The sequence below is a fragment of the Streptomyces sp. TLI_053 genome (assembly GCF_900105395.1).
Lineage (GTDB): Bacteria > Actinomycetota > Actinomycetes > Streptomycetales > Streptomycetaceae > Kitasatospora.
Genome location: NZ_LT629775.1, coordinates 1322085 through 1379255, shown reverse-complemented (window position 1 = coordinate 1379255; position 57171 = coordinate 1322085). Strand labels below are relative to the sequence as shown.

Below are 57171 nucleotides of genomic sequence, written 5' to 3'. Positions count from 1 at the left end.
GGTCTGCCCGGCGGCGCTGCAGGAGGGGTTGGAGCCCGCGACGAAGGTGGTGCCGGCGGGCAGGCGGTCGGTGACGGTGATGCCGGTGGCGGTGTCGAGGTCGGTGGTGCCGCCGTCGGCGTGCCGGTTGGCGACGGTGAAGGTGTAGGTGATGCTGTCGCCGGGGGAGACGTTGCCGGGCGGGTTGTTGTCGGTGGTACCGGCCGGGGTGTTGGCCTTGGTGATCTGCAGGTCCGGTTCGAGGGCGTCGACGGCGAGCCAGACGGCCTGCGGGTGCAGTGCGTCGCCGGCGCCGTTGATCCGCAGCACGGCCTGGGTGGCGTCGGCGGGGATCTTTCCGGTGACGTCGATCGTCCGGGCGTCGTAGCCGTAGTTGTTGACCGGCGCGGGGTCGCGGGTCGTGGTGTTGCTGCCGGTGCCGTCGGCGGCGACCCGGTCGATCCGGCTGGTGAAGGCGTTGTCGGTGACGACACCGGCGGGGCCGGGCATCGGCAGCAGGGTCAGGTTGTCGGTCGCGGAGCCGACCAGCAGCTCGTCGCCCGAGATCGGCACGTCGCCGTCGCCGACGGTGACGCCCATGGTGGCCGGCGGGGCGGTGGCCGGGGTGCGGATGCCCGCGAGGGTGAGCGTCGCCAGGTTGTCGGGGGAGCGCAGCAGCTGGAAGCCGTCCCAGACCTGGAGGTAGCGCAGCGGGTCGGCCTGGTCCCGGTAGGCGACCACGAGTGACCAGCCGCCCCAGCAGCCCACGTTGTTGCCGCCGAAGTTCTGCGCGGAGGAGCGCCCGGCGCACGCCTGGATGTCCGCGACGGTGTAGCTGCCCGCGCCCGCGGCCTTCACCTGGGCGGTGACGTCCTTCACGCCGGCCCCGGCCAGCAGCGGCTCGGGCGGGTTGCCGCCGACCTGCTGGTCGAACCAGTCGTAGGTGTCGGCGGTGACCTGCTCGTACGAGGTGCCGCCCGGGACCTTCCAGGACACCGTGTTGCCCTTGTTGATGTCCCCCGAGGTGCCGCCGGCGTTGCTGGTGTTGGTCGGGTTGAACTGCCAGTACAGCCGGGCGGAGAGCACCTCCGCCCCGGCCGGGACGACCAGCTGGGCCGAGGACGCGTTGTTCCCCGGCGCGTTCGGGTCGGTCTTGACGTACTTGGTGCGGCCGTTGTTGGTGCCCTCGGTGTCGTTGCAGACCGATCCGTCGCTGTCGTCACAGGTCAGGACCGAGTTCGACGCCATCGTCAGATTGCCGTGGGTCAGCAGGTCGAGCACCGGGTCGGGACCGATCGGCCGCTGGGTGCCGGCCCCGCGGACCGCCGTCTGCCGCTGCGGCAGGTCCGGCGCCGCGAAGGCCCGGTCCAGGGCGAACGGGGCCGCCAGCCCCGCCGCCAGCGGGACCGCGGCGCACAGGGCGTAGAGACGTCTGCGGTGCGGGGAGGGTCGATGAACCACGGGTTGCCTCACAACGGGCGATCGGATCGGGGCAGGTCCGTCCCACCCTCGCGCGGTCTCCGGACCGTGCGCTCCGGACACGCGGGAGCGATCACCTCATCAGCTCAGTGCCCGGGGCTCCGGGCGAAGGCGGGGCGGCTCGACGCCGCAGGCCAGGGCAGGGAGCGGTGCGGAACCGCGCCACGGACGGGCGCGTCCTGAGGCAGAGGCGAGGGGCTGGAGCGAGGGGTGGGGAAGCCGGTGGAGCGGGCACGCTGGTGGGTGTGGGTGCGGCGGGTGCTGGAGTGGTCCGGCTGGGCGGTGTCGGCGCTGTCGGCGGCCCTGCTGACGGTCCGCTTCGGCGGGTGGGACGACGGGACGCCGCTCGCGCTCGCCGTGGTGCTGGTGCCGTACGCGGCGCTGGGCGGCGTGCTCGCGCTCGGCGTGCTGCTGGCGGTCCGCTCGTGGTGGGCGGCGGCGGTCGCCGGTGTCCTGGCGGCGGTGCAGCTCTTCTGGCTGGTCCCGAGGCTGGTGCCGGACGGCGGCGCGGCTCCGGCGGCCGACGCGCCCCGGCTGCGGCTCGCCACCAGCAACGCCTGGGTGGGGCAGGCCGATGCCGACGAGATCGTCCGGCTGGTGCGCGAACAGCGTGTCGACGTCCTCGCGATGGAGGAGTTGGGGCCGGGCGCGGTCGCGCGGCTGGACCGGGCGGGCATCGCCGAGGTGCTGCCGCACCGGGAGCTGAGGCCCGGCCGGGACACCGCGATCTACTCGCGGCTCCCGCTGACGCCGCTCGACGGCTCGGCCTCGGAGGCGGCCCGGGAGCAGATCGCGGCCGAGGTGACGGTCGGCGGTCGGACCGTCCGGCTGACGGCCGTGCACACCTACTACCCGCTGGGCGACTCCGGACGCTGGTCGGAGGACTTCGACGGACTGCGGGCGGCGGTGGCCGGTGCCACCCGCAACGCCGTCCTGCTGGGTGACTTCAATGCGACGCTCGACCACACGCCGATGCGCGCCCTGCTCGACACCGGCCTCACCGACACCCACGCGGAGCTGGGCCGGGGTGCCGCGCCCACCTGGCCGGAGTCGAACACCTACGTCCCCGGACTGCGGCCGGTGATCCAGATCGACCACGTACTGCACGGGGAGGCGCTGCGCGCCGTGTCGGTGACGGAGCACCGGGTGCGGGGCGCCGACCACCGCGCGGTGGTCGCGGAGCTGGCCGTCACCGGCTGAGGCGGGGCCGCGTGCGCCGGGCGGCCGGGTGCCGGTGCCGGACGGCACCGGGGTGCGGACCGGCCGGGGTGACACCCCGGCCGGTCCGGCCGGTCGGATCAGCCGGTGGTGTCCGTGACCGTGGGGCAGGGCGGCAGGGTGGACGGCGCGGTGGTGGCGCAGGTCGCCGTGGCCGTCGCCGGCTGCTGGGCCGAGGTGGTGGACGCGGCCGTCTTCGTGGTCGTCGTGGTGGCGGCCGGGGTGGAGGTCACCGTCGGCTTCGAGGTCGCCGACTCGGTGGAGCCACTGGTCGAGGTACCGGCCGAGGCGGACGAGGAGGTCGCACCCGAGGACGTGGCCCCGGAGGACGTGGCACCCGAGGAGGTCGCGCCCGAGGCCGACGCGGTCGCCGGGCTGCTGGACGGCCCGCTGGAACCGGAGGTCGAGCCGGACGGCGAACCCGAGGTGGACGTGCTTCCCGAGGTCGACGCCGAGGACGAGGTCGAGGCGGAGGTGGAGCCCGAGTTCGACGGGCTCGACGAGGCGGACGGCCAGGAGGTGGCGGGCGGCACACCGGGTGCCAGCGGACCTCGCGGCTCCCGGACCTCCTTGTCGACGACCTTGATCTGCCCCGTCACCCGCGCGAACCAACCGCCGGTCACGATGTCCACGAGGACGATCTCGGTCACCGGCCGGGGCGCGGCGACCACGATGATCACTGTGCTCGGCTGGAAGCCGGTCCACGGCTTGCCGACGTACTTGGCGTCCGAGACCAGCGTCGGTGCCTTCAGCGGGTTGCCGCAGCCGCAGCGCACCCGCGGCACGCCCTGCGCGTCGACCAGCACCGCGGTGCCGGCCTGGAGCACGGACTGGTAGGCGACGGCCGCGCCGCCCTGGTAGCTGTGATTGGTCACCCGGGTGTCCACCCGCAGGTACGCCGAGGTCAGCGACCGCAGGTAGCCGGGGACGGCGGACTGCTCGATGCCCTGGGCCGAGGCCCAGGCCCGGCCGGTGTCGCCGGTCGAAGTGATCGAGATCAGCCGCTCCACGTCGCAGCTCGGCTTGTTCATCGTCCCGCCGTAGACGCCGGCCGACGTCCCCTCGACGTTGTGCAGGCCGGTGCTCGCGGTGGCCGTGGCACCGGCCGTTCGGGTGGCGGTCGCCGTGGCCGGTGCCGGGGCGGGGGCCTGCACGGCCTCCGTCTGGACCGACGGGGTGAACGGCGCCGGGCCCGGGTCCTGCGGACCCTGCAGCGCGACCTCGTTCGCGGTCGGCACGGTGGTGTCGCTGCTGCCGCCACCGCCGCTGTTGTTGTTGACGATCAGCACCGCCGCCACCACGGCCAGCGCGGCGGTGCCGGCCACCAGGGCGGCCTTCCGGCCGGAGCGCCACCACGGCGTCGGACGCCCCCCGCCCGGTCCGCCGGACGAGCCGCCCGGTCCGCCGCCGCCGGACGGTCCGCCGGCTCCGCCGGAGGCCGGGCCGGACGGGGGACCGGGCGGACCGGAGCGGCCGCCCGAGGGCGGCCCGGAGAGCGGGCCGGACGGCGGTCCGGAGGGCGGGCCGAGGGGCGGCCCGGACGAAGGCGGTTGGGAACTCATCGAGGCTCCGTTTCGCAGGCGGCCGGTCCACCCGGCCGGCGCAGGAGGCTCCTGCCACTGGGATCCATTTCTGCCCCGGGTGCCGGTCCGTCGCAACAGCAGCGGGCGGCCGACGGGAACGGCGGGCGTGATCGGCGGGCGTGGCGGGGCGGGGCGGGGCGGCGTGGGGCGGCGTGGGGCGACGGGACCGGTGGGCGGACAGGCGGACAGGCGGGCGGGCCGGTCCTGGGCCACCCTGGTCGCAGGCGTGGGGGCCGGAGCCGGACGCACGGGGGAGACCGAGCCGACAGGGAGGCCGTATGCACCAGCAGGCCCGTTCGAGCGGGCCGGCCCGCACCGCGGCGGCCGGACCACCCGGGGCGCTGCGCGGCTGGCTGGACGCGGTGGCGGTCGTCCTGGCCGGATTCGCCGCGATGGCGGCCGTCGCCGCGCTCGGCCTCTGGGCGGCGGGGGCGAACGACCTGCCCGGCGGGGGCTTCCCGTACGTGCTCGCCGCCACCCTCGCCCTCGCGGTCGGGGGCTCGGTCGGCCTCGACGGCGGGGCGGGTTTCTTCGCCTCCGTCGATGCCGGGATCGTCGCGATGCCGCTGTCCGTGAGCCTGGTCGGCGCGCTGGCCGTGGCCGAGGTGTTCCTGCGCCAACTGCGGTTCCGCGCGGTCGCGGGCGGCCGGGAGCTGCTCGGCCGGGCCGCCCGGACGGCGGTGGTCTGGCTGGTCGCCCTGGCCCTGCTCTGCGTCGCGGCCCGGCACACCTTCCCGGTACCGCTCGGTGGCGGGCTGGTCGAGCAGCTCGGCGGCGCGCTCGGGATCGAGCCCGAGGTGGGCTTCCACGCGGAGCCGGCGTCCACCCTCGGCCTCGGGCTGCTCTGGCTGCTGGTGGTGCTGGCCGCGACCTTCGCCGTCTCCCGCCGGGCCCCGCTGCCGCGCTCCCTGGTGCCCTTCCAACAGGCCGTGCGCCCGGCCGGGTTCGCCATGCTGCTGGTCCTGCTCGGGTGCGTGGTGCTGGGGGTGGTGGCCGCGATCGTCACCGCCGCGGTGAACGGGAACGCCCGCGAGGTCGCCGCCGTCGCCCTGCTCGCCCTGCCCAACCTGGTCTGGCTCGCCTTCGGCGTCGGTCTCGGCGGCGAGTGGAACGGCCATCTGGTCGGCGCGATCGGACTGCCCGTGCCCAAGTCGCTGGCCGCCGTGCTGCGCGTCGGCGAGGGCCAGGAGGGCACGGTCAGCCTCGGCACGCTCGCCGAACAGAACGCCCGCGCCTGGTGGTTGCTCCCGGCGGCCGCCGTGCTGATGCTCGCCGCCGGGGTGTTCGCCGCGCACCGCGCACCGCGCGGGGTCCGGCTGTGGCAGCACGCGGTGCGGCTGGCGGCCGCTGCGGCCGTCACCGTGCTGCTGGTCGGCGTGTGGACCAGGATCTCCGCCGACTACGGCCTCTCGGTCCTCGGGGTGGGCCTCGGTGAGGGCGGTCTGGGCGACCTGCTCGGCTCCGTCCTCGGCCAGGAGGCGGGCCCGGTCGGCCCGGCCGCCGCCCTGACCGGCGGCACGCTCACGCTCGACCCGGTGCTCTGGATCACCGTGCCGCTCGCCGCCGGCTGGGGGCTGCTGACGGGCGCCCTGGGCGCCCTCGCCGCCGCCCGGCTGCCACGGCGCGGCGAGACCGGCTAGCCCTCCTCGTACTCCTCGCCGTCCCGGTCGGCGGCCTCCCGGCGCGCGGCGGCGGCCAACCGGTCGAAGGTGCGGTGCAGGACCTCCCGGCGCTCCGCCTTGTACGCGGGCTTGGGGCCCAGACCGTCGATGCTGCGCTCCCAGACGGCCAGGAAGGTCTCCTTCCAGCCCTCGACCACCTCGGCCTTCGGCAGCTCGCCGGCGGTGTGGCCGGCCTGGGCGAGGACGTGCAGGAGCTCCAGGTTGCACGGTACGGCGACGCCCCAGTACTCGTCGGGTTCGAGCTCGACCGGGTCGCCGGCCATCGCCTCGGCGACCTCCTCGACGAGGCGGCCGACGACGGCCGACAGGTGGTCCAGCGCCGCGTCGCTCTCGAAGTTCCCACTGCCCCACGTGCCCACGAGCGCTCCCCTGCGTGCTGCCGTCCTCGCTGTCGACGCCATCGAAGCAGACCGGACCGACAACGGCCGCTGCCGTCGCCCGGCGGAGCGTCACCGCCAGTGGGAGGGGCCGGGCGGGCGGACGGCCGGGAGGGCCCAGGGGGGCGGGTCGGGGACGCCGGGGGTGGCGCCGAACGGGGGTACGGCGGCGGGGACGACCTGGGTCGGTGGGCCGGCCGTGCCCCACTGGGCGCCGGGAGGGCCGCCGGCCGGGGTGACGGTGGCCGCCGCGCGCAGCTCGGCGACGAACTGCAGGCAGCTGGCGAACCGTTCCTCGGGGGTCTTGGCCAGGGCCCGGCCGACCACCTCGTCCACGGCGGACGGCAGGTCCGGCCGGTGCTCGCGCACGGTGGGCGGCGGGTCGTTGAGGTGGGCCCAGAGCAGCGCGAGGTCGCTCTCCCGGCGGAACGGCGGCGCTCCGGAGAGCATCTCGAACACCACGCAGCCGAGGCCGTACTGGTCGCAGCTGCCGTCCAGCGGGCGTCCCGAGATCTGCTCGGGCGCGGCGTAGTCGAGGGTGCCGACGATCTGGCCGACGCCGGTCAGGCCGCTCAGCGACAGGGACTTCTTGGTGAGGCCGAAGTCGGCGAGGTAGAGGTGTTCCGGGTGCTCGCTGTCGGTACCGGGGGCGACGAGCACATTGCCGGGTTTGACGTCCCGGTGGACCAGGTCGTGGTCGTGCGCGGCGTCCAGCGCGGACGCGATCTGCAGGGCGAGCCCGGCGGCCCGCTCGACCGGGAAGGGGCCGCCCCGGGCGATGAGGCCGCGCAGGTCGCCGCGCTCGACGTAGCGCATCGCGATGAAGAGGATGCCGTCCGCCTCGCCCGCCTCGAACACGGGGATGATGTGCGGGTGGTCGATCGCGGCGGCGACCTGCGACTCGTGGATGAAACGGCGCCGGAACACCTCGTTGCGGGCGAGCTCGGGGGCGAGCAGTTTGACCGCGACGGTCCGGCCCAGCCGCAGGTCCTTGGCCCGGTAGACGACGGCCATGCCGCCGCGGCCGATCTCCGCCTCCAGCCGGTACCCGGCGACCCGCCGTCCGACCAGGCCGGCGGGCAGGCTCGGCAGCGCGAGGGCGTCGTCGTCGGGGTCCGCCGGGAGGTCGGGCCAGGGCAGGGGGGCGGGCCCGGCGGGAGCGGCCGCCGCGGTGGGACCGGCGTCGGGCACCCGGGTGGCCCGCGCGGCGGTGGCGGGGTGCGGGGACGGCTCGGCGGGCGGTTCCGGGGCAGGCGGCGGCCCGGCGGGCGGCTGCTCGCCGGGTGGCGGTTCCGGGGGCGTGCTCACGGCTCCACCAGTCGGGTGGGCTCGCCGGCGTCCGGCGGCGGCCCGGCGTTCGGGGCTGCGGCGTTCGGCGCCGGGGCGGCCGGCCTCCCGCTGTCGGGGAGCCGCGGCCGGTCGCCGACGGCGTAGGTGTGGAGCTGGAGGCCGTCGCAGTAGGACCAGCGGTCGTGCACCGGGTCGAACACCCAGAGCCGCTCGCCGTCGACGACCAGCCCGATCCGCAGGCCGCGCGTCCGGTCCCGGAAGGTCTCCAGGTCCACGCCGCCGGCGGCGAGGTCCTCCAGCAGCGAGCGGTAGCGGGCCAGGCCGCCCTCCGCCTCGGCGAGCGCGGGGCGCGGGTCGGCGGTGCGGGCCGGCGGGCCGGTGGCGGTGGGCGGGACCCCGGGGAGCGAGAGGAGCAGCCGGCCGTCGACCCAGGTGGTCCAGCCGTTGGAGCAGAGCACCTGGGCCCAGTCACCGGCCCGGCCGAGCAGTTGCAGCGGCAGCAGCGGGTCCAGCGGGGACGCGGGTTGCGCCGGGTCCGGGGCGGCCCAGCTGGGCAGGCCGTCGGGCGGGGCCACATGGGTGGGGCGGAACCCGAACTCGTCCATCGGCAGGGTCACTTCCGCAGGGTCGCTTCCGCTGGTCCACTTCCGCGGGGTCGCATCGGTCGGGGCGTCGGTCGGGGCATCGGTCGGGCAACGGTCGGGGCGTCGGTCGGGGGCATCGGTCGGGTCACTTCCGCATGATCGCCGGCTCCTGCCGGCGCAGCAGGGCGAGCACGGCGACGGCCAGCAGCACCGCGAGCCCGACCAGCAGGCCCAGCGACAGCAGCCAGCCGGCCCGGTCCTGCCGGAACATCGGGTCCGCCGTGATCGCGGTCGGCAGCACGGTGTGCAGGTCGACGGTGCGGGCCATCGCGGACAGGCCCCAGCGGGACGGCACCAGCCAGGAGAACTGCTCCAGGCCGGGCACGCCGTGCAGCTTCAGCATGGCGCCGCTGAACACGATCTGCACCACGGAGAGCAGCACCAGCAGCGGCATCGTCGCCTCCTCCTTGCGGACCAGCGCGGACACCAGCAGGCCGAGCATCATCGCGGAGAAGGACAGCAGCGCCACCGCGATGATCAGCTCGGCCAGTGGTGGCAGCAGTACGCCGCTGTGCACCGTCACCCCGTTGGCCAGGGTGGGGCTGAGATCGACGCCGGCCAGGCCGACCACCGTCAGGACGGCGGCCTGCACCACCGTGATCGTGCCGAGCACCACCACCTTGGAGACCAGATAGGCCGAGCGGGACAGCCCGACCACACGTTCCCGCTGGTAGATCGGCCGTTCCTTGACGATCTCGCGCACCGCGTTGGCCGAGCCGGTGAGCAGGCCGCCGATGCAGAGCGTGAGCAGGCAGTTCAGCGCGTTGTCGGAGGAGAGCCGGCTGCCCGCCATCGCCCGGCACATCACGCCGATCAGGAACGGCAGGGCGATCATCACGGTCAGGAACAGCCGGTCCGCGGCGAGCACCGCCGTGTAGCGGCGGATCAGTGTGCCCAGCTGGGCGAACCAGCCCTGCGGCTGCTCCGGGCCGATGCCGGCGGCGGCCTGCGCCGCCCCGGGAGCGGCCACCGGGACCGGCCGCGCGGGCGGCAGCGCCTCGGCGGCGACGTACCGCTCGTACTGGGGCGACTCCCGGAACCGGCGCTGCCAGGCCGCGTGGTCCTCGTTCTCGAACGCCTCGAAGGCCTGCGGCCACTCGGTGAAGCCGAAGAACGGCAGGGCCTCGTCGGGCGGGCCGTAGTAGGCGGTGCGGCCGCCGGGCGCGAGCACCAGGAGCCGGTCGCAGACGTCGAGACTGAGCACACTGTGGGTGACCACGACGACGGTGCGTCCGTCGTCGGCCAGGCCGCGCAGCATCTGCATCACCGAGCGTTCCATGCCCGGGTCCAGGCCGGAGGTGGGTTCGTCGAGGAAGAGCAGCGAGGGTTTGGTGAGCAGTTCGAGGGCGACGCTGACGCGTTTGCGCTGGCCGCCGGAGAGACTGGAGATCACCAGGTCGGCGCGGGCGTCCAGGCCGAGTTCGTGGATCACCTCGGAGACCCTGGCCTCCCGTTCCCCCTTGGCGGTGTCACCGGGGAAGCGCAGTTCGGCGGCGTAGGAGAGCGCCCGCCGGACGGTGAGCTGGGTGTGCAGGATGTCGTCCTGCGGCACCAGGCCGATCCGGCGGCGAAGCTCGGCGTAGTCGCGGTAGAGGTCGCGGCCGTCGTACAGCACGGTGCCCTCGTCGGCCGGGCGCAGCCCGGTGAGCGCGTTCAGCAGGGTGGACTTGCCGGCGCCGCTGGGGCCGGCCACGGCGAGCAGGGCCTTCTCGGCGAGCGGGAAGGAGACGTCGTCGAGCAGCACCCGCCGGTCGGAGCCGACCCGTACGACCAGGTTCTGCACATTGAGCGAGACCTCCCCGGTGTCGGTGTACTCGACGAGTTCGTCGCCGGAGAGGCAGAGCGCGAAGTGGCCGATGCCGACGATGTCCGCCGGGCCGACCGGGGACCGCTGGACCGGGCTGCCGTTGAGGTAGGTGCCGTTGTGGCTGCCCAGGTCGACGATCTCGTGGCCGCCGTCGGGCAGGGTGCGCAGTTCGGCGTGGTGCCGGGAGACCACGAGGTCCTCCAGCACCAGGTCGTTGTCGGGGGCCCGCCCGATCCGCACCGTCCGGCCGGGCAGCCTGAGCACGGCGCTGGGGCGGCGGAAGGTGCCGGAGACGGCCGGTGCGACGAGCGAGGGCCGCTCGGCCGGGGCGGCGGCGGGCAGGCCCGCGAAGGTGGCGGACGGCCCGTCCGCCGCGTCGCCGAACCGCAGCCTGGTGCCGGGGCCGACCTCCTCGGACCGGATCCGGCGACTGTCGGCGAAGGTGCCGTTGGTACTGCCGACGTCCTCCAGCTGCCAGTGGTCGGCGGTGGTGTGCAGTACGGCGTGGTGCCAGGAGACCCGGGGGTCGTCGAGGACGATCTCGCTGGTCGGGTCGCGGCCGACGTGGTACGCCCGGCGCGGATCGAGCAGCTGCGAATCCGTGTCGGTGACGAGGACCAGGGGCGGCGCGCCGGGCGCGCCCGGGCGCTCTCCCATGCTTCGGAGTCTAGCCGGGTGGCGCCCGCCCGGCCCGGTCACGCGGCATGGGTGGCGCCCGCCCGGCCCGGTCACGCGGCGCCCGCCCGGCCCGGTCGCCCGGGGCGCGGCCCGGCCGGTCGGGCCGATGCCACGCAATTGGACTGGACCACTGGATTGCCGCCCGGGTACTGCCCTATCGTTCGGGGAGATCTGTACGGTCGTCGGGGCCCTCCGTACGACACGCCACGCGAGCCCCGGGATGGATCCATTGAGCGTCTGGCCGCAGTTGCGCGACACCCGAACGGTCAGAGCCGGCGTCGCGCCCGGGACGGTGCTCCGCTGCGGCCTCGTCGACACGATGCTCGCCGACCTCTCCGTCTCGGTCGTGCTGTTCTTCGACCGGGCCCTGGACGAGGAGCGGCTCGCCGCCGGGCTGGCCCGGGCGCTGGAGCGGATCCCGGTGTTCGCCGGCCGACTGCGCACCGTGGACGGGGTGTTGGAAGCCGTCTGCGACGACTCCGGTGTGCCGATGGTGAGTTACCGGGTCGACGGCACCCTCGCCGAGTCGATGGGACGGGTCACCGCGCCCGGCGCCCAGCACGTCGACCCGCTGGACGCCCGGGCCGCCCGGACCGGCGACGGGCCGCTGTTCGGCGTCCGGGTCACCCGCACCGGCGACGGCGGCACCGTGCTCGGCTGCTCCTGGCACCACGCGATCGGCGACCTGCAGAGCTTCGCCCTGCTGCTGCGCGCCTGGTCGGCGGCGGTCGAGGGCGAGGAGCTGCCGGTGGCCGAACTCGTCGAGGACCAGGACGCGCTGCTCGACCGGGTGCTGCCCGCCGAGGACAGCGGACGGCCCGGCTTCCGGGTGCCCGGGGACGCCGAACGCCTGCTGCTGGACCGCGAGGTGGCGGCCGGGCCGCGCGCCAACCGGACCGTGCAGCTCTACTTCGGGGACGACGAGATCGCCCGGATGCGCGAGGAGTTCGGCGCGGCGGCCGGCACCAAGGTCTCCGCCGGTGACGCCGTCTGCGCCCATGTCGTGCACACCGTCAGGGAGTTGGACGGCGACCCGGAGACCCGCTGGCTCACCGTCCCGGTGAACGTCCGACGCCCGCTCGGCCTGCCGGACACCCTGATCGGCAACCTGCTCGGCGACATCCACCTGCCGTACACGCCCGCCGACGGCCCCGGCGTCCTCGCCGGGGCGCTGCGCACCGCCGTGCGGGACTACGCCGAGGAGCACCTCAACCTGCGCTCCAACCTGCGCTTCCTGGCCGAGCTGGGCCGCCCCGGGCTGGCCGGGTGCGTGCCGCTCGGTTTCGACCCGCAGCACCGCCGGTTCAGCTTCTCCAACTGGAGCCGCTTCGGCCTCTACGAGGCCAGCTTCCAGGGGCAGCGGCCGGTGTTCTTCAGCCCGACCGCCAACTATCCGCTGCCGTGGGTCTCGTGGAGCGTGGAGGGCTTCGGCGGCACCGGACTCCTCACCACACTGGTGGTCCCCGCCCGGCTGGCCGCCCGGCTGCGCGGGACGGACGGCCGGGCGGTCCTGCACCGCTACCGGGACGCGTCCGACCCGCTCCCGGCGCTGCTCGCGGCCGTGCCGAAGGTGCTCTGAACCGGCGCCCCGGCCGTCCGAACCGGTGCCCCGGCCGTCCGAACCGGTGCCCCGGCCGTAGACCGGCCGGGGCACCGAACGCCGACCGAACGCCGACCGAACGCCGACCGAACGCCGACCGGGGGCGGCCGCGGCGGCCGCCCCCGGAGGGTGTTCTCCCGGTTGTCGCGGGACCTACTTCATGACGGCGCGCAGCGCGTGCCGCAGCTGCTCCCGCTCCGGCTGCAGCGCCCGGTCCAGCGCGGGGGCGAACGGCAGCACCGTGCCGTCCGGGCGGGTGATCCGGCGGGGCGGGGCGGTGAGCCGGAACTCCTCGGCGGCGGTGGCCAGTACCTCCGCGCCGATCCCGCAGCTGCGGTTGGAGTCGTCGATCACCACGAGCCGCCCGGTGCGCTCCAGCGACTCGCCCAGCGCGGCCCAGTCGAACGGGTACAGCGTGCGCGGGTCGAGCACCTCGACCGAGATCTCGCCGGCGAGTTCCTCCGCCACCGCCAGGGCGTCGTGCACCAGGTGCCCGACCGCGACCAGGGTGACGTCGGTTCCCGCCCGGTGCACCCGGGCCCGGCCGAGCGGCACCGGGACGAGGTCCCAGGTGACGGTCTCGCGGACCGGCAGCGCGGCGGCCGGGGCGAACACCACCACCGGGTCGGGGTCCTGGATCGCCGAGCGGAGCAGCCCGTAGGCGTCGGTCGGCGTGGCCGGGACGACGGTCTTCACCCCCGAGTGCGCGAACAGGCTGTAGGGGTGGTCCGAGTGCTGGCCGGCCCAGCCGGTCCGGGAGCCGGAGCCGGGGACCAGACAGGTGAGCGGGACGCCCGCCTGCCCGCCGCTCATCAGCGAGAACTTGTGTGCCTGGTTGACGAGTTGCTCGAAGACCAGGAACAGCAGGGACGGGATCTGGAACTCCAGCACCGGCCGCCGCCCGGCCAGCGCCGCACCGACCGCCATCGCGGTGAACGCCTGCTCGGAGAGCGGGGTGTCGACGATCCGCTCCGACCCGAACCGGTCCAGCAGCCCGAGCGTGGGCCCGGCCATCCCGGCGCCGATGTCCTCGCCGAACACGCAGACCGAGGGGTCGGCGTCCAGTTCGTCGGCCAGCGCCCGGTTGAGCGCCTTGGTGTACGACAGTCTCATACGACCGCCCCCGCCCGGGGCCGCAGGCCGGAGGCGTACAGGTGGTCGGCGGCGCCGGCCGGGTCGGGGTGCGGCGAGGCGAGCGCGAACTCCTCGGCCGCCGCGAGTTCGGCGGCGACCTCGGCGTCCAGGGCGGCGGCGCGCCCGGTGCCGAGCGCGGTGGCGGCCCGGGGGAGCGGGTCGCGTTCGCGCCAGGCGGCCACCTCCTCGGTGGTGCGGTAGTGCAGCTTCATCAGCCGTTCCATGGTGTGGTGGCCCTCGAACCGGTAGGTGCGGCATTCCAGGAAGCTCGGTCCGCCGCCGTTCCGGGCGTGGGCGACGGCCTCCTCGGCGGCGGCCCGCACCGCCTCGGTGTCCATGCCGTCCACCTCGGTGGCCGGGATGCCGAAGGCGGCGGCCCGGCCGACCGCGCTGCCCGCCACCGCGGTGCCGGCCGGCAGGGTGGTGGCGTAGCCGTTGTTCTCGCAGACGAAGAGCACCGGCAGCCGCCACATCGCGGCCAGGTTGAGCGACTCCAGCAGCACGCCCTGGTTGAGCGCGCCGTCGCCGAAGAACGCCACCGCGACCGCGTCCGAACCGGCCTGCCGGTCGGCCCAGGCGGCGCCGACCGCGATCGGGGCGCCGGCGCCGACGATGCCGTTGGCGCCGAGGATGCCCAGCCGCAGGTCGGCGGCGTGCATCGAGCCGCCCCGGCCCCGGTTGGACCCGCCGACCCGACCGGCGAGCTCGGCCAGCAGCCGGGCCGGGTCGAGGCCCCGGGCCAGCACATGGCCGTGGCCCCGGTGGGTGGAGGCGAGCCGGTCGCCCGTGCCGAGCGCGGCGCAGACGCCGACCGCGACGGCCTCCTGCCCGATGTAGGGGTGGATGCCGCCGGTGATCACCCCGGACTTGACCAGCCCGAGGGCCCGCTCCTCGAAGGAGCGGATCAGCCGCAGCATCCGGTACCGCCGCTCGGGCGTGTCGAGCGCCGCCACGACGGGCGGGGCATCGGCCGAAGGGGCGTCGGCGGGCGGGACGTCGGCGGACGGGGCGGCATCGGCCGACGGGACGGCGGGCGCGGTCACGGGCGCGGTGCCGGCGGGAGCCCCAGGCGTCACAGCGCTCCCCGCCAGACGGTCGGGCAGAAGTCCGGGTCGGCGTAGTCGGGCCGGCCGTCGGGGGTGCGGCGGACCAGCACGTCGTGGTTGTAGACCACCGGCCCGCCGTCGGGCCGGGTGGCGGCCTGGTACGCGTTGCCGCCGTCCTGGAGGTGCAGCGACACCGCCCGGCGCGGGTAGGAGGCCAGGTTGGGGCCGCTGCCGTGGTACGTGCGGCAGTGGTGGAAGCTGACGTGCCCGCGCGGGATGATCATCGGGATCTTGCGGACCTCGGTGCCGTTGTACTCCGCGTTGGCGTCCAGGATGGAGTCCAGCTCGGAGTTGTCGCGCTCGGCGAAGTGCCGGGTGGAGTCCTCCCCCGAGGGAAGCTCCTTCCAGCGGTGGCTGCCGTCGACCATGGTGATGGTGCCGTTCTCCTCGCCGCAGTCGTGGAACGGCAGGAAGGCGGTCAGCATCCGGTCCGAGGAGGAGGTCTGCCAGTAGTGCTTGTCGAAGTGCCACGGCACCTGGTTGCTGGGCTCGCCCGGCACCGGGGGCTTGTAGATGAGGGTGGCCTGGAAGATCCGGGTCTCCTCGGCCTCGGCGAGCAGCGCCGCGACGGCGCCGAGCAGCGGCTTGCGCAGGATCGCGCCGATCGCGTCGCTCTCGTAGTGCACGTAGTCGTTGTGCCGCTGGACCGGGCCGTCCGCGGCCGACCAGGAGGCCAGCCGCGGCGGGCGGACCGGGAGGTCGCGGTCGCGGTGGCCGGTGTAGTAGTGCTCGGTGGCGGCCTGGAGGGTGTCCAGCTCCTCGTCGCTGAACAGCCGGCGGGACAGGTACCAGCCGTGCTCCAGGTAGCCGGCCACCTCCTCGGGGGTGGGCAGCAGGGCGCGTTCGGCCTCGGTGAGGTGGAACTCGGGTGCGATGGTCATGGGGGTCGGGCCTCCTCTTCGGGCGGTGCGGGTGGAATCAGACGGAGGCGGCGGCGCGCTGCCGTTCGACGGCCTCGTACAGGGCCTTGATGTTGGCGGTGCCGAAGGTGCCGGCGCCCTGGCGCTCGATCAGCTCCACGAAGTACGTCCGCCGCGGGTGGGTGGACCCGGCGAAGATCTGGAACAGCTGCCCGCCGTGGTCCTGGTCGACCAGGACGTCCAGTTCGCGCAGGGTCTCGACCGGGATGGCGGTGGTGCCGAGCCGCTCGGCGAGCGCGTCGTAGTACGTGCCGGGCGTGGTCAGGAACGCCACACCGCGCTCGCGGGCGCCGCGCACGGCGGTGGCGATGTCCGCGGTGCGGAAGGCGAGGTGCTGGACACCGGCGCCGTCGTGGTCGGCGAGGAAGGTGTCGATCTGGCCGGCCCGGCGGCTGGTGTCGGGCTCGATCAGGGTGAAGGTGACCTCGCCGGAGGCGCTCTGCACCACGCTGGAGTCCATCGCCTGCTCGCCGACCTCGATGTACTCGCCGAAGATCCGGTGCATGCCGAGCGCGGCCTCGCAGAAGCGCACCGCGTCCGCCAGTTGGCCGGCCGGCAGGCAGATCGCGGCGTGGTCGAGGGCGTCCAGCAGCTGCGGGCCGTCCCCGGTGGTCCCGGCCGCGGTCGGCACCTCGGGGACGAACCGCAGGGCGGTGTCGCCGAAGCCGGCGACCAGGCCGCCGGCCCGGTCCAGGACGCGGGCGCCGTGCCGCTCGGCGCGGTCGAGGGCGGCCTGCGGGTCGGGGCAGGAGAGCGCGAGGGCGGCCACGCCCTCGCCGTGCCGGGCGGCGTAGCGGGCCACCGGGTGCTCGGGGTCGGCGGCGGAGCGCAGCAGGAACCGGATGCTGCCCTGGCGCACCAGGACGGTGCGGGCGTTCGCGGACTCGGCCGCGGCCAGCTGTTCCGGCTCGGGCGGGACGGCGGTGAAGCCGTAGTCGGCGCAGAGGTCCGCCGCGGTGGCGTCGGCGTCGGCGCTGTGGTACTCGACGTGGGCTATGGACTGGATGGACAACGGGATCTCCCCGGGGGATCGCGAGTTGACGAGTGGCCTGGCCCGGATGTCCGCGTGCTGCGGCGCGGTTGCGGCGTCAGCGGAGGGACGGGGTGGAGGCGGGCTCGAAGACCAGGCTGAGGTTGTGCCCGCCGAAGGCGAAGGCGTTGCTCAGGGCCGCGGTGAGCGGGCCGGTGCGGGCCGCGCCCCGGACGTGGTCCAGGTCGCAGGCCGGGTCCGGCTCGTTGAGGTTGACGGTCGGTGGCAGCGTCCCCCGGGCCACCGCCAGGGCGGTGACCGCTGCCTCCAACGCGCCTGCGGCGCCCAGCAGATGACCGGTTGCTCCCTTGGTGGAGCTGACTGCGGGGGTGTGTCCGCCGAAGACGGCCCGCAGGGCGGCGGTCTCGGCGACGTCGCCGAGCTTGGTGCCGGTGCCGTGGGCGTTGACGTAGCCGATGTCGGACGGGCCCAGCCCCGCGTTGGCGAGGGCGGAGCGCATCGCGTCGGCGGCGCCCGCGCCGTCGGGGCGCGGCATGGTCGGGTGGTGCGCGTCGGTGGAGGCACCCCAGCCGGTGAGTTCGGCGTAACCGGCGGCGCCGCGGGCGGCGGCGTGCTCGGGGCTCTCCAGGATCAGTACCGCGCTGCCCTCGCCCAGGACGAAGCCGTTGCGGCGGCTGTCGAACGGCCGGCTGGCCTGCCCGGGGTCGTCCCAGCCGGAGGCCAGGGCACGGGCGTTGGTGAAAGCGGCGGCGATGGTGGGGTGCAGCGAGGATTCGGTGCCGCCGCACACCACCACGTCGGCGTCGCCGGAGCGGATCAGGCGCAGGCCCTCGGCGACGGCCTGGGCGCCGGCCGCGCAGGCGGTGACGATGGCCGTGCTGAAGCCGCGGATGCCGTGCTTGATGGCGATCCGGGCGGTGGCCATGTTGGAGAGCATGCCGGGCAGCAGGTAGGGGCTGACGCCGGGGCGGCCGCGTTCCGTGCGCCGCTGAGACTGCTGCTCGAAGGTCTCCAGGCCTCCGCCGCCGGTGGCCAGCACCACGGCGGTGCGGTGCGGGTCGGCGTCCCGGCCGACGACCAGACCGGCGTCGGCCAGGGCGTCGTCGGCGGCCGCCAGGGCGAGCAGCACGAAGCGGTCCACGCAGCGGGTCTCGGTGGGCGGCAGCACCTCGCGGCCGTCGATCGCCGGGGCGATGCCGGCGGCGTTCAGCCAGCCGTGGGCGGCGTGGCCCTCGGGGACGGCGCGGATGCCGGAGCGGCCCGCGGTGAGGGCGTCGAAGACCTCGGCGGGCTTTCGGCCGAGCGGGGTGACCAGGCCGATGCCGGTGACCACGGCGCCCGGGCGGCGTCCGGCGCTCATCGGGCGGCCACCGCGGCGGCGACGGGCGCGGCGGCGACCGAGTCGAGGTAGCGCTGCCGCAGCAGCACCTTGCGGACCTTGCCGGTCGGGCCGAGCGGGATGTCGTCCCCGCCGACCACGAGCACCTGGCGGACGGTGGCCGCGGCGGCGGAGTCCAGGGCGGCGGTGACGCTCGCGGTGCGGTCGGTGTCCGGGTCGGCGCCGGCGGCGAGGACCAGCAGCACATCGGTGACCACCCGGTCGCCGTCGCGCACCGCGACCACGGTGCAGTCCAGCACGTCGGGGTGGGCGGCCAGCACCCGTTCCTCCGACATGGCGGTGAACAGCCGCTTGCCGTCGCCGAGTTCGACCGAGTCGACGGCCCGGTCGACGTGGTAGTAGTAGCCCTCCTCGTCCCGGTACATGAGGTCGCCGGTGAGGAAGCGGCCGCGGAGCCGGGTGCGGTAGGTGGTGGCCGAGTCGTTCCAGTAGCCGAGCGCCAGGGTCGGTGAGGTGGTGGCGAGTTCGCCGACCTCGCCGGGGCCGAGCGGCTCGCCGTCCGGGCCGACCAGCTCGCAGTCGACGAACGCGTGCGGGCGGCCGACGCAGCGGCCGTAGCGCTCGGTGCCGGGTCCGTGGGTGATGAAGAAGTGCGAGTGGCCCATCTCGGTGGAGCCGAGGCCGTCCACGAACAGCGATCCCGGCACCCTGACCCGGCCCTCGCGGGTCACCGACTCACGGCTGCCGGCGGCGACGAGGCGGCGGATGTGCACCTCGTGGGCGCAGTCGCCGGTGTTCCACCAGAGTGCGACGGAGTCCAACTGCCTGGCGGTGAGGTCGTGGTGGGCGAGCTCGGCCCAGGTGGCGGCGAAGCCGACCACACCGCTGGGGCGCCACTGCTCGATCGCGTCCAGCACTCCGGCGCCGGACTGGCTGGAGAGCACGGCGAGTTGGGTGTGCGAGGCGAGCGAGAGGTTGACCGCGATCAGGGTGGCGGCGTGCGGGGCGGGCAGCGCGCTGAGCATCCGCTCCTGTCCCTGCGGGCGGGGCAGCCGGGCGCGGTGGCGGATCGCCGCGTAGAGGCTCGCGTGCGAGTGGACGACGGCCTTGGGGAGGCCGGTGGTGCCGGAGGAGTGGGTGATCGCCACCGGGTCGTCGGCCGAGTGCCGGTAGGGCGCGGGGGCGGCCGCGGGGTCGCCGGCGCCGAGCGTCGCGATCTCCGGCAGCGCGGGGGCGCCGGTCTCGTGGCCGGCCAGTGCGGCCAGGTGCGGCGGGTCGGCGAGGACGCCGACCGGGCCGAGCTTGGCGATGTAGCGGGCGGCCCGCTCACCGTCCAGGTTGGGGTTGAGCAGCGCGGGGATGGCGCCGATCCGGGCCAGCGCGAGGAAGGCGAGGACCTGGTCGGCGGCGTCGCCGGCGTACACCACGACCGGGTCGCGGCGGCCGATGCCGAGGGCGTGCAGGGCGGCGGCCCGGGCCCGGACGGCGCGGTCCAGCTCGGTGAGGGTCAGCGGGTGCCAGGCGGGGTGGTCGTCGACCGGGGTGTCGAAGGTCAGCAGCGGCTCGTCGAGGCCGAGGCCGAGTTCGACGCGGCGGGTGAGGACGTTGCCGGCGCCGACGGCCGGGTCGTCCGCCAGCAGGGTGCGGATACTGCGGATGCTCACGGGGTGGATCCCTCCCGAGGTGCGGGCGTGCGGGCGTGCTGCGGCGGGACGCGGCGGGCGGGGGACCGCTCGTGCCGCTGGGTGCGCAGGGGGTGGGGCGGGGCGTTCGGCGGGTTCGGGTCGGTGCTCCGGTCGGTTCGAGATCCGGGTCAGGCGGTGGTGACCAGCAGGGCCACCGCCCGGTCGGTGCGGTCGGGGCGGTCGGTGCCGCGGTCGTGGGCGTCGTCGTCGGCCTGCTCGGCGGCGATGACGAGCACCTGGTCGGCGTCGCCGTCGGCGAGCAGCAGTTCCGCCAGGTCCAGCGCGTCCTGGGGGACCCGTCCGGGCGGCGGGGGCTGGCGCGGGCAGATCGCCACCACCGGGCCGGTCAGGCCCCAGCGGGCGGCGATGTGGCCGAGCACGGCGTTCGGGTTGGACTGGAAGAACAGCAGCGGGGGCATCCGCCGGGCGGTGTCGGCGGCGGCCTCCTCGATGGCCCGGGCGGTGGCGAGGTCGCCGCTCGCGCTGGCCAGCAGCAGTGCCGTCCGGCCGGGCGCGGGGGCGGTGCCGTGCCGGGCCCGCAGGCAGCGCTCGGCGGTCTCGGCCACCAGCGGGTTGAAGCTGGACGCGGAGAAGCCCGGCAGCGGCGGCAGTTGCTCGGGCCCGTCGGCCTCGGGGTCGGGCCAGGCGGCCTCGGCGAGGATGCGCAGCGCGGTCATCGGGCGGCCACCAGGAGTGCGGTGTTGGCGCCGCCGAAGGCGGAGTTGAGGGTGAGCGCGTAGCGCGGCCGGGCGGTACGCGGACCGTCCAGGACGAGGTCCAGGCCGATGTCCGGGTCCGGGCCCAGCCAGCCGGCGTTGACCGGCAGCAGGCCGTCGGTCAACGCGCCGATGGTGACGACGAGTTCGAGCAGTGCCGAGGCCTCCAGCGCGTGGCCGTGCACGGCCTTGCTGGAGCTGACCGGCAGTCGGTCGGTGTGCCGGCCGAAGACCCGCCGCAGGGCGAGGGCCTCGGCGTGGTCGGAGAGGGTCGAGCCGGTGCCGTTGGCGTTGACGTAGTCGACCTCCTCCGGCGCGATCCCGGCCCGGCCGAGCGCGGCCTCGATCGCCCGGGCCACGCCGTCGCCCTCGGGTTCGGGGCGGCAGACGTGGTGGGCGTCGCCGGCCCGGCCCCAGCCGGCCAGCCGGGCCAGCACGGGGGCGCCGCGCCGTTCGGCCTCCGGCTCGGCCTCGACCAGCACGGCGACCGCCGCGTCACCGAGCAGGGTGCCGCTGCGGCCGGTGCTGAACGGGCGCAGCGCGCCGTCCCGGGCGAGGGCCCGGCCGGCGTCGAAAGCGGCGAAGACGCCCGGTTCGACCAGGTGTCCGGCGGCGACCAGGACCCGGTCCCGACGTCCGGTGGCGACCAGCCGGGCGGCGTCCGCGACGGCCGTTCCGGCGGCCACGCAGGCGCCGGTGTAGGCGCGCAGCACCCCCGGGCCGCCCCAGCGGGCGGTGGTCCCGGCGGAGACCTCGGCCAGGGCCGTCCTGGTGTGCCGGTCGCTGTGGAGGGCGAGCAGCACGGGCGGGCCGCCGTCGGGACCGGCCGGGTCCAGGCCGGCCCCTCGGCAGGCCTGGCCGACGGCGGCGAGCACCGCGTCGGCGAGCGGACGCGGTTCGGGCAGCAGCGCGGCGCGGGTGGTGCGGCGGGCGGAGACGTCGAACCGGGTGACCGGGCCGAACGCGGCCTTGCCGTGCACGACGGCCTCGGCCAGCGCGGTGGTCCCGTCGCCGGCGGCGCTGAGCACGCCGACGCCGGTCACCACGGGCCGGACGGCGGTCGGGGCGTGGCGGTTCATGGCCGCGCGGCTCCCGCGGTGACGGCGGCGTCGGCGGCGTCGGTGCGGTCCGGGCCGGCGCTGTCGGAGGGCGCGGCGGAAGTACCGCCGCCGGCCGCGAGGACGGCCGCGCGGAACACCGCGACGGCGTCGTCCACCGTCCGGACGGCCTCGAACGCCTCGTCGTCCAGATCCGGCTCGATGCCGTAGCGCTGCTCGAACTCGGCTATCAGCCAGGTGAGTTCGAGCGAGCCGAGTTCGTCGGGCACGTCCTCGGCGGCGCGCTGCCCGAACGCCGCGAGCATCTCCAGGACCTCGGCCCGGTCGGGGCGGGCGAGGTCGGTCACGCCGGGCTGCCCGAGGTGGCGGTGGCGGCGGTGATCCGGGCCTCGACGTCGGCGGTGAACTGGTCGAGCGTCATCAGCGCGGTGGTCTCCATCTCGTCGAGGTCGAACTTGACCCCGAACTCGTCCTCGACCTGGACGGAGAGGTCGGCGAGGGCGAGCGACTCCAGGTCCAGGCCGGCCGGCCCGAGGTCGGTGTCGCCGGTGACGCCCTCGACGTCGTACTGCATCTCGGCCAGTGCGGCGAGGACGAACGCGCGGATGCGGTCCTGCATGGTGAGCTCCTTGTGCCCGGGCGCAGGCGGTGCGCACGGGGTCGTCGGGGAGGGGAAAGCCGTCCTTCGGGGCGGACCCGGGTGCCCGCGGGCAGGTTCTGGCTGCCCGTCGGGGAATCCCGCCCGGCCCTTCCGGGTGGTTCGTGGCGGCCGGGACGCGAGGTCCCGCCCGGTGGCGTGGGTCGGCGTGCGGGCGGGCGCGCCGGGTCGCGGCGCGCCCGCCTCAGCCGGCGGCGGCGCGCAGGGCGGCCGGGTCGCGCAGCAGTTTGCCGGTGGCGGTACGGGGGAGCTGGGGGAGGAAGGCGAGCCGGCGCGGCCGCTTGTAGGCGGCCAGCTGCCGGGCGAGCCCGTCCTGGACGAGCGCCCGGTCGGCGCCGTCCTCGGCGGAGAGGTAGGCCTCGATCGCGCCCTCGTCGAAGACCACGACGGCCTCCCGGACGTGGGGGAGCGCGGCGAGGGTCTGCTCGACCTCGGTGAGGTCGACCTTGAGGCCGCCGATCGAGACCTGCGAGTCCCGGCGGCCGAGTACGGTGACCCGGCCGGTGCCGGGGTCGAGGGTGGCGGCGTCACGGGTGTGCAGCCAGCCGTCCGCCCAGCGGGTCGGGTCGTCGAGCCCCGGGTAGGGGGAGGCGGCGGTGCGGAGCCGCAGTTCGCCGTCGACGAGCCGCAGTTCCATGCCGTGCACGGGCTGCTTGGCCGGGTGCAGGGTGCCGTCCAGGTCGGTGGCGATCACCCCGAGCTCGGTCATCCCGTACATGGTGCCGAGCGGCACGCCGTAGCGGGCGGTGAAGGTCTCGGTCAGGCCGGGCCGGACCAGTTCGCCGGCGACCACCATGCGCCGCAGCTGCGGGAGTTCCGGCGGATCGCTCGCGCCGGCCAGCAGTTCGGCGTGGAACGGCACCCCGATCACGGTGGTCGGGCGGTCGTCGGCGGCGACCGTGCCGAGGATGCCGGCCGCCGTCATCCGGTCCGGGACGGTGAGCGGCGCGCGCGCGTGCAGACTGTTGAGCAGCCCGCCGACCAGGCCGAGCACGTGCACCACCGAGGACAGCAGGACCACCCGCTCGCCCTCGCCGGGGAACGTCACCAGCCTCCGGTAGCAGTCGAGTTCGCGGATCAGGTCGCTCGCGGTGCGGGCGATCACCTTGGCCGGTCCGGTCGAGCCCGAGCTGAGCTGGACCAGCGCGTGGCCGGTCCCGGCGGGGCGGCCGTCGGGCCGCTGCACGGCCACCGGGTCGACCACGGAGTAGCCGCGCAGGGCGGACGCCGCGGGCCGCCCGGCAGAGCCGACCAGCACCTGCGGGCGCAGCCGGGCGACCGCCTGCTCGACCTCGTGCTCGGTCAGCCGGTGGTCGAGCAGTGCCACCTGGGCCCCCAGCCGCCAGGCGGCCAGGAGCACGGCGACGAAGCCCAGCGAGGGCGGCAGCCGCAGGGCGGCGGTGCCGCCCGGGCCGAGCCCGGCCGAGGCCAGTCGTTCGGCCTGCTCGGCGACCAGCGCGCGCAGGGCGTCGCGGTCGACGGGTGTGCCGAAGCGGAGGCACTCCTCACCCCCGGGTCCGGCCAGCAGCACCCGGTCGACCCAGTCGGCGGGAGCATCGGCGTGCGGGGGTGAGAAGGGCGCCGGTGAAGAAGAGGAAAAGCCGGTCAACGCCACTCCACACGTGAGGAGATTTGTCATGGACACTTGGTCGCTACTTTCCCGGGCCGTGGCCGACACCAGGCAATACGTCCAATTCCGTTGCCAGACGATTGCACAGACGATTGGTCAAATCAAGGTCTATACCAATCAGGTCCAGACCTCCTACGCTGCCGATCCGTGGGCCGGTCCGAACGCGGCCGGTCCGGGAACGAGGACGCCCGTGGCACCACTTGGACTGGCCGGGATCGAACGCGCGGCCCGCGATCAACTTCCCCCGGAAATCTGGGACTTCGTCGAAGGCGGCAGTGGTGCGGAACGCACCGCGGCGGCGAACCGGGAAATGTTCGGACGCCATGCGTTCCGCCCGCGCGCGCTCGTCGACGTCTCCGAGTGCGCCCAGGCGGTCGACCTGCTCGGCGCAACGCTGCGCCTCCCGGTGGGAATTGCCCCGATGGCCTACCACCGGTTGGTCCATCCGGACGGGGAAACAGCGACCGCCCGGGCGGCCGGAAAGGCCGGTGCGCTGCTCGTCGCCGGAATCTTCGCCAGCCGCACCCTGGAGGACATCGCCGAGGCCGCCACCGGCCCGCTCTGGCTCCAGCTCTACTGGCTGCGCCGCCGGGAAGCCCTCGCCGCCCTGGTCGAACGCGCCGAGGCGGCCGGCTACCGGGCCCTGCTGCTCACCGTCGACGCCCCCCGGATCGGCCGTCGGCTGCGCGACCTGCGCAACGGCTTCGCCGTCCCGCCCGAGATCCGCGCGGTGAACCTTGACCCCGCCCTGATGGCCGCCAGCCACCGCGCGAGCCGGGGCAGTTCGGGCATCGCCGAGCACGCCAGGGAGCAGTTCGACCCCACCCTGACCTGGGCCGACCTCGCCTGGCTCCGCGAACGCAGCCGGCTGCCGCTGGTCCTCAAGGGCGTGCTGACCGCCGAGGACGCCCGCCGCGCCGCCGACCACGGGGTGGACGCGGTCGTGGTCTCCAACCACGGCGGCCGCCAGCTCGACGGCGTGCTGCCCGCCCTCGCCGCACTGCCCGAGGTCGTCGACGCCCTGCCGCCGCACATCCCGGCACTGCTCGACGGCGGGGTCCGGAGCGGCGCCGACATCGCCGTCGCGCTCGCCCTGGGCGCCCGCGCCGTCCTGGTCGGCCGACCGGTGTTCTGGGGCCTGGCCACCGGCGGCGAGGCCGGCGTCGGACAGGTCCTCGACCTGCTGCGCGACGAACTGGACCACACCATGGCCCTGTTGGGCCGCCCCTCGGTCGCGGACCTGGACCGCACCGCCCTCGCCCCCTGGCCGCTCTGACGGTGCGTGCATCGATCGCCCCCGACCCGCTGGCCACCGCCCCGACCGCCACCCCGACTTCCGTCCCCACCGCCGCGACCGAAAGAGCGAGACCATGAACAGACAGGACGCCTTCCCCGGCTGGGACTGGGAGGACCCCGACGGCCTGGCCGAGCAGCTCGACCGCTTCAGCGCCGACGTCGCCACCTGCCGAAGCCTCGAACCGGCCGACGGCGGGCTCCCGTTCGACCACCAGGACTTCACCGCCCTCGGCCTCACCGGCATCGAGTTCGCCGCCTTCAGGACCGCCCACCCGGGCGGCCTCGGCAGCGACCTCACCGCGCTCCGCGGTCCCGGCACCGTCACCGAGCCGGGCACGCTCTACCGGGTCGACGGCGACCGCTGGTTCACCCAGCTCGACATCTCCCGTCCGCTGCCCTTCGCCGACGCCAGCGTCGACTGGGTGTACGGGGAGCACCTGATCGAGCACGTCACCATGCCGGTGGCGATCGGCTGGCTGCGCGAGGCCCGGCGGGTCCTGCGCCCCGGCGGCGTCCTGCGCGTCACCACTCCTGACCTGGCCCGCTACCTGAACGGCTACGCGACGGGCGACGGCTTCCTCGCCAAGCACCACCGCCGGCTCAGCACCATGGGCTTCGGCCCGCCGATGCCGAAGCGCCCGGCGTTCCTGGTCAACCAGATCTTCCGCTACTACGGCCACCAGTGGATCTACGATCTGGACGAACTGCGGTACGTCCTCACCGAGGCCGGCTTCGAGGAGGCGCGGATCCGCCACTGCGCCTACCGCGAGGGCGTCCGCGCCGACGTCGCCGACCTGGACACCGCCTTCCGCACCGACGAGACCATCTACGTCGAGGCCGACCGCTGACCCGACGGCCGCCACGGCCGCCGAACCGAGGCCGTCCCGGCTGCCGACCCGACCGACGGCTGCCGACCCGACCGCTGGCCGCCCACCCGACCGCCGGCCGCCGCCACGGCCGGACCGCCGTCCCGAGGAACCCCGATGCCCCTGCACCCCCAGGCCCAGGCCCTGCGCGACCGCCGCGCGAGCGCCGGAACACCCCCGCTCTACCGGCTCACCGTGGCCGAGGCCCGCGCCGCCGACCTCGCCGACATCCGTGCCGCCGCGGGCACGCCCGAGCCGGTCGAGGCCGTCGAGGAGCACCTCCTCGCTGGCCCCGGCGGCGAGCTCACGCTCCGGCTCTACCGGCCCGCACCGCCCGCCGACGGCGGCCGCCCGCCCGTCCTGCTCTACCTGTTCGGCGGCGGCTGGACCCTCGGCTCGCCCGACACCAGCGACGCGATCTGCCGCGCGCTGACCAACGCCGTCGGCTGCGCCACCGCCTCCGTCGGCTACCGGCTGGCCCCCGAACACCCCTTCCCCGCCGCCGTCCAGGACTGCGCCGCCGCGGCCGACTGGCTCGCCGCCCACGGGGAGGAACTGGGCCTCGATACCGGGCGCCTCGCCGTCGCCGGTGACAGCGCGGGCGGCAACCTGGCCGCCGTCCTCGCCCTGCTCGCCCGCGACCGGGGCGGCCCCGCGCTGCGCCACCAGTTGCTCGTCTACCCCAACACCGACGCCCGCGCCGACACCCCGTCGCTGCGCGAGCACGACGACCCGGCGCTGTTCAACCGCCGCTCGGTCGCCTGGTACTGGGGCAACTACCTGGCCGACCCGGCCGACGGCGACCACCCGCACGCCTCCCCGCTGCGGGCCCCGGACCTGACCGGACTGCCGCCCGCCACCGTCGTCACCGCCGAGTACGACCCGCTGCGCGACGAGGGCGAGCAGTACGCCGAGGCGCTGCGCGCGGCCGGGGTCCCGGTGGAGCTCCGCCGCTGGGAGGGCATGCCGCACGGCTTCTTCGCCATGACCGGCACCCTGGACGGCGCCGCCGAGGCCCAGGCGTACGCGGCCGCGCGGCTGCGCGAGGCCCTCGCGTGAGCGCCCCGGCCGTCCCGGCCACTCCCGCCGCTCCGTCCGGTGCGGCCGCCACCGGTCCCGTCACGCTTCCGCTCGCGGAACTGCACGGCTCGCTCGCGGACCCGCTGCTGGACGCGATGACCTTCCTGAACGAGGTCACCACCCGCTACCCGCAGGCGATCTCCTTCGCCCCGGGCCGTCCCTACGAGGGCTTCTTCGAGCCCGAGGACGTCCCTGCCTACCTGGACGCCTACCTCGACCACCTGGCGGCCACCGGCCTGGACCGCGACGCGATCCGCACCACGCTGTTCCAGTACGGCCCGACCAAGGGCATCATCAACGACCTCGTCGCCCGCACCCTGGCCCACGACGAGGGCCTCACCGTGGCGCCCGAGGCGCTGGTGCTGACCGTCGGCGCCCAGGAGGGCATGCTGCTGACGCTGCGGGCGCTCTGCGCGGGCCCCGACGACGTCCTGCTGGTCAGTTCGCCCTGCTACGTCGGGGTCACCGGGGCGGCCCGGCTGCTCGACCTGACCACGGTGCCGGTCCCCGAGGGCCCGGAGGGCGGGCCGGACCCGGCGGCCGTCCGCGCCGCCGCCCGGGAGGTCCGCGCCACCGGCCGACGTCCGCGCGCGCTGTACGTGGTGCCGGACTTCGCCAACCCCTCCGGCACCTCGATGCCGGTGGCCGCCAGGGCCCGGCTGCTGGAGACGGCCGCCGAGGAGGGCCTGCTGGTCGTCGAGGACAATCCGTACGGGTTCTTCGCCCGGGACATCGGCGCCAGGCCCACCCTGAAGGCGCTCGACCGCGACCGCCGGGTGGTCTACCTGGGCTCCTTCGCCAAGACCTGCTTCCCCGGCGCGCGGCTCGGCTATCTGGTCGCCGACCAGGAGGTGACCGGTCCGGGCGGCCGCCGCACCCTGCTGGCCGACGAGATCGCCAAGCTGAAGAGCATGACGACGGTCAACACCCCGGCCCTCAGCCAGGCGGTGATCGGGGGGATGCTGCTGACCCACGACTGCCGGCTGCGGTCCGCCAACGCCCCGGCGACGGCCCACTACGCGGCCGCCATGGGGGCGTTGCTGACCGAGCTGGAGCGGCAGCTCCCGGCTGCCGAGCGGGACCGCCTGGGCGTGTCGTGGAACGTGCCGGAGGGTGGGTTCTTCGCCGTGCTCACGGTGGGATTCGCGGCCGACGAAGCGGCGATGGAGCGCTGTGCGCGGGACTACGGCGTGCTGTGGACGCCGATGGCGCCGTTCTACCCCGCCGGGGGCGGGGAGCGGCGGTTGCGGCTCTCCATTAGCTCGTTGACGCCCGAGCGGATCGCGGAGGGCGTGGCCCGGCTGGCGGGCTTCCTGCGGGCCGGAGCCGGGACGGCGGGGTAGCCCGCGACCGGCGCACGACGGAACGGCGGTGCCCCTTCGTGCAAGGGGCACCGCCGTTCCGTCGTGCGCGCGGGCGGGGTCCGGCGGAGCGTCGGGCCTCAGTGGCCCTGGACGGCCCGGGGGTCGCTCGCCGCAGCCTTGGCGGGCGGCTTCGCGGCGACGGCCTTCGTCGGGGGCTTGGCGGCGATCGCCTTAACGGGGGGCTTCGCGGGGACGGCTTTCGCCGGGGGCTTGGCGGCGACGGCCTTGACGGGCGGCTTGGCGGCCGTGGCCTTGACCGGCGGCTTCGCGGCGACGGCCTTGACGGGCGGCTTGGCGGCGATCTTCATCGGCGGCTTCGCGGCCACGGCGTCGGGAGCGACCTCGGCCACCGCCGCCGGCCGGGCCTCGGCGGCCTTGATCGGCGGCTTCGCGGCGGCCGGGCCCGCGGTGAGCAGGCCGACCACCGGCAGCGCGGCGATGGCCCCGCCCGCGATGGCCAGGCGGGTGCCGCGGCGCCGGGCGGAGGCCGGGGTGTTCTCGGACCGGGGGCTCATTCGGATTCCTCCTGACGAACGGACGATCGACCGGTCCCGACGATAGGGCCGTGGCCTCCGAACCCACAACCGCTCGTCGCCCGAACCGTGTTGACGGGGCGGAACGCGGAGCAGAACCCGGGCGGAACACGGAGGCCGGAACACGGCGGCGGGAACGCGGAGGCCGGAAGGCGGGCCGACCGGATCCCCTCCGGCCCGGCCCGCCCGCCTCCCGTCCGACCGCCCGTCCGGGGGCGTCCCCCTCAGCGCACCCGGGTCGAGAACAGCCGGGCCGACCAGTACACGGCCGCCACCGTCATCACGGCGACCACCAGCAGCCCCTGCCAGACCACGTTGTCCCCGACATGGCCCGAGAACAGCGCGCGCATGCCCTCCACGGCCCAGTAGAAGGGGTTCCACTTGGCCATGGTCTGCAGCCACATCGGCGCCAGCGCCAGCGGCAGCAGCACCCCCGAGAGCAGCGCGATCGGCTGGGCGAGGGTGTTCACCACCGGCGCCATCGCCTCGTCGGCCGGCAGCACCAGCGCGATCCCGTACGAGATCGCCGAGGTCATCAGCGCGAGCAGGCCCATCAGCAGGAAGGCCAGCACCAGGTTCAGCGGGCCGACCCGCAGGCCGAACGGCAGTGCGATGAGCGTGATGATCACCGCCTGGACGAGCAGCGCCACGGTCTCCCGCAGTGCCCGGCCGAGCAGCAGCGCGAGCCGGCTGACCGGGGTCACCCGGGCCCGTTCGATGATGCCGGCCTTGAGTTCGCCGAGCAGGCTGAAGCCGGTGTACAGACCGCCGAAGATGCACAGCACCGCCAACAGGCCCGGCACGTAGATCTGGTAGGCCTCGGCATAGGTGGTCGCGCCCATCGGCGCCAGCACCTGCTTGAGCAGTGGTGCGAACAGCAGCAGGTAGAAGATCGGCTGGATCACGCCGACGGCGATCCAGACCGGGGTTCGCCACATCAGCAGCAGCTGGCGCTGGAAGACCAGCCAGGTGTCGCGGGCGAGCTTCATCGGAGCCCCTCCTCGGGGTTCGGAGGTGAGGGTCAGGACTGGTCGATGGAGCGGCCCGTGCGGGCCAGGAACACGTCGTCCAGGCTCGGGCGCTGCAGCTGGACCGTGCCGGTGGTGACACCCGCCCCGTCGAGGGCGCGCAGCAGGTGCGGGACGGCGGCCGCGCCGTCGTCCAGGTAGAGCCGCAGACCGTCCTCGCCGCGCAGTTCCAGCCGGTGCAGTTCCGGCAGGCCGGGCTGCTCGCGCAGGGCCTTGGCGGCGCGCTCGGCCTCACCGGTGTCGAGGCCGACGAGGACGACGTCACCGGATATCTCGCGCTTGAGCGTCTCCGGTGTGCCCTCGGCGACGATGCCGCCGTGGTCGACGATGGAGACCCGGTCGCAGAGCGCGTCGGCCTCGTCGAGGTAGTGCGTGGTGACGACGACGGTCATGCCCTCGTCGCGCAGCCGCCGGATCTCGGTCCAGACGTGGCCCCGGCTGGCCGGGTCGAGGCCCACCGTGGGCTCGTCCAGGAACAGCACCTTGGGCGAGTGGATGACACCGAGCGCGATGTCCACCCGGCGGCGCTGGCCGCCGGAGTAGGTGCGGCACGGCCGGTCGGCGAACTCGGTGAGTTCGAAGGCCTCGAGTGCCTCGCCGGCGCGGCGGACCGCCTCGGCCTTGCCGGTGCCGTGCATCCGCGCCTGCATCACGAGTTCCTCGCGCGCGGTGACGGCGTCGGTGGTGCCGCCGCCCTGGGCGACGTAGCCGATCCGGCGGCGGACCTCGGCGGGATCGGCGAACAGGTCGGCCCCGGCGATCCGGGCCTCGCCGCCGTCGGGGCGGATCAGGGTGGCGAGCATCCGCAGGGTGGTGGTCTTCCCGGCGCCGTTGGGGCCGAGGAAGCCGAAGATCTCACCCGGAGCGACGTCCAGGTCGATGCCTCGGACGGCGTCCACGGGGGGCTGGCCGCGTTTCTTGGAGGGGTAGGACTTGCTGAGCCCCTTGGTCTCGATCAACCAGAACTCCCGTGCGGGGTGGGGTTGCCGGGGCGCCGGAAGGCGGCGCGCGGGACACCTGGGAAGTGGTGCTGCGGGCCACCCTAGGGGTTCCGGCACCCCGGAAACAATGGCCTAGACCAATGGATTGGCCCGAGGGGCACCCGGTGTGACCAGTGCCTCCACCCGGTCGGCGGCCGCCGCGGCCCCGCCGCCGGCGAGCAGTCCCGCCCCGACCCGGGCGGCCGCCGACCGGTACCCGGGCTCCTCCAGCACGCTCCGCAGGGCCGCCGCCAGGTGATCCGGCGTCACCCGGGCGAACGGTACCCGCAGACCCGCCCCGGCGGCCGCCACCTGCGCCGCGACGAACGGCTGGTCGTGCCGGATCGGTGCCGTGACCAGCGGAAGTCCGTGCACCAGGGCCTCGCCGACGGTGTTCATCCCGCCGTGGCACAGCACGGCGTCCAGCGCCCCGCGCCGCATCAGTTCCAGCACCGGTGCCCGGTCCACCGCCACCGCGTGGCCGGGCAGTTCCGGCAGCAGCCCGTCGGGCGCCGCGAACACCGGCTGCACGTCCGGCCCGCACAGCTCGAGTGCCCGCACCGCCCGGGCCAGGAAGTCCGCGCCGAGCTCGCCGGACAGAGTGCCCATGGTGACCAGGACGCGGCGCCGTTCGGGCAGCAGCCGCTCCCAGGGGAAGGCCGGATCGGCCGGCCGGTCCGTCAGCACCGGTCCGACGGCCGCACAGTGCGGGGCAACGGGCTCGGGGCCGGTCAGCGCCGGACCGGTGAAGGCGAGCACCAGCGCGGGGGAGAAGCGCGGGTCGACGTACTCCTCCTCGGGCAGTCCGGCCCGCCGCCACAGGCCCTGGAGCAGGCCGGTCATCCACTCCTCCAGCAGCGGCAGTCCCCGGAACGGCCGCCCCAGCTCCATCGCCCCCGGCGCCAGCGTGCCCCAGGGCAGCCGGTGCCGGTGCGCCACCAGCGCCCCGGCCGGGGTGTGCTGGTCCACCAGCAGCGCGTCCGGCCGGTACTCCCGCACCGCCGCGTCCAGCGCCTTGGTGGTGAACCGCGCGTACGGGACGATGAAGCCCTCCCACAGCGAGCGGACGGCGGCCAGCCCGTGTCCGCCCTGGGCCCGGAACGCCCGGGTGCCGGTGCCGAACACGGTCGCGTCCGGCCCGAGCAGCGGCCGCAGCGCCGACTCGGTGCCGGTCCAGGCCACCTCGTGGCCGCGCGCCACCAGTTCCCGGGCCAGGCCCACGGTCGGATTGACGTGTCCGGTCAACGGCGGGACCACCAGCAGGAAGCGGCTCATCGGGCGTCCTCCGCGGGCAGCAGCCGCTCGACGTCGGCGACGGTGAGGGCCTCCAGCGCCGCCAGGTCCAGTCCGGCCCGCAGCGCGGCGAGGTCCACCGAGGGGCCGAAGCTCCGGCGCAGACCCTCGTGCAGTGCGGCGAGCTCGGTCTCGTCGAGCAGCAGGTCCCCGTCCAGCCGGGACTGCCCGGTCACACCGGCGGCCCAGCCTGGCGGCGCCTGTGCGGCCTCCACCAGCAGTGCGACCAGGGCCGGACGGACCGGCGGTACGGGGACGGGACGTTCACGATCGTTCATCTGGGACTCCACCGGCTCGACGACGCGGGGGCGGGGGACGGCGGCGCTCGGCCTGCGCGTTCCGTGGGGTGAGCTGTGCGGACTGTGTGCCGCAACCGCCCGAGATCACTTGTGCGGACCCGTCGGGCGTGGGAATACTAGCCCGCGTGACCGCACTGGAGGCAGTGGCCGTCCACCTCCCCCACCACATCGTGCCCATCGAGGCAGTGGGCGAGCGTCTGGGCCTGACCCCACGTCAACTTCGACTCTTCCGCCGCTTCCACGGCCTGGACCAGCTGCGGCTGGACCCGGACGGGAGGCTGTCCGACCTGCTCGGCGCCGCCGTCGACGCCCTTCCGGAGCTGCGCGGACGCGAACGGGACGTCCGTTTCGTGATCCACGCGCGCAGCATGCCGGTGGCCGTGCCGTACCCGCTCAACCCCCTGCACGACCTGCTCCCGCGCTACGGCCTGGGCCACGCCCAGGCCTTCACCGTGACCCACCATGCCTGCGCCGTCGGCCTGCTGGCCGTCGACCTGGCCGGGCGCCTGCTCGCCGGTGAGGGCGATCCGCGGGCGCTGGCCCTGCTGCTCACGGGGGAGAAGACCTTCACCAAGGACGCCCAGGTGGTGCCCGAGACCGGGATCTTCGCCGAGGGCGCGGCCGCCTGTCTGGTCAGCGCCGACGGCGAGCACGACCGGGTGCTGTCCTACGCGGTGCGCCAGCGGCCCGAGTACGACGGCCGGCTGGCCGAGGACCCGGATCTGCTCGCCCGCTACCAGCGGGAGTACCCGGACGTGATGGTCGAGGCGATCGAGGCCGCCCTCGACCAGGCAGGTCTGGACCTCTCCGAGCTGGCGCTGGTGCTCCCGCACAACGTCAACCAGGCGTCCTGGCGCACGATCGCGCGCCGGATCGGCTTCCCGATCGGGAAGGTGGTGCTGGACAACGTGACGTCGGTGGGGCACAGTTTCGCTGCGGACGGCCTCATCAACCTGCACACCGCCACCACGCGGGGGCTGCTCGAGCGGGGCGACCGCTACCTCGTCGCGGCCGCCGGTATCGGAGCGACCTTCTCCGCCATGGTCGTCGAGCACTGAGGCCGGACGACCGACCCGCCGTCGGTCCGTCCTCCCCCGGTCCTTGTCCTCTTCCCCCGGGCGCCGGCCCTCCGGCCGCTCCGCCCCACTCCACCACGCACGACGGGACGGTCCCATCCATGTCCGACCAAGTGGTCCAGACCACCGACGCCGAGCTGCGCGTCCGGATCCTGCACAGCCTCGGCGAGCTGATCCCGCGCGTCCTGAAGCGGGACCCGTTCGAGATCCCCGAGAACGCCTGCCTCTTCGACGACCTCGGCCTCACCTCGGCCGGCACCATCGAGCTGATCCTCGAGGTCGAGGAGGCGCTCGACATCCAGGTCGACGTCGAGCAGATCACCGAGGACGACCTGCGCTCGGTCACCAACCTGGCCGACTACGTCGCCGCGCACATCATCGCCGAGGACTGACCGGTGTCCGCCGCCCCGGGTCTCACCCGGGTGCTGACGCGGTACGCCGACGGCCGCTCCGAACTCTCCCTCGACCCCGACCTCCGGGTCTTCGTCACCGACCTGGTCCGCCCCTACGGCCTGCCGCTGCGCGAGGACCTGCTGGCCGAAGGGGCCGGACACGCGTACGAGGAACTGGCCGCCGGCCTGCTCGCCGAGGCGCTCGGGCCGGACGAACCGGCGGACGTGCTGATCCAGGCCTTCGACTCGCCGGACGTCCGGCCCGGCGCACCCACCTCGCTCGCGCTCAGCCGCTCCTGCGCGGGAACGCCCACCGCGCTCGCGCTCTGCGACCAGGGCACCGCCGGGGCGTTCGCCGCGCTGCGCGCCGCGCTCGCGTACCAGCGGACCGGCGTCGCCCGGCGTGCGGTGGTCGTCCTCGCCGAGCAGACCACCCTGCACCATCTGCCGCCCGAACCGGTCACGCTGCCGGACCGCCACTGCGCCGTCGTCCTGGTCTGCGAGACCTTGCCCGGCGAGGAGTTGACGATTCGTCAGGACAGTGGTGCGACGGCCGAGTCGGCCGCCGAGGAGGTCCGCCGGCAGGCGAAGGAGCTGGGGGAGGAGGCCGTCGTGCTGCTCGCCGCCGGGCTGGAGGTGCCCGGTCCGGACGTCGTCCGCACCCCCGCCGGCCAGCCGTTCACCGGACTCTGGTCGGTGCTCGCCGACCGGTTGCCCGGCTGGCGGTCCGAGCGGCGACCCGTGCTGCTGGCCGACCTCGACCCGAGGCTCGGCGTGCTCTCCACCCTGACCCTGCGCGCGGGTCCGCCGTCGTGACCGGTTCCGGTGCGGCCCCGGCCGGTACCGGTCCCACTGCTCCTGCGCACTTCGTCGTTCCCGGTGCTCCGGTCGTTCCCGGTGGTTCCAGTGCTTGCGGTGCTTCCGGTACTGCCGGTGCTCCGGTCGTCCCGGTGCTCCGCGCCGACCTGGTCGACGTGTGGCTGATCCCCACCGACCAGCCCGAGCCGGTGGTCCGCGCCCTGTACGGTCTGCTCGACCCGGCCGAACGCGCCCGCGCGGACGGTCCGGACCGGCGCTTCGGGCGGCGCTTCACCGTCGCCCACGGCGCGGTGCGCCTGCTCGCCGGTGCCCGGCTCGGCCGCGACCCCGCGCGGCTGGCTTGGCACTACGGCCCGCACGGCAAGCCCGGGATCGACGGGCTCGCCGTCAACCACTCCGCCTCCGGCGCGCTGGCGGCCGTCGCCCTCACCGAGGGGCGCGCCGTCGGGGTGGACGTCGAGGAGGTCCGGGACGTGCGGGTCGCGCTGCGGATGACCCGGCGCTGGTTCCCGCCCGCCGAGGCCGAGTCGGTCGCCGCCGACCCGGACCCGGCCGGGCGCTTCACCGTGCTCTGGTGCCGCCGCGAGGCGTGCGTCAAGGCTTACGGCGGGCGGCTGGTCCAGGGCTTCGGGCTGCCGCTGGACGGGCCGTCGCCGCTGCTGCTCGCCGATCCCGGAACGCTCGGCGCCGGCCCCTGCCGGATCGAGGACGTACCCGCGCCCGGCCGGTTCCGGGCCGCGGTGGCCGCCGTCGGCGCCGACCCGTGCAGCGTCCGCGCCAGGATCTGGTCTCCGGCCAACTCCCCTGTTCTGACAGGTACTTGACGAAACATCAGAAATTTGCGTGCCCCGCCGGTATCCCAGGTTTCTGGTCTGGACCACATGATCGGCCCGCTGGTAGCGTCCCGACCGCACCTCGCCCAGACCTGCGAACCGAAGGGCGCGATCGACGTGATGACGCACGACGTGACCGAGACCGAGGGCCTGATCACGGCCCGCTTCCACGGCGTGGGCGGCGGCTCCGGCCCGCTCACCCTCGGCCAGGACAACATGCTCCGCTGCATCGGGCGCGACCGGCCCGAACAGATCAACCGCGAGTCGGTCTGGCCCGTCCCCGAGGGCACCACCGTCGCCACCGCCGTCGACGCCCTGCGCGCACTGCTGGAACGGCACGAGTCGCTGCGCACCGCCTTCCCGCCCGGCCCCGGCCCGGACGGCTTCCCCGAACGCCAGGAGGTGCGCACCGAGGGCGAGTTCACCGTCGCCCTGGTCCCCGTCGGCGACCGCGAGGGTGCCGGGATCGACGCCCTCGCCGACGAGACGGGCCGGACCGACGTCGCCCTGCCCTTCGACCTCACCGCTGCCCCGCGGCTGCGCTTCACGCTGCTCACCGACGGACAACTCGTGCGCCGGCTGGTCGTGGTGGGCTGCCACGCCGGGGTCGACGGCGTCGCCGTCACCCTGCTCATCCGGGACTGGCTCGCCCTCGCCACCGGGGTGCGGCTGCCGCCCGCCGCCTCCCGCACCCCGCTGGAACTGGCCGCCCTGGAGCAGAGCCCCCAGGGGCGCCGCAAGACCGCGGCCGCGCTCAAGCACTGGGAGAGCGTCCTCACCACCGGGCCGTCGAGCTCCTTCTCCGTCGACGGCATGACCCCCGGCCCGTCCGAGGGCACGGCTGCCCTGCTGCTGCGCTCCCGGACCGCCGCCGCCGACCTCGAAGCGGTCTGCCGCCGCACCGCCGCCGGCCCCTCGGCCGTGCTGCTGGCCGTCTTCGCCGCCCTCGCCGCACACCGCGCGGCCCGCACCGACCTGGTGATCTCGGCCCTGTCGGCGAACCGCCAGCGCTCCGCCCTCGCCGACCACATCGGCACCCTGGCCCAGGACGCCCTGATCGCCCTCGAGGTCGGTCCCCTTGCCGCGGACGACGACCTGGACGCCCTGATCGGCCGTACCAAGGTCGCCTCCTTCACCGGCTACTGGCACAGCACGCTCAACGCGGACAAGGTCTGGCAACTGGTGGAGGACGTCGCGGAGCGGCGCGGCGCCCGCTTCGCCCGGCAGATCGTCGTCAACGACCTCAGCCTCGCCATCCCCGAGACCCTCTCCGAGGCCCGCCCCGCCGCGACCGCCGACCCCGAGGTGCTGTGGCTGCCGGACCAGCCGCTGCCGGTGCGCCTGATGCTCAACATCCTGCGGACCGCCGGCAGTCTGGAGTTCGCCCTGCTGGCCTGCCCCCAGGTGTTCGAGCGCGCCGACACCGAGCGCTTCGCCCGCGCCGTCCCCGCCGTACTCGCGGCCGCGGCGGCGGGACCGCTGCCGCTCTCCGGGCTGGCCGCCCTCAGCGGCCTGAACCCCGCCACCCGCACCGGCGACTGGCGGCGGATCGGCGCCGACTGGATCGACCTCGAGGCCGTCCGCGCCCTGGTCGCCGACGCCCTCGGCACGCGGGCGACGGCGGTCGACCTCGGGTGCGAGGACGGCCGGCTCACCGCGCGGGTCGCCACCACCGAGCAGGACCTCGCTCCGGCCGAGGTGCACCGCGCGGTCGTCGCCACCCTCCCCGGCCACGAGACCGCGATGGCCCCGCACCACTACGCCGTCCACCACCACCCCGGCCCGCTGCCGCCGCTCACCTGGCCGACCCTCCCCGCCCACGTGGAGGGTTCGGGCCGCGCGGAGGCGGCGCCGGCCGGGTAGCGGCCCGCCGGGGCCCGCCCCGGTCCTCCCGGGGAACGCCTGCACCCGCTCACGCGGCGCGTTCGGCCCTGTACCGTACGCGCTCCTTCCCGGGTAGCCTCCCGGTGGGGCGAGCGGAGGGGGAGGCGGATGCACGTCCGGGACATGGTGGCGGCGACGGTGGTGGCCGAGGTCGTGGGGCTGCTGTTCGCCTGCCTGCTGGCCCTGGCGGTGTGGCTGCTGCTGGGTGAGCAGTGGCTGCGCGACCTGCCCTGGGCCCTCGGTGCCCTCGGCGCCGTGGGGGTCGCGGTCGAGTACGACCGTGAACGTCCGCCGCGTCGGCTGCGCGGGCTGCTGTCCGGCCTGGCCGTCCTCGGTGTGGTGGCCGTCGGGGTCGCGATGGTGGCGGACCGCGTGCTGCCGGACGCCGCCGGGACCGGGCCGGTCGGCGCGATCGCCCTGTTCGTCGCGCTGCCGCTGGCCAACGGCGTGCTCGCCCTCGCCGCGGGCCGTCCGGCCGACGGCGCGCTCGCCGCCGCGGGCCGCCCGGCCGAGGGCTGACCCCGCCCTTCGCCCGGCCGAGGGCTGACCCCGCCCGGCCCCGGGCCTCCCCGCTGCGGCTCGGCCGGGCCCGGCGGAGACTGGGGACGGACCCCGGCCCCCGGGGTGCCCCGGACGCCGGGAGGGCCATGCTGCTCGGACTCACCACCGCCCTGGTCGCCACCGTCTGCTTCGGCTTCGGCTCGGTGTTCCAGGCGGGCGGCGCGCGGGAGGCGCCGCACGCGGACCGGGTACGCGTCGGCCTGCTCGCCGCCCTGCTCCGGTCCTGGCGGTTCCTGCTCGGCACCGGCCTCGACATCGCGGGCTTCGCGCTGAGCGTCGTCGCCCTGCGCACCCTGCCGCTGTTCCTGGTCCAGGCCGTCACCAACGCCAGCCTGGCCGTCACCGCGCTCGCCGCCGCCCGGCTGCTCGGGGCCCGGCTGCACCGCGCCGACCTGCTGGGCATCGCCGCCGTGGTGGCCGGCCTGACCCTGCTGGCCCTCGGCTCCGGGCACGCGGGCCGGGACCACGCCTCGGCCGCGTTCCACTGGGCGCTGCTCGCCGCCACCGTGCTGATGCTGCTGCTCACGTTCGTCCTCGCCCGCCGCAGCGGGAACGCGGCGGCGGTCGGCCTCGGCCTGCTGGCGGGGGTCGGCTTCGGGGTCACCAGCCTCGCGGTCCGGGTCCTCGACGTCTCCGGGCCGCTGGACGTGTTCACCGACCCGGCTGCCTACGGGCTGGCCCTGGGCGGCCTCGGCGGGTACCTCGCCTACGCGCTGGCGCTCCAGCGCGGCACGGTGACGGCGGTGACCGCCGCCGGGACCGTCTCGGAGACCTTCGGCCCGGCGCTGGTCGGGGTGGTGGCGCTCGGTGACACCGCCAGGTCCGGTTACGCCTGGTGCGCGCTGACCGGGTTCGTGGTGGCGGTCGGCGGCACCTTCGTACTGTCCCGGTTCGGCGAGGTGGAGTCCGAGCTGGTCCCGTCCGCGCCGTCCCCCTCGGCCCCGTCGTCCCCGTCCTCCTCGCCGTCCTCGTCGTCCTCGTCGTCCCCGCCGTCCGGTCCGGACGGCGACCGGCCCGGACGTCACCCCGGTCGCCCGAACGGCTCCGCCATGCAAAGGTGATTTGCCGGACAAATCGGACGGCGAGACGCGCACAGAGCGGCAGGTGCCATGACCACGGACGCCACGGACAGCACGGACGGCACCGAAGACGCCCGTCCACGCTCCCGGGGGGCCCGGCGGTGCCCCGCCGACAACCCGCCGATCGCCCTCGTCACCGGAGCCTCCTCCGGCATCGGCGCCGCCACCGCCGAACGGCTCGCCGCCGCCGGCTGGCGGCTGCTGCTCTCCGGTACCGACCAGGCCCGCCTCGACGCCGTCGCCGCGCGCACCGGAGGCCGCCCGCTCCCCGCGGACCTCGCCAAACCCGACGGCGCCCAGCGCCTGGCCGAAGCCGCCCTCGCCGCCGCCGGCCGGGTGGACGCCCTGATCGCCAGCGCCGGTCTCGGCTGGCGCGGCCCCTTCGCGCAGACCCCCACCGACACCCTGGACCGGATGCTGGAGGTCAACCTCGCCGCCCCGCTCCGGCTGGCCAGGCTGCTCCTGCCCGCCATGCTGGAGCGCGACCGGGGCCGGATCGTGCTGCTCGGCTCGATGGCCGGCCAGGTCGGCGTCCGGGAGGAGGCCGCCTACGCCGCCACCAAGGCCGGGCTGACCATGTTCGCCGAGAGCCTCTGGTACGAGCTGCGCGGCACCGGCGTCGGTGTCCGGCTGATCCTCCCGGGGGCGGTGGCGACCCCCTTCTTCGCCACCCGCGGCACCGACTACCAGCGCGAACGCCCCCGCCCCGTCTCCGCCGAGGCGGTCGCCGACCTCGTCCACGCGGCGATCACCACCGACCGCGACCGCGCCTTCCTGCCGCACTGGCTGGACCTCCCGGCCCGGATCCACGGCGCCGCCCCGGGCTTCTTCCGGCGGATGGCGGCCCGGTTCGGGTGAGGGTCCGGAGGGGCACTGGCCTCCTGCTCGGCGCCGCCGCCGGCGTCGAACTGCTCCACCTCGCCCCGGCCGCCGTCCGACTGCCGCCCGTCAAGCGCCTGCTGGCCCGCCGCACCGCCGGCCGGGGCACCGTCCCGGGGCACCTCGCCCTCACCTTCGACGACGGCCCCGACCCGCGCGGCACCCCGCCGATCCTGGATGCCCTCGACACCCTCGGCCTCCGCGCCACCTTCTTCCTCCTCGGCGCGATGCTCGAACGCTCCCCGGACCTCGGCCGCGAGCTCGTCGCCCGGGGTCACGAGGTCGCCGTCCACGGCTGGCACCACAGCCGCCAGTACTACCCCGCCCCGGCCCGCGACCTGCGCGAACTGCGCCGCGCCACCGAGGCCGTGACCGCCCTCACCGGCACGCCCCCGCTCTGGTACCGCCCGCCCTACGGCGTCCTGACCGCCGGCCAGGCGCTGGCCGCCCGCCGCCTCGGCCTGCGCACGGTGCTGTGGACGGCCTGGGGCCGGGACTGGGAGCCGGGCGCCACCGGCCCCTCCGTACTCGCCACCGCCCGCCCCCACCTCACCGGCGGCGCCACCCTCCTCCTGCACGACTCCGACTGCACCTCCGCCCCCGACTCCTGGCGCGCCACCCTCGCCGCCCTCCCCCTGCTCGCCGCCCACTGCCGCGCCCGGGGGATCACCCTCGGCCCGCTCCGTGACCACGGAATTCCCCGAAGCGGGTCCGGGGGCCGCGTCTCTCGGGCAGGAAATGCCATAGCCGGGCCTCCCGTTCAGTGATGACGACCTGTCATGCGGGCGCCTGGGGGGAGGAGTTCCAACAGTGCCAGACACGACGCGGCCCGCGGTGCGCTGTCGGGATCCTCTGGGTGGGGTCAACCAGGAACCGCTGTAACCGGGCCCTGTCAGGTGGCTTGTCAGGCCAGGCCGACTTGTTCCAGGGCCGCGGCGAAGCCGGTGCGCCAGCCGTCCGGGGTGGCGCCGGGGGAGGGGGGTGGTTCGGGGCGGGTGAGGGCGGCGAGGGCGGAGCGGACGACCTCGGCGGGGCGGGCGGAGACGACATCGGCGTGGCCCAGCTCCAGTTCGTGCTGGAGGTTGTCGCGGCCGTGGCCCTGGACGACGTCCAGGAGGAGGAGGCGCCGGCCGAGGGCGCGGGCCTCGCTGCAGGTGTCGCCGGAGCTGGTGACGACGAGGTCGGCGGCGGACATCAGGGCGGGTACCCGGTCGGTCCAGCCGTAGGGGTGCAGCCGGGGCCGGTGGGTGGCGGCGTGGCGCAGGCGGCGTTCGAGTTCGGCGTTGCTGCCGGCCACCGCGAGCACGTGCGGTCCGGCGTCGGCGAGTTCGGCGGCGGTACGGGCGAGCGGACCGAGGCCCCAGGCGCCGGACATCAGCAGCACGCAGCGCGCGTCCGGCGGCACGCCCAGCTCCGCCCGCGCCTCGGCGCGGGAGGGCGGCCGGTAGAACGGCGCGCGCAGCGGTGCGGGCAGGACGGCCACCGGCGCGTCCGGGCGGTAGCGGCGGACGCCGCAGGCGGCGACCTCGGAGGTGACCAGGAACAGGTCGGTGCCGTCCTGCACCCAGAGCCGGTGCGGGGTGACGTCGGTGCAGAGCACCAGGTGCCGGAAGGCCGGCGGGTCGCCGCGCAGCCGGTTGACGGCGGAGGTGGCGGTCGCGAAGACCGAGACCACCAGTTCCGGGCGCTGCTCGGCGAGCAGCGCCCGGACGGCGGGTACCAGCCGCCGCCGGGCCGCCGCGTCGGCGAGCAGGGCGATCCGGGCGCCGGGGCGCAGGGCGGAGAAGTGGAACGCGTCGTAGACGCCGGGCAGGTCGAGCAGCCGCCGGAAAACGGCCTCCCCGGCGTTGCCCGCGTGCTGCCCGAGCAGGGCCATCGCGTCGACCGTGGCGGTGGTCCAGCCGCGTGCCTCCAGGGAGTCGGCGCAGGCCCGGGCCATCACGTCGTGGCCCTGGCCGAGCGATCCGGAGACCAGCAGCGCGTGCGGCACCGCCCGGCCCCGGTTCAGGCGCCCTGGCGGGGGCCGGCCGCGGGCGCGGCCTCGGAGCGGTACCAGTCGGCGTACCGCCGCACGCCGTCGGTGAAGTTGGTGTGCGGGGACCAGCCGAGCAGCCGCTTGGCCTGCGCGGCGGAGATCCGGCGCCCGGCGTAGTCGGCGGTGCGGGCCTCGATGTGTTCGATGCTGACCGGTCCGAGCAGCCGGTCCACGGTGTCGGCGATGTCGCGGACCGAGACGGCGGTGGAGCCCTCCAGCGCGAAGGTCTGGTCCTCGGCGGCGGGGGAGAGGGCGCGGACGTGCGCGTCGGCGAGGTCCTCGACGTAGACGAAGTTGCGGCTCTGCCGCCCGTCGCCCGCGATGGTGATCGGCCGCCCGTCGAGCGCGGCCTGCACGAACCGGGCGACGACCAGCTCGTCGCGCATCCGCGGCCCGTACGGGATGCCGTACCGCAGGATGGTGAAGTGCCGCCCGTACAGCTGGCGGTAGCTGTGCACGAGCATCTCGGCGGCCAGTTTGGTGGCGACGTAGAGGTGCCCGCTGTGCTCGAGCTCGATCGGCACGTGCTCGTCGAGCTCCTGCTCCTCGTCCTCCATGCCGGCCTCGCCGAGGGCGGCCCCGTACACCCAGACGGTGCTGGCCAGGACGGTCCGGCTGAGGTCGTTGCGACGGGCGGCCTCGAGCACCGCCTCGGTCCCGTCGATGTTGGCCCGCACGGCGCCGACCGGGTCGGCGGCGACCCGCTCGACGTCGGCCTGCGCGGCCAGGTGGAAGACCACCTCGCAGCCGTCCAGGGCGGCGGTGAGGGCGGGCAGGTCGAGGATGTCGATCCGCGCGTGGTCGGCGTCGGGGTTGAGGTACTTGTCGGTGGAGTCCACCGCGAGCACCTCGTGCCCGGCGGCGAGCAGCCGGTCGACGACGTGTGAGCCGATGAAGCCGCATCCTCCGGTGACCGCTATCCGCACGGTTCTCTCCTGTCTCTCTGTCGACTGACTGCTCCCGACTGACTGCTCCCGGCCGGGTGCTCCCGGCCGACTGCGCCCGACGGTTCCCGCGACCGGCGCGGTCCGTCGGCCCGTGAGGTCCGTCAGCCCGTGAAGCGGCGATGGACGGCGGACACCGCCTCGATCACCAGCTCGGTCTCGTCCTCGGTCATGTCGGAGTGCACCGGCAGGCAGATCTGCCGGGCGCAGACGTCCTCGGCGACCGGCAGCGCCGCCCGCCGGTACGGGGCGAGCACCGGCTGCAGGTGCAGCGGCAGGTCGTAGACCTCGCCGGACAGCCGGACGTCGTACTCCTCGGCGACGGCCCGCTTGAACGCCGCGCGGTCGGTGCCGGGCGGCAGCAGGGCGACGTACTTGTAGTAGTTGCCGCGGGAGCCGGCCGGTTCGAGGACGGGGGTCAGGCCGTCCAGCGCGCCGAGCGCGGCGTCGTAGCGCTGGGCGACCCGGCGCCTGGTCTCCACGAACTCCTTGAGCCGGCGCAGGTGGACGGTGCCGATGGCGGCGTTGGGCTCGCTCATCCGCCACGACGCGCCGAGCCGCACGTGGTGGTTGGTGGTGAAGGAGCCCTTGCCCTGGTCGCGGTGGATCCGGGCCTCGTCGCGCAGTTCGGCGGACTCGGTGAGGATCATGCCGCCCTCGCCGCTGGTGGTGACCTTGGTCGGGTAGAAGGAGAAGGCTCCGGCCGTGCCGAAGGTGCCGGCGGCCCGCCCGAGGTAGCTGCTGCCGTGCGCGTGCGCGGCGTCCTCGACCAGCGGGATGCCCCGGGCGTCGCAGATCGCGCGCAGCGCGTCGACCTCGGGGGTGATCAGTCCGCCGATGTGGACCAGCACCACGGCGGCGGTGTCCGGGGTGAGGGCGGCCTCCAGGGTGTCCGGGCCGAGCGCGAGGGTGGCCGGGTCGACGTCGGCGAGGACCGGCCGGCCGCCTGCGTGCAGGACCGCACCGGCGGTCGCGTAGAAGGTGACGGCGGGGACGACCACGTCGCGGCCGCGGACGTCGAGGCCGCGCAGGACGATCTCCAGTGCGGCGGTGCCGCTGGCGACGGCGACCGCGTGCGTGGCGCCGTGCTCGGCGGCGAACGACTGCTCGAACCGTTCGGTCCAGGGGCCGAGGGTGAGTGCGCCGGTGGCGAGCATCTCGCTCACCGCCTCCGCGACGGCCGCGCGGTCGTTCTCGTCGAACACGATGCGGGCGGCGGGAACGCCCATGGGCCACCTCCGGCAGCGGGTCGAGCTGCGGACGGGCGGTGTTCCGGGGGCCTGCGGGCTTCCCGGTCACCGGGGACGGACAGATGCGAACGAACCGGTGCGAAAAGTCCGGTCCAGGCACATCACGCTACTTCGCCGGTCGGGACGCGGCCCGTCCGTACCCCCGCCCGGGTGACCCGGCCGACCTCGGGCCCGGTGCCCCCCGTGCCCCCGGAACCCCGACCCGGGCTCCCGCCGCCCTCGGCCGCAGGTCGGAGCCGGACCGCGGCGGCCGCGCTCCGGGCACTACGCCGCCCGGGTCGTCCTGCTGCGTCCGCAGTAGTCCGGAATGCCTGCGCTGGGCCGACGCCGACGAGACGCCCGCCCGAGCAGGATGGCCATGCTCCGGAAGCCCCTGGCCGCGACGGCCGGGCAGCGCTCCCGGCCACCGATCCCGCTGGACGGCCGCCGTCCGACGGGCCCGCTGTCCGAAATCCGACGCCTGCCGTCCGACATCCGAAGGAGTCCGCTCTCCCGTGGCCACTTTCCTGTACCGCCTGGGCCGATGGTCCTTCCTCAGGCGCCGGCTGGTGACCCTGCTCTGGGTCGCCCTGCTGGCCGCCGTGGGGGTGCTGGCCGCCAAGGCGCCCGCCGCCCCCGACGACGGCTTCGCCATGCCCGGCACCGAGGCGCAGAAGGCCTTCGACCTCATGGACGAGCGCTTCCCCGGCGCCATGTCCGACGGTGCCTCGGCCCGGATCGTCTTCGTCGCGCCGTCCGGCCAGAAGATCACCGCGGCCCAGAACCAGCAGACGGTCGACAAGGCGGTCGCCGAGCTCGCCCACGGCGAGCAGGTCCTCTCGGCCACCGGACCGTTCAAGGCCGGCGCCGTCTCCCAGGACGGCACCACCGCGTACGCGACGGTCAGCTACGACGCCAAGCCCGGCAAGGTCTCCACCGGGGCCACCGAGGCCCTGGAGCAGGCGGCCCAGCACGCCCGGGACGCGGGCCTCACCGTGGACATCGGCGGCACGGCCCTGATGGCCGGCGCCGAGGCGGGCGGGTCCGCCGAGGCGATCGGCATGGCGATCTCGGCCGTCGTCCTGGTGATCACCTTCGGCTCGCTGCTGGCCGCCGGACTCCCGCTGCTCACCGCGGTGATCGGCGTCGGGCTCGGTATCGCGCTGATCACCGGTCTCGGCAGCGTGCTCGGCCTGTCCAGCACCACCAGCACCCTGGCGATGATGCTCGGCCTCGCCGTCGGCATCGACTACGCGGTCTTCATCGTGTCCCGCTACCGGGCCGAGCTGCTCGACGGGTACGCCCCCAAGGAGGCCGCCGGGCGGGCCGTCGGCACGGCCGGATCGGCCGTGGTGTTCGCGGGGCTCACCGTGATCATCGCGCTGGCCGGGCTCTCCGTGGTGGGCATCCCGCTGCTGGCCAAGATGGGCCTGGCGGCGGCCGGCACCGTGGTGATCGCCGTCCTGGTCGCGCTCACCCTCGTCCCCGCGCTGCTCGGCTTCATCGGTCAGCGGGTGCTGCCGCGCAAGCTCCGCAAGCGGGGCCGGGCCGCGGCGGGCGACACCGGTCGCCCCAACGGCGGTACCCGCTGGGCCCGGTTCGTGCTGCGCCGTCCGGTCGCCGTGCTGGTCGGCGGTGTGATCGGGCTCGGCGTGCTCGCCCTGCCCGCGCTCGACCTGAGGCTCGGCCTGCCGGGCGACGAGGCCAAGCCGACCTCCACCACCCAGCGCCGCGCCTACGACCACCTCTCCGAGGGCTTCGGCCCCGGTTTCAACGGTCCGCTGACCGTGCTGGTCGACGTCAAGGGCGTGCCCGACCCCAAGGCCGCCGCCCAGCAGGTCGGCGACGCCGTGAAGGGCCTGCCCGGCGTGGTCGCCGTCACCCCGGCGGCCTTCAACCAGGCCGGGGACACCGCCATCGTCACCGCCATGCCGGCCACCGGGCCGAGCGAGGCCGCGACCACCGACCTGGTCCACGCCATCCGTGACAAGGCGCCGGGTCTCAAGTCCGCCACCGGCGCGACCGTGCTGGTCAGCGGTCCGACGGCGATGAACATCGACGTCTCGCAGAAGCTCAACGACGCGCTGCTGCCCTACCTGGCGGTGGTGGTCGGCCTCGCCGTGGTGCTGCTGCTGGTGGTCTTCCGCTCGGTGCTCGTCCCGATCAAGGCCGCCGCCGGATTCCTGCTCTCGGTGGCCGCCGCGCTCGGCGCCGTCGTGGCGGTCTTCCAGTGGGGCTGGCTGGCCGAGCTGATCGGGATCGAGCAGACCGGCCCGGTGATGAGCATGATGCCGATCTTCATGATCGGCGTGGTGTTCGGCCTGGCCATGGACTACGAGGTGTTCCTGGTCACCCGGATCCGCGAGGCCTACGTGCACGGCGAGGAACCCGGCGAGGCCGTGGTCACCGGCTTCCGGTACAACGCCCGGGTGGTCACGGCCGCCGCGCTCATCATGATCAGCGTCTTCGCCGGCTTCATCGGCATGAACGAGCCGATGATCAAGATGATGGGCTTCGGCCTGGCCGCGGCCGTTGCCTTCGACGCGTTCGTGGTCCGGATGGCGATCGTCCCGGCCGCCCTGGCCCTGCTCGGCCGCCGCGCCTGGTGGCTGCCGCGCCCGCTGGAGCGGATCGTCCCCGACGTCGACGTCGAGGGCGCCAACCTCCGGACCGAGCCGCCGCTCCCCGGCACCCCCGCCGACGGGACCGGCAGCGAACCGGCCCGCCACTCGGTCGGCGTCTGAGTACCCCGCCCCGCCGCGATCCCTCTCCCCGGGACCGCGGCGGGGCGGCCCGTGTTCCGGCCTCCCCGTCGGCCGGTGTACCGGCCACCCCGCCGGACCGGTCAAAATGGTACGAACCGCAGACGAACGCCGCCGGCGGACCGCAGTCGGACCGAACGACCGTGTACTGCGTCCGCAGTACACGCCCAACCGCCCGAACCCCTTGCCGACCGGTCCGGGCCCGTGGAGAGCCGAGCATGACCGACACCTGGCCGCGCCGCTTCCGCCGCCGCCACCCCCGCCTGCTCGACACGCTGCTCGTGCTCGGCGTGTTCACCGCCACCGCGGGCACCACCACCGTCGACCGCCTCGGCAACCACCTGGCGCCCAATCCGCGGGCACTGGTCCTGGCCGTCGTCACCAGTGCCGCCGTCTTCCTCCACCGGCGCCACCCCCGCGCGCTGTTCGGGATCGCCTTCGCCGGCGCCCTGGCCATCTGCCTCGTCGCGACCCAGCTCAACGTCGGGCTGGTCACCCCGCTGATCGTCGCGCTCTACTTCCTCGCGGTCCACACCGACCGCACCACCGCGCGGATCGCCACCGCCGTCTCGGCCGCCCTGGTCACCGGCGCCACGTTCGTCGCCGAGCCCGGCGCCCCGATCGGCGCCCGGATCGGCTTCGTCGCCTGGATCCTGCTGCCCGGAGCCATCGGCGACTCCGTCCGCACCCGCCGCGCACACCTGGCCGCCATCGAGGAACGCGCCGAACGGGCCGAGCGAACCCGGGAGGAGGAGGCCCGCCGCCGGGTCGCCGACGAACGCATCCGGATCGCCCGCGACCTGCACGACGTCGTCGCGCACCACATCGCGCTCGCCAACGCCCAGGCCGGGATCGCCGTCCACCTGCTCGACCGCAACCCGGCCCAGGCCCGCGAGATGCTCAGCCACCTCACCGACGCCACCGGCTCCGCGCTGCGCGAGCTCAAGGCCACCGTCGGCCTGCTGCGCCGCGCCGACGACCCGGAGGCGCCGCTCGAACCGGCGCCCGGCCTGGACCGGCTGCCCGACCTCGTCGACGCCTTCGAACGCGCCGGGCTGCCGGTGCGGCTCACCGTCGAGGGGGAGCGGCAGCGACTGTCCCCGGGCGTCGACCTCACCGCCTACCGGATCCTCCAGGAATCCCTGACCAACGTGTCCAAGCACGCCGCCGGCAGTGCCGCCGACGTCACCCTCACCTACTCCGGCGGCAGGTTCCTGCTGACCGTCGCCAACGACCGCCCGCCGCGCCCGGTCCCGCCCGCGTCCGCCCCGGCCGGCGGCGGCTTCGGCCTGATCGGCATGCGCGAGCGGGCCGCCGCCGTGGGCGGCCGCCTCAGCGCCGACCGCCGGCCCGGCGGCGGCTTCCTGGTCTCCGCCGAACTGCCCCTGCGCACAGCAGCCCGAGAGGAACCCGCGTGACCATCCGAGTACTGCTCGCCGACGACCAGGCCCTGCTGCGCGGCGCCTTCCGCGTGCTCATCGACGCCGAGGACGACATGGAGGTGGTCGGCGAGGCCGCCGACGGCCGGGAGGCGGTCGAACTGGCCCGGGCCACCCGCCCCGACGTGGTCCTGATGGACATCCGGATGCCCGGCGTCGACGGTCTCTCCGCCACCGCCGCCATCTGCGGCGACCCCGACCTCGCCGGCACCCGGGTGCTCATCCTCACCACCTTCGAGATCGACGAGTACGTGGCCCAGGCCCTGCGCGCCGGCGCCGGCGGCTTCCTCGGCAAGGACGCCGAACCCACCGAACTGCTCGCCGCCCTGCGCCGGGTCGCCGCCGGCGAACCGCTGCTGTCGGCCGCCGCCACCCGCGCCGTCATCGACCGGCTGCTCGCCCAGCCCGACCCGGACGGGGCTCCGGCCGCCGCCCCCGAGCGCCTGGCCGCGCTGACCGCCCGGGAGCGCGAGGTGATGGCGATGGCCGCCACCGGCCTCAGCAACGAGGAGATCGCCGCCCGGATGTACGTCAGCCCGTTCACGGTGCGCACCCACGTCCACCGGGCGATGGCCAAGCTCGACGCCCGCGACCGCGCCCAGCTCGTCGCCCTCGCCTACCAGACCGGCCTGGTCCGGACGCCCCGCCCGGCCCCGGGCCCGGGCCCGAACGACTGATCCCCGTCGGCCGGTCCCGAGGCGCAGGTCCCGAGGCGCTGGTCCCGAGGCGCTGGGCCCCGGGCGCCGATCAGTACCACCCCGGGGGGATGACACCCGGGGGCATCGACCCTATGGTCCAGACCTATGTTGAGGAGATTACGGCCCACCGGCCCCTTGAGAACCGTCGGCGCCGCGCTCGCCCTGGCCCTCGCCGGGGCCACCGCCGGCGTCGGCGCCGCCGAAGCGGCACCGGAGCGGCCGACCGTGCCCCTGGTCTGGACCGACTGCCCCGCCGACCCGTCCGGGGCCCCGGTGGACCCCCGGCTGCGCTGCACCACCCTGAACGTGCCGCTGGACTACCGCGAGCCGCGCGGGCGGACCATCGGGATCGCGGTCTCCAGGCTCCCCACCGCCAAGCCGGGGCTGCGCCGGGGGATCCTGGTCCACAACGGCGGCGGCCCGGGCGTGGCGAGCCTGCACCTGCCGAGCGCCCAGGAGTCCGGCTACCCGCAGGAGGTGCTGGACCGCTACGACCTGGTGGGCTTCGACCCGCGCGGGGTCGGCCGCAGCACCCCGGTCAGCTGCGGGCGGACGGCCGCCGAGGTGCCGTACGAGCTGGTGTTCCCCTTCCCCGCGCCGGACGGCTCGATCGCCCCCAACGTGCGCTTCGCCCGCGACCTGGCCCGCGACTGCCTGGCCCGCAACGGCGACTCGATCCGCCACCTCACGACCGCCAACACGGCCCGCGACCTGGACCGGATCCGGGCCGCGCTCGGCGAACCGAGGATCTCCTACCGCGCCGCCTCGTACGGCACCTACCTGGGCGTCGTCTACGCCGAGCTGTTCCCGGGGCGGACCGACCGCTTCGTGCTGGACGGCAACGTCAGCCCCAACGTCACCTGGCAGGACCGGCTCGCCACCTGGGACCGCGCGAGCGAGCTGCGCTTCGAGGACTTCGCCCGCTGGGCGGCCGAGCGCGACACCACCCTGCGCTTCGGCGCCACCCCGGCGGCCGTCCGCGCCAACTACCTCGCCCTGGCGGCGGAACTGGACCGGACACCGGTGACCCACCCGGTGGCCGGACCGGTCAACGGCAACCTCTGGCGCACGCTCTACCGGCTGGACTCGTACCACACCGCGCTGTTCCAGGAGATCGCCGACTGGTGGCGCTTCCTCGCCGACGACGGCGCCGGCCCGGTCCCGTACTGGTGGCTGGCGAAGGGCACCCCGGGCATCCCGGAGGACAACGACGTGGCCGCGCTGACCGCCGTGCTCTGCGGCGACACCCCGGCGCCGCGCGACCTCGGCCACTACCGGCGGGCGGTCGCGGAGAGCCGGCAGCGCAACCCGATCGTGGCCGGCATGGGCGCCAACATCTGGCCCTGCGCGTTCTGGCCGGCCCCGGTCGAGCCCGCCGTCCGGATCACCGGCCGGGGCCCCGCCAACATCCTGCTCCTCCAGACCGAGCGCGATCCGGCCACCCCGTTGGTCGGCGCCCTCGGCATGCGGGCGACCCTGGGCGGGCGCGCCCGCATGGTCACCGTCGACGGCGGCAACCACGGCGCCTACGACCGCTCCGTCCCGTCCTGCGCGGTCACCGCCGCCGACCGCTTCCTGACCACCGGCACCCTGCCGCCCCGCGACCTCACCTGCGCCCCGGACCCGGCCCCCACCACCGGCTGACCACAGCCGGAGCGGCCTTCCCCGGGAGGCCGCTCCGCCCGGCGCCCCAGCGGGTTCAGGGGCCGGTGAAACCCCTGCTGGGTTCGTCGGCGCGCTCCGGGCGGAGCCGAGCCGGGGCGAATGACGCCACCGGCGGCGGTCCGGGCGGAACAAAAGTACCGTCGGGCGGATCCGAGAGGGAGACCCGGAGCGAGGAGGGACCCCCGTGGGTGCGAGTGCCGTCGAGTCCGTGCTGGCCGTCGACTTCGGGACCACCACCACCTGTGCCGCGCTGGCGCGGGGCGGGTCGGTGCGGCGGCTGCGGGAGCCGGTCGGGGACGGTTGGGCCTGGCCGTCGGCGGTGCTGCTGGCCGGGAACCGGCCGTACGTCGGGTCGGCGGCCGAGCAGCGGCGGCTGCTCGACCCCGCCGCGTACCGGGACGAACTCAAGCGGACCCTCGGCCGGGGCGTGCCGGTCGACCTCGGCGGGCGCGGGCATCCGGCCGGGCTGCTGGTGTCGCTGCTGCTCCAGGCCGTGCGGGCGGAGGCCGAGCGGGCCAACGGCGGACCGGTCGACCGGAGCGTGCTCACCGTCCCCGCCGCCTACGGGCCGGCCGACCCGCGCGGGGAGGAACTGCTGGACGCGGCCCGGCGGGCCGGGCTGCCCGGGCCCGAACTCTGCCCGGAACCCGTCGCCGGGGCGCTCGCCCCGCTCGCCGGCGGACCGCTGCCGCCGGGCAGCACCGTCCTGGTGCACGACCTCGGCGGCGGCACCTTCGACACCGCCCTGGTCCGGCTGCCGGGAGAGGACGGCCGCCCCGGCCCCGCCGTGCTCGCCCACGACGGCGAGGAGTACGGCGGCCGGGACTTCGACGCCCTGGTGTACGCCGAACTCCTCGACCGGGGCGGCCCGGAGCTGGCGGCCCTGCTCCCGTCGGAGCACGGGGAGGAGAACAGGGACGCGGCGCGGGACGACACCGCGCTGCGTCACCGGATCCAGCTGCTCGACCTCGCCCGGCGGCTCAAGCACCGGCTCGCCTACGAGAGCGCCCCCGCCGAGGTGTTCGCCCCGGCCGGGCGGGTGCTGGGTCTGCACCGGGACCGGTTCCTGCGGCAGGCCGAGCCGCTGTACGCGCGCACCACCGCCTGCTGCGCACGGCTGCTCGCCGAGACCGCGCTGCTCGACACCACCGGCCGCCCGCCGAGGCCCGACGCGGTGGTGGTGATCGGCGGCTCCAGCCGGCTGCCCGGCCTGGTGGAGCACGTCGCGCAGACGCTGGGGCTGCCGGTGGTCCTGGCCGAGGACCCGCGCACCGCCGTCGCCGAGGGCGCGGCGGCCTGGGCCGCGGCCCGGGTGGTGCGCACCGTCGAGGCGTCCGGCCCGGTCCCTGAGCGGACGCCGCTGCGCTGGCCGCTGCCGCCCGGCGGCGCGGTCCTGCTCGAGTGGTCGGTCGGCCCCGGTCGCCGCTACCCGGCCGGGGCGGTGCTGGGCCGGGCCCGGGCCGCCGACGGCTCGCTGCTGCACCTCTCGGCGTCCGCGCCGGGCCGGGTACGGGCCCAGCACGCCCGCCCGGGGGAGCAGGTGCGGGACGGCGACTGGCTGGTGACGGTCGAACAGCATCACGAGGACTGACCGGGTCGCGTTCTCAGCCGCCGTCCAGCCCGTACAGCAGGTGCTCGTACGCCCGGACGGCGGCGCGGGCCGCCGCCCGGGTCGGGCCGGACAGGCCGCCGGACTGCCAGCGGTTCAGCCACACCCCGTGCCGTCGCCGGGCCTCCGCCCGCAGCTCGTCCGCGCCGCTGTCCGCGGGCAGCCCCAGCCGGTCGGCCGGGCCGCGCCCGAACTCGCCCAGCAGTCGCCGCAGTTCCTCGGTGGCCCCGGCGTCCAGCCGGAGCCGCCCGCCGTACAGCTCGCGCAGCGTGCGCAGTTCGGCGAAGCCGGGTTCGTCCAGGACCAGCGCCTCGACCAGGCCGATCGCCTCCTCCAGCAGGGCCCGTTCGCGCGGGCCGACCCCGGCCGCGAGGTCCAGGGGCATCCGCCGGATCCGCTCCAGCGCCGTGTGCAGCTTCAGCAGCGCGGACCGGTGGCCGAAGTGGTCGGCGAGTTGGGTGCGCAGCCCGTCCAGCCCGCTGTCCGCAGCCAGGAAGGCGCGCAGTTCGGGGACCCGCCGCTCGCCGTCGCGGACCAGCCCGCAGAGGGTGTGCAGGCCGTACGGCCCGAAGCGGCGCCACAGGGCGCGGCGGCGGGCACCGTCCAGCGGTGCGCCCTCGTCCTCGCCGAGGAAGAAGGCGGCCGCTCCCAGCAGGTAGGAGAGGAAGTCCGGCCGGAGGGAGGCGAGTTCCTCCAGGGCGGCGACATCGGACTCGTCCAGGGTGGCGGCGGCCTGGCCGAGCAGCCCGCACACCGGAGTGAGGTCGAACAGGCGTCGGCGCATGCCGGGGGCGTCCTGGAGGATCCGGTCGGCGAGCCGGCGGCCGAGCACCAGCGGGTGCGGTCCGTCCGGTTCCCACAGCTCCTCGCACTTGGTGAGGGCACCCAGGGTGGTGAGCGGGGTGGAGTTCTCGAAGTCCCGGCCGAGGAAGTGGGCCACCACCTCGGCGTCCGTGGTCGACGGCCCGCGGACCGGCAGGACCAGCAGCAGGGCGTCGGCGGCGGTGGCGTGCCGGCGGCTGGTGCTCGCCACCTCCTCCGGCCGCAGCCGCAGGAAGGCCAGGGTGTTGAGCGAGTCCTCGCCGTACACCGAGTCCAGCCCGGGGGTGTCGATCAGCTCGAACAGCCGCAGATAGGGGGCGGGGAACTCGACCAGCACCTCCCGGATGCCGCGCAGTTGCTCCAGGTGATCCTCGCGGCGCGCGGTCAGCTCGGCCAGCCGGTCCGGGGAGTACTCCACGGACGGACGGCCCTCCTCCCGATAGCGGACCAGCAGCCGCGGGGTGTCGGCGTACCGCAGCCGGTTGACGTTGAAGGTCAGTTCCTGCGAGCCGGTGGCCACCCGCTCCTCGCCGATCAGCGCATTGACCAGGGTGGACTTGCCGGCCGAGATCCGGCCCACCACGACCACGCTCATCTGTCGCCGCAGCCGATGCTGTTCGGCCTCGAAGGCGGCGCGCAGGACCTCGGCCGAGCCGCCGCCGCGGGACAGCAGCCGCTGCGCCCCGGCGAGGGCGGCGTCGGCCCGGGCCCCGAGGTCGCCGAGGTCGCCGAGATCCCCGGGGGCGCTCGTCATGCCCGACCGCCGGCCGCGTCGGGCGGGGCGGGAGCGGCAGCCTCGGGGCCGGCGAGCCCCTGCACGGCGCCGGCCAGCACCTCGACCCGCTCCCCGAGTTCCCGCAACGGCCCCTGCTCCCGAGCCAGTTCGCCGAGCCGCCGGGCCGCCTCCGCCGCCGTGCGCTCGGCGCTGCGCCGCAGCCGCTCCAGGGTGTCCGCGGTCCGCTCCTTCTCCCGCTCGATCCGGCTGTCCAGCTCGGCCGCGATGTCCCGGGCGAAGGCGGCGACCGCCTCCTCCACGGCCCGTGCCACCATCGGCTCCTGGTCCCGCCGGGCCCGGCCGACGGCCTCGGCGAGCTCCCGGCGGCGCTCCTTGAGGACGCGCTCGGGGATCTCCTGCTCCACGGTCCGGTACCGGACCCGCTCCGGCCGGTCGAGCACCCGCTCCTGGTAGGACTCGTAGCGGGGGGCGAAGAAGTCCTGGGCCTGCCGGTACAGATGCCTGACCCGGTTGCCGAACCCCGACGGCGTCGGACCGGCCGCCCGCTTCGCCTGCCGCTGCTTGGTCACGGTGCGGTAGGTCGCCGGTTCGACCTCGCGCACCTCCTTGGTCGGCCGGTGCAGGCGGCCGAAACCGCCGAGGTCCAGCACCGGTGCGGGCGGCAGCTCCCCGAGCGTGCCGCCCGCCAGCTCGACGCCGAGCTCCCGGGCCAGCCCGCTCTGCAGCGCGGCGGCGCGCCGGGCGGCCCACTCGCCGACCGTCGACCGGGCCAGCGTCAGGTCCGCGTTGATCCGGTCGGCCAGCCGGTCGGGCTTGGTGAGGTGCGCCCGCACCTCCAGGTGCTCGGTCTCCGCGCGCCGCCACACCCGTTCGAACTCCTCCCGGGTGCGTTCGGCCGTCCCGGCCCGCAGGCTGTCGAGTTCGCGCTCCAGCCGAGCCCGCCACGGCGCCGCGCCCGAGGACAGCTCGGCCAGCCGCTCCGACTCCCGCTCGGTCTCGGCGCGCAGTTCCGCCAGCCGGGTCCGGCTGCCGTCGCGGAGCGCGCTCTCCTCGGTCAGCAGCGGCTCCAGCAGGGTGCGCACGGCGGCCTGCGCCTCGACCAGGGCGCCGCCGAGCAGCACCCGCGCGCGGTGGGCGGCGAGCCGGGACCAGAGGGCCTCCTCCAGCCGGGGGAAGCCCGAGGCGGCCAGCAGTCTGGCCCGCCGCTCGGGATCGTCGTCGGCGACCCCGGCCAGGTGGCGCTGCTTGAGCCGGCTCGACACCGGGACGATCAGCACGTCCTCCGGCTCGCGCCCGGTCACGGCGGCGATCTTGCGCCGCCCGGCGGCGAGGTCGGCCCCGATGTCCTCGGGCAGGTCCGCCTTGGTGAGCACGTAGAACAGGGCGTCCGGGTGGTCGGCGGCCCTGACGGCGTGCGCGGCCTCGCGGAGGAAGGCCGTCTCGCTGTCGGTCAGCGGCTCCTCGGCGGAGAGCACGAACACGACCGCGTCGGCGTTGGGGAGCTGGCCCATGGTCACGGCCGTGTGCTGGTGGTAGACGCCGCCCACGCCCGGTGTGTCCACGAGGACCAGCCCCGATTCGAGGCGCGGCACGTCGAGCCGCAGGTCGAGCAGCACGGCCTCGCCGCTGTGCTCGCCGCCCTCGGCGGCGTAGTCGCCGATCCGGTCGAGCGGGATCCGCCGCGCTTCCAGCCTGCCGTCCGGGAGGCGGAGGGTGACCTCGGCGCGTTCCGGGGCACCGTGGCGGATCACGGCGGCGACGCTGGTGGCGAAGTACGGGTCCACGGGGAGGATGTTCGGGCGCTCCAGCAGCGCGTTCAGCAGGCTGGACTTGCCGCGGTTGAACTCCCCGCACACCACCACCGTCAACTCGCCTGACAGCAGGCGTTCGTGGGCGCCGCAGAGCCGGTCGGCGGTCTGCTCGGCCCGGCGGGTGCGGGCGGTCGCGGTGAGCGGCTCCAGCAGGTCGAGGATCTCGTCGCGCAGGGACGCGTAGTCGGGCACGGGTCTCACTCCTTCTCCAGGTCCCAGCTGTGGAGTTCACGGTCGGTGGCGGCGAACAGGGTGCTGGAGTCGGTGCCGAACACCAGGTTCCGTGGCGGGGTGGGCAGCGTCATCCGGTGCAGCGGGCCGGACACCTCCAGCAGCCGGTGCGGCTGCTCCGGGTCGGGCTGCGGCAGTTCCCAGACCGAGACGCAGCCGGCCTGGTCGGCGGCGGCGAGCAGCCGTTCGTCGGGGCCGACCGCCAGCACGAAGGCCTTGGCCAGCGCCGGGTCCCGCAGCCGGGCGGTGTAGCCGCCGAGGCTCCAGACGTCCACCGCGGTCAGGTCGGAGGCACCACTGGCGAACCCGGCCGACACCGGCAGCGGGCGCACCAGACGGAGATCGGACAGGGTGAGCTGGGGCACGCTCTCGGCGCGGCGTCCCGAGGTGTGGCAGAGGACCACGGTCTGGCCGACCGGGACCGCGGTGAACTCCAGATCGGGGGAGAACGCCTGCCCGCCGGTCGGGCTGAAGCGTGACAGGTCGATCTCGGCGGTCACCTCACCGTCGACGGTCCGGACCAGGCGCAAGCGGCGCTGGATGTCCGTGACCGCGAGCAGGGCCCCGTCGGCGGAGAAGGCCACCGCGGCAGCGTTGGTGGGGAGCGGGACGGAGCACTCGAGCGCTCCGGTGGTCAGGTCGAGGACGTCGACCTGGCGGCCGGACTTGTGGATGGCGGCCGCCAGCGGCGCCCCGGCACCGGGCGCGGTCGCCGTCGCCCAGCCGATCCCCGGACGTTCCCACTGCCGGACCGTCTCGGCCGGCAGCAGTTCGGAACAGACCAGTTGCTCGCCGTGCACGGTGAGCAGCCGTGGCACGTCGCCCGGGACCGGCAGTACCGGGCCGACCGGCCGCGGCTCGGGCAGCGCCCGTACCCGGGCCCGGAGCGGTGCGGCCTCCGCCCACCGCGGCCGGACGTTCGCGCCGCCGTACTTCCCCGAGCGGGCGGTCCGGCGCCCGCCCGCCCGCCCGGTGGTCAGCAGCCAGTCCCCGGACGACACCGCCGCGCCCTCCGCGACGTGCAGCCGGGCGACGGTCCCGGGGCGCCCGTCGGCGCGCAGCTCCCACAGGCCGCCGTCGGCCAGCCGGACCAGCGCGAGCACGGCGTCCGCGGCGAACTCCTCGCTCGGCGTCACGTACCAGCGCAGCAGTCGGCCGGAGTCGCCGGGCAGCTGCCAGCCGAGCGGGACGCCGGAGGAGGTGGGCCGCTCGGCGGCCGAGTAGCGCCGGGTGGCGAGCCCGGCCCAGGCGGCCGCGCCCTGGGCGACGGCCAGTTCCGGGTCCTCGACGTGGCGCAGCAGTCCGGGGAACGCCTCGGCCAGCGCGTCGCGGACGGCGGGCATCCGGGTGCTGC

At 75.5% G+C, this 57171-nt stretch carries 49 protein-coding genes (2 of these 49 running past the window's edge); 21 read left to right on the top strand and 28 right to left on the bottom strand.

Features of this window, described 5'->3' with window-relative positions:
- Positions 1 to 1440: the 5' portion of a DUF7927 domain-containing protein gene (locus tag BLU95_RS05215; protein ID WP_093858915.1), read on the bottom strand. 882 nt of this gene lie to the left of the window's left edge; 1440 of the gene's 2322 nt are visible here — the first part of the coding sequence; it begins with the start codon at positions 1438 to 1440; the stop codon falls past the left edge of the window.
- Between the two features lie 228 nt (positions 1441 to 1668).
- Here BLU95_RS05215 and BLU95_RS05210 point away from each other — a divergent pair, with 228 nt between their 5' ends.
- Positions 1669 to 2658 (top strand): endonuclease/exonuclease/phosphatase family protein, encoded by a 990-nt coding sequence (locus tag BLU95_RS05210; protein ID WP_231978309.1) that lies wholly within the window; start codon positions 1669 to 1671, stop codon positions 2656 to 2658.
- Positions 2659 to 2756: 98 nt separating this feature from the next.
- On the opposite strand, the gene BLU95_RS05205 is transcribed toward BLU95_RS05210, so the two are convergent.
- On the bottom strand, positions 2757 to 4238 hold the full coding sequence (locus BLU95_RS05205; protein WP_159424781.1) for a DUF6777 domain-containing protein: 1482 nt from the start codon (positions 4236 to 4238) through the stop codon (positions 2757 to 2759).
- 299 nt (positions 4239 to 4537) lie between these two features.
- Here BLU95_RS05205 and BLU95_RS05200 point away from each other — a divergent pair, with 299 nt between their 5' ends.
- Positions 4538 to 5899: a streptophobe family protein gene (locus BLU95_RS05200; protein ID WP_231978305.1), complete on the top strand. Its 1362-nt coding sequence runs from the start codon at positions 4538 to 4540 to the stop codon at positions 5897 to 5899.
- Here BLU95_RS05200 and BLU95_RS05195 read toward each other — a convergent pair.
- The 4 genes from BLU95_RS05195 to BLU95_RS05180 all read right to left on the bottom strand — a co-directional run bounded on the left by BLU95_RS05195 (position 5896) and on the right by BLU95_RS05180 (position 10716).
- Positions 5896 to 6300: a DUF4259 domain-containing protein gene (locus BLU95_RS05195; protein ID WP_093858913.1), complete on the bottom strand. Its 405-nt coding sequence runs from the start codon at positions 6298 to 6300 to the stop codon at positions 5896 to 5898. The two genes, BLU95_RS05200 and BLU95_RS05195, sit on opposite strands and share 4 nt — an antisense overlap.
- A gap of 90 nt (positions 6301 to 6390) precedes the next feature.
- Complete coding sequence (locus BLU95_RS05190) at positions 6391 to 7458, bottom strand: serine/threonine-protein kinase (protein ID WP_502689858.1); 1068 nt, start codon at positions 7456 to 7458, stop codon at positions 6391 to 6393.
- A 164-nt stretch (positions 7459 to 7622) separates the two neighbouring features.
- The gene (locus BLU95_RS05185) at positions 7623 to 8225 is read right to left on the bottom strand and encodes a hypothetical protein (protein WP_197698721.1); all 603 of its coding nucleotides are present in this window, start codon (positions 8223 to 8225) and stop codon (positions 7623 to 7625) included.
- 112 nt (positions 8226 to 8337) lie between these two features.
- Positions 8338 to 10716, bottom strand: coding sequence for an FHA domain-containing protein (locus BLU95_RS05180; protein ID WP_093858912.1), 2379 nt, complete (start codon positions 10714 to 10716; stop codon positions 8338 to 8340).
- Between the two features lie 250 nt (positions 10717 to 10966).
- Between BLU95_RS05180 and BLU95_RS05175 the strand changes: the two genes are divergently transcribed.
- Positions 10967 to 12316 (top strand): acyltransferase, encoded by a 1350-nt coding sequence (locus BLU95_RS05175; RefSeq protein WP_159424780.1) that lies wholly within the window; start codon positions 10967 to 10969, stop codon positions 12314 to 12316.
- A gap of 174 nt (positions 12317 to 12490) precedes the next feature.
- On the opposite strand, the gene BLU95_RS05170 is transcribed toward BLU95_RS05175, so the two are convergent.
- The 11 genes from BLU95_RS05170 to BLU95_RS05120 form a co-directional block, all read right to left on the bottom strand.
- The gene (locus BLU95_RS05170; RefSeq protein ID WP_093858910.1) at positions 12491 to 13450 is read right to left on the bottom strand and encodes an alpha-ketoacid dehydrogenase subunit beta; all 960 of its coding nucleotides are present in this window, start codon (positions 13448 to 13450) and stop codon (positions 12491 to 12493) included.
- A complete protein-coding gene (locus tag BLU95_RS05165; protein WP_231978302.1) occupies positions 13447 to 14547 on the bottom strand; it encodes a thiamine pyrophosphate-dependent dehydrogenase E1 component subunit alpha in 1101 nt (366 codons plus the stop codon). The genes BLU95_RS05170 and BLU95_RS05165 overlap by 4 nt, the downstream gene beginning before the upstream one ends.
- Complete coding sequence (locus tag BLU95_RS05160) at positions 14544 to 15458, bottom strand: phytanoyl-CoA dioxygenase family protein (RefSeq protein WP_093858909.1); 915 nt, start codon at positions 15456 to 15458, stop codon at positions 14544 to 14546. The genes BLU95_RS05165 and BLU95_RS05160 overlap by 4 nt, the downstream gene beginning before the upstream one ends.
- 37 nt (positions 15459 to 15495) lie before the next feature.
- Entirely contained in the window at positions 15496 to 16509 is a 1014-nt protein-coding gene (hppD, locus tag BLU95_RS05155; protein ID WP_093858908.1) for a 4-hydroxyphenylpyruvate dioxygenase, read from the bottom strand.
- 76 nt (positions 16510 to 16585) lie between these two features.
- Positions 16586 to 17848, bottom strand: a complete 1263-nt coding sequence (locus BLU95_RS05150; RefSeq protein ID WP_093858907.1) for a beta-ketoacyl-[acyl-carrier-protein] synthase family protein — start codon at positions 17846 to 17848, stop codon at positions 16586 to 16588.
- Positions 17845 to 19491, bottom strand: a complete 1647-nt coding sequence (locus tag BLU95_RS05145) for a class I adenylate-forming enzyme family protein (RefSeq protein ID WP_093858906.1) — start codon at positions 19489 to 19491, stop codon at positions 17845 to 17847. The genes BLU95_RS05150 and BLU95_RS05145 overlap by 4 nt, the downstream gene beginning before the upstream one ends.
- 149 nt (positions 19492 to 19640) lie before the next feature.
- Positions 19641 to 20189 (bottom strand): hypothetical protein, encoded by a 549-nt coding sequence (locus BLU95_RS05140; protein WP_197698720.1) that lies wholly within the window; start codon positions 20187 to 20189, stop codon positions 19641 to 19643.
- A complete protein-coding gene (locus BLU95_RS05135) occupies positions 20186 to 21307 on the bottom strand; it encodes a beta-ketoacyl-[acyl-carrier-protein] synthase family protein (RefSeq protein ID WP_093858905.1) in 1122 nt (373 codons plus the stop codon). The genes BLU95_RS05140 and BLU95_RS05135 overlap by 4 nt, the downstream gene beginning before the upstream one ends.
- On the bottom strand, positions 21304 to 21633 hold the full coding sequence (locus BLU95_RS43215) for an acyl carrier protein (protein WP_197698719.1): 330 nt from the start codon (positions 21631 to 21633) through the stop codon (positions 21304 to 21306). The genes BLU95_RS05135 and BLU95_RS43215 overlap by 4 nt, the downstream gene beginning before the upstream one ends.
- Positions 21630 to 21905, bottom strand: a complete 276-nt coding sequence (locus tag BLU95_RS05125) for an acyl carrier protein (protein WP_030393194.1) — start codon at positions 21903 to 21905, stop codon at positions 21630 to 21632. Before BLU95_RS05125 ends, BLU95_RS43215 begins: the two co-directional genes overlap by 4 nt.
- Positions 21906 to 22128: 223 nt before the next feature.
- Positions 22129 to 23559, bottom strand: coding sequence for a class I adenylate-forming enzyme family protein (locus tag BLU95_RS05120; RefSeq protein ID WP_502689857.1), 1431 nt, complete (start codon positions 23557 to 23559; stop codon positions 22129 to 22131).
- Between the two features lie 205 nt (positions 23560 to 23764).
- Here BLU95_RS05120 and BLU95_RS05115 point away from each other — a divergent pair, with 205 nt between their 5' ends.
- From BLU95_RS05115 to BLU95_RS05100, 4 genes are all read left to right on the top strand, one after another.
- Positions 23765 to 24850: an alpha-hydroxy acid oxidase gene (locus BLU95_RS05115; protein WP_231978299.1), complete on the top strand. Its 1086-nt coding sequence runs from the start codon at positions 23765 to 23767 to the stop codon at positions 24848 to 24850.
- A 94-nt stretch (positions 24851 to 24944) separates the two neighbouring features.
- A complete protein-coding gene (locus BLU95_RS05110; RefSeq protein WP_093858902.1) occupies positions 24945 to 25718 on the top strand; it encodes a class I SAM-dependent methyltransferase in 774 nt (257 codons plus the stop codon).
- Between the two features lie 135 nt (positions 25719 to 25853).
- Positions 25854 to 26795: a LipP1 family hormone-sensitive lipase gene (gene lipP1, locus BLU95_RS05105; RefSeq protein WP_093858901.1), complete on the top strand. Its 942-nt coding sequence runs from the start codon at positions 25854 to 25856 to the stop codon at positions 26793 to 26795.
- Positions 26792 to 28159, top strand: coding sequence for an aminotransferase-like domain-containing protein (locus tag BLU95_RS05100; RefSeq protein WP_231978298.1), 1368 nt, complete (start codon positions 26792 to 26794; stop codon positions 28157 to 28159). The genes lipP1 and BLU95_RS05100 overlap by 4 nt, the downstream gene beginning before the upstream one ends.
- Positions 28160 to 28257: 98 nt before the next feature.
- Here the strand turns inward: BLU95_RS05100 and BLU95_RS05095 are convergent, their stop codons facing one another.
- The 5 genes from BLU95_RS05095 to BLU95_RS05075 form a co-directional block, all read right to left on the bottom strand.
- On the bottom strand, positions 28258 to 28695 hold the full coding sequence (locus BLU95_RS05095; protein ID WP_093858900.1) for a hypothetical protein: 438 nt from the start codon (positions 28693 to 28695) through the stop codon (positions 28258 to 28260).
- 242 nt (positions 28696 to 28937) lie between these two features.
- Positions 28938 to 29702, bottom strand: a complete 765-nt coding sequence (locus tag BLU95_RS05090; protein ID WP_093858899.1) for an ABC transporter permease — start codon at positions 29700 to 29702, stop codon at positions 28938 to 28940.
- A gap of 32 nt (positions 29703 to 29734) precedes the next feature.
- Positions 29735 to 30700 (bottom strand): ATP-binding cassette domain-containing protein, encoded by a 966-nt coding sequence (locus BLU95_RS05085; protein ID WP_093858898.1) that lies wholly within the window; start codon positions 30698 to 30700, stop codon positions 29735 to 29737.
- 114 nt (positions 30701 to 30814) lie between these two features.
- Positions 30815 to 31996, bottom strand: coding sequence for a glycosyltransferase (locus BLU95_RS05080; RefSeq protein WP_093858897.1), 1182 nt, complete (start codon positions 31994 to 31996; stop codon positions 30815 to 30817).
- A complete protein-coding gene (locus tag BLU95_RS05075) occupies positions 31993 to 32292 on the bottom strand; it encodes a hypothetical protein (RefSeq protein ID WP_093858896.1) in 300 nt (99 codons plus the stop codon). The genes BLU95_RS05080 and BLU95_RS05075 overlap by 4 nt, the downstream gene beginning before the upstream one ends.
- Positions 32293 to 32438: 146 nt before the next feature.
- Here BLU95_RS05075 and BLU95_RS05070 point away from each other — a divergent pair, with 146 nt between their 5' ends.
- The 9 genes from BLU95_RS05070 to BLU95_RS05035 all read left to right on the top strand — a co-directional run bounded on the left by BLU95_RS05070 (position 32439) and on the right by BLU95_RS05035 (position 40603).
- The gene (locus BLU95_RS05070) at positions 32439 to 33371 is read left to right on the top strand and encodes a 3-oxoacyl-[acyl-carrier-protein] synthase III C-terminal domain-containing protein (RefSeq protein WP_093858895.1); all 933 of its coding nucleotides are present in this window, start codon (positions 32439 to 32441) and stop codon (positions 33369 to 33371) included.
- A gap of 119 nt (positions 33372 to 33490) precedes the next feature.
- The gene (locus BLU95_RS05065) at positions 33491 to 33781 is read left to right on the top strand and encodes an acyl carrier protein (protein ID WP_093858894.1); all 291 of its coding nucleotides are present in this window, start codon (positions 33491 to 33493) and stop codon (positions 33779 to 33781) included.
- 3 nt (positions 33782 to 33784) lie between these two features.
- The gene (locus tag BLU95_RS42135; RefSeq protein WP_159424779.1) at positions 33785 to 34597 is read left to right on the top strand and encodes a 2-hydroxy-acid oxidase; all 813 of its coding nucleotides are present in this window, start codon (positions 33785 to 33787) and stop codon (positions 34595 to 34597) included.
- 134 nt (positions 34598 to 34731) lie between these two features.
- Positions 34732 to 35424 (top strand): 4'-phosphopantetheinyl transferase family protein, encoded by a 693-nt coding sequence (locus tag BLU95_RS42130; RefSeq protein WP_159424778.1) that lies wholly within the window; start codon positions 34732 to 34734, stop codon positions 35422 to 35424.
- 57 nt (positions 35425 to 35481) lie between these two features.
- Positions 35482 to 37296 carry a condensation domain-containing protein gene (locus BLU95_RS05055; protein WP_093858893.1) on the top strand — a complete coding sequence of 605 codons (1815 nt, stop codon included), beginning with the start codon at positions 35482 to 35484 and terminating at the stop codon, positions 37294 to 37296.
- Positions 37297 to 37425: 129 nt separating this feature from the next.
- Complete coding sequence (locus BLU95_RS42125; protein WP_093858892.1) at positions 37426 to 37836, top strand: hypothetical protein; 411 nt, start codon at positions 37426 to 37428, stop codon at positions 37834 to 37836.
- Positions 37837 to 37964: 128 nt separating this feature from the next.
- A complete protein-coding gene (locus BLU95_RS05045) occupies positions 37965 to 38939 on the top strand; it encodes a DMT family transporter (RefSeq protein WP_197698718.1) in 975 nt (324 codons plus the stop codon).
- Positions 38940 to 38987: 48 nt separating this feature from the next.
- Positions 38988 to 39815 (top strand): SDR family NAD(P)-dependent oxidoreductase, encoded by an 828-nt coding sequence (locus tag BLU95_RS05040; RefSeq protein ID WP_173862005.1) that lies wholly within the window; start codon positions 38988 to 38990, stop codon positions 39813 to 39815.
- Positions 39812 to 40603, top strand: coding sequence for a polysaccharide deacetylase family protein (locus BLU95_RS05035; protein ID WP_093858891.1), 792 nt, complete (start codon positions 39812 to 39814; stop codon positions 40601 to 40603). Before BLU95_RS05040 ends, BLU95_RS05035 begins: the two co-directional genes overlap by 4 nt.
- A 137-nt stretch (positions 40604 to 40740) precedes the next feature.
- Here BLU95_RS05035 and BLU95_RS05030 read toward each other — a convergent pair whose 3' ends face one another.
- The 3 genes from BLU95_RS05030 to BLU95_RS05020 all read right to left on the bottom strand — a co-directional run bounded on the left by BLU95_RS05030 (position 40741) and on the right by BLU95_RS05020 (position 44044).
- Positions 40741 to 41826 (bottom strand): MGDG synthase family glycosyltransferase, encoded by a 1086-nt coding sequence (locus BLU95_RS05030; RefSeq protein WP_093858890.1) that lies wholly within the window; start codon positions 41824 to 41826, stop codon positions 40741 to 40743.
- Positions 41827 to 41840: 14 nt separating this feature from the next.
- Entirely contained in the window at positions 41841 to 42797 is a 957-nt protein-coding gene (locus BLU95_RS05025; RefSeq protein ID WP_093858889.1) for an NAD-dependent epimerase/dehydratase family protein, read from the bottom strand.
- Between the two features lie 122 nt (positions 42798 to 42919).
- Positions 42920 to 44044 (bottom strand): DegT/DnrJ/EryC1/StrS family aminotransferase, encoded by a 1125-nt coding sequence (locus BLU95_RS05020; protein ID WP_093858888.1) that lies wholly within the window; start codon positions 44042 to 44044, stop codon positions 42920 to 42922.
- 515 nt (positions 44045 to 44559) lie between these two features.
- Here BLU95_RS05020 and BLU95_RS05015 point away from each other — a divergent pair.
- The 5 genes from BLU95_RS05015 to BLU95_RS04995 all read left to right on the top strand — a co-directional run bounded on the left by BLU95_RS05015 (position 44560) and on the right by BLU95_RS04995 (position 52199).
- Complete coding sequence (locus BLU95_RS05015) at positions 44560 to 46788, top strand: MMPL family transporter (RefSeq protein ID WP_093858887.1); 2229 nt, start codon at positions 44560 to 44562, stop codon at positions 46786 to 46788.
- A gap of 236 nt (positions 46789 to 47024) precedes the next feature.
- Positions 47025 to 48224 (top strand): sensor histidine kinase, encoded by a 1200-nt coding sequence (locus BLU95_RS05010; RefSeq protein ID WP_093858886.1) that lies wholly within the window; start codon positions 47025 to 47027, stop codon positions 48222 to 48224.
- A complete protein-coding gene (locus BLU95_RS05005) occupies positions 48221 to 48922 on the top strand; it encodes a response regulator transcription factor (protein WP_093858885.1) in 702 nt (233 codons plus the stop codon). Before BLU95_RS05010 ends, BLU95_RS05005 begins: the two co-directional genes overlap by 4 nt.
- A gap of 156 nt (positions 48923 to 49078) precedes the next feature.
- Positions 49079 to 50587 (top strand): alpha/beta hydrolase, encoded by a 1509-nt coding sequence (locus tag BLU95_RS05000; RefSeq protein WP_231978296.1) that lies wholly within the window; start codon positions 49079 to 49081, stop codon positions 50585 to 50587.
- 205 nt (positions 50588 to 50792) lie between these two features.
- Positions 50793 to 52199 carry an Hsp70 family protein gene (locus BLU95_RS04995; RefSeq protein ID WP_107452476.1) on the top strand — a complete coding sequence of 469 codons (1407 nt, stop codon included), beginning with the start codon at positions 50793 to 50795 and terminating at the stop codon, positions 52197 to 52199.
- A 13-nt stretch (positions 52200 to 52212) separates the two neighbouring features.
- On the opposite strand, the gene BLU95_RS04990 is transcribed toward BLU95_RS04995, so the two are convergent.
- The 3 genes in view from BLU95_RS04990 to BLU95_RS04980 are tightly spaced (at most 5 nt apart) and all read right to left on the bottom strand, a layout consistent with a single transcriptional unit that may run on beyond the window.
- Positions 52213 to 53793, bottom strand: a complete 1581-nt coding sequence (locus tag BLU95_RS04990; protein WP_093858882.1) for a dynamin family protein — start codon at positions 53791 to 53793, stop codon at positions 52213 to 52215.
- On the bottom strand, positions 53790 to 55778 hold the full coding sequence (locus BLU95_RS04985) for a dynamin family protein (RefSeq protein ID WP_159424777.1): 1989 nt from the start codon (positions 55776 to 55778) through the stop codon (positions 53790 to 53792). The genes BLU95_RS04990 and BLU95_RS04985 overlap by 4 nt, the downstream gene beginning before the upstream one ends.
- A 5-nt stretch (positions 55779 to 55783) precedes the next feature.
- Positions 55784 to 57171, bottom strand: partial view of an Hsp70 family protein gene (locus BLU95_RS04980; RefSeq protein ID WP_093858880.1) — the 3' portion only. It continues 982 nt past the right edge of the window; only the last 1388 of its 2370 coding nucleotides appear in the window; the start codon falls outside the window, past its right edge; its stop codon occupies positions 55784 to 55786.

Excerpts from the sequence above, each read along its gene's own strand:
- BLU95_RS05205 (WP_159424781.1), bottom strand. The coding sequence starts at position 4,238 with ATGAGTTCCCAACCGCCTTCGTCCGGGCCGCCCCTCGGCCCGCCCTCC.
- BLU95_RS05200 (WP_231978305.1), top strand. The coding sequence starts at position 4,538 with ATGCACCAGCAGGCCCGTTCGAGCGGGCCGGCCCGCACCGCGGCGGCC.
- BLU95_RS05180 (WP_093858912.1), bottom strand. The coding sequence starts at position 10,716 with ATGGGAGAGCGCCCGGGCGCGCCCGGCGCGCCGCCCCTGGTCCTCGTC.
- BLU95_RS05170 (WP_093858910.1), bottom strand. The coding sequence starts at position 13,450 with ATGAGACTGTCGTACACCAAGGCGCTCAACCGGGCGCTGGCCGACGAA.
- BLU95_RS05160 (WP_093858909.1), bottom strand. The coding sequence starts at position 15,458 with ATGACCATCGCACCCGAGTTCCACCTCACCGAGGCCGAACGCGCCCTG.
- BLU95_RS05150 (WP_093858907.1), bottom strand. The coding sequence starts at position 17,848 with ATGAGCGCCGGACGCCGCCCGGGCGCCGTGGTCACCGGCATCGGCCTG.
- BLU95_RS05140 (WP_197698720.1), bottom strand. The coding sequence starts at position 20,189 with ATGACCGCGCTGCGCATCCTCGCCGAGGCCGCCTGGCCCGACCCCGAG.
- BLU95_RS05135 (WP_093858905.1), bottom strand. The coding sequence starts at position 21,307 with ATGAACCGCCACGCCCCGACCGCCGTCCGGCCCGTGGTGACCGGCGTC.
- BLU95_RS05125 (WP_030393194.1), bottom strand. The coding sequence starts at position 21,905 with ATGCAGGACCGCATCCGCGCGTTCGTCCTCGCCGCACTGGCCGAGATG.
- BLU95_RS05110 (WP_093858902.1), top strand. The coding sequence starts at position 24,945 with ATGAACAGACAGGACGCCTTCCCCGGCTGGGACTGGGAGGACCCCGAC.
- lipP1 (WP_093858901.1), top strand. The coding sequence starts at position 25,854 with ATGCCCCTGCACCCCCAGGCCCAGGCCCTGCGCGACCGCCGCGCGAGC.
- BLU95_RS05095 (WP_093858900.1), bottom strand. The coding sequence starts at position 28,695 with ATGAGCCCCCGGTCCGAGAACACCCCGGCCTCCGCCCGGCGCCGCGGC.
- BLU95_RS05090 (WP_093858899.1), bottom strand. The coding sequence starts at position 29,702 with ATGAAGCTCGCCCGCGACACCTGGCTGGTCTTCCAGCGCCAGCTGCTG.
- BLU95_RS05080 (WP_093858897.1), bottom strand. The coding sequence starts at position 31,996 with ATGAGCCGCTTCCTGCTGGTGGTCCCGCCGTTGACCGGACACGTCAAT.
- BLU95_RS05075 (WP_093858896.1), bottom strand. The coding sequence starts at position 32,292 with ATGAACGATCGTGAACGTCCCGTCCCCGTACCGCCGGTCCGTCCGGCC.
- BLU95_RS05065 (WP_093858894.1), top strand. The coding sequence starts at position 33,491 with ATGTCCGACCAAGTGGTCCAGACCACCGACGCCGAGCTGCGCGTCCGG.
- BLU95_RS05055 (WP_093858893.1), top strand. The coding sequence starts at position 35,482 with ATGATCGGCCCGCTGGTAGCGTCCCGACCGCACCTCGCCCAGACCTGC.
- BLU95_RS42125 (WP_093858892.1), top strand. The coding sequence starts at position 37,426 with ATGCACGTCCGGGACATGGTGGCGGCGACGGTGGTGGCCGAGGTCGTG.
- BLU95_RS05045 (WP_197698718.1), top strand. The coding sequence starts at position 37,965 with ATGCTGCTCGGACTCACCACCGCCCTGGTCGCCACCGTCTGCTTCGGC.
- BLU95_RS05040 (WP_173862005.1), top strand. The coding sequence starts at position 38,988 with ATGACCACGGACGCCACGGACAGCACGGACGGCACCGAAGACGCCCGT.
- BLU95_RS05020 (WP_093858888.1), bottom strand. The coding sequence starts at position 44,044 with ATGGGCGTTCCCGCCGCCCGCATCGTGTTCGACGAGAACGACCGCGCG.
- BLU95_RS05010 (WP_093858886.1), top strand. The coding sequence starts at position 47,025 with ATGACCGACACCTGGCCGCGCCGCTTCCGCCGCCGCCACCCCCGCCTG.
- BLU95_RS04990 (WP_093858882.1), bottom strand. The coding sequence starts at position 53,793 with ATGACGAGCGCCCCCGGGGATCTCGGCGACCTCGGCGACCTCGGGGCC.